Consider the following 51,600-nt stretch of genomic DNA (forward strand, 5'->3'; position numbering starts at 1 on the left):
AAGAAGTTAGGAAAAGTAAGTGCTAGAGAAACATTTGTTAAGCTGAACTAAGGTTATTTAGTTATCGCAACACTAAACAGTAGGAGTATAGTTATTATGGGTGGTATTGGTATTTGGCAACTTATTATTGTCGCCGTTATTGTCATATTATTATTTGGTACTAAAAAGCTACGTAATTTAGGTGGTGATTTAGGCTCAGCTATTAAAGGCTTTAAGAATGCAGTTAGCGATGATAAAGAATCAAGCGCTAGCACAGAAAAAACGTCAGAAGCACTTGCTGATAGCTCACCAGAGCAGAATAAAGCACAGAAAAACACCGCAGACACCACAAAAAACACAGAAAACCATCAGGCGTAAATTATGTTTGATATAGGTTTTTGGGAGCTCATGGTTATTGCCATCATGGGCTTAGTTGTTTTAGGTCCTGAGCGTTTACCTGTTGCTGTGCGCACAGTGAAAAGTTGGATAACAGGGGTTCGCCGTTTTAGTGATACCGTAAAAGCGGAAGTCACCGAAGAATTACGTATTCATGAACTGCATGCAAACTTAAAAAAAGCAGAACAGACTAATTTACAAAACTTAAGCCCTGAAGTCGCTGAATCACTGAAATCTTTGCAAGAAGCAGCAGCTATGGTCAATGAGCCTTACAAAAAAGTCGATGACTCAACCGACAATGAACCATTTTCGAATGAAAAACATGATACAAAAACGTTAGATAATTCGGTTGATAAAACATCTAGCTCTTCAGATAATTCAAAGAGTAATAAAACGGATTCATGAGTAATTCTTCCACCCCTAATAGCACTCAAAGTGCTAGCTTGTTTGATCACTTATTAGAGTTAAGAAATCGCTTATTGCGTTCTATTGTAGGCGTATTGGTGGTTTTTTGTTGTTTAGCCTATTTTGCTCAAGATATTTATCAATATTTAGCACAGCCTTTATTAGCGACTATGCCTGCCGGCTCTCAGATGATTGCAACGGATGTTGCATCACCCTTCTTTGCGCCATTTAAATTAACTATTGTTATTTCAGTGTTTATCGCGATTCCTTACATTTTATTTCAGCTTTGGTCATTTGTGGCACCAGGGTTATATAAAAATGAAAAACGTTTAATTGCCCCATTAATGCTGGGTTCCACATTACTATTTTATGGTGGTATAGCCTTTGCCTACTTTGCTGTATTTCCGGTGGTGTTTGCCTTTTTTACCTCAGTGGCGCCAGAGGGAGTGGTGATTGCAACCGATATTAGTAGTTATTTAGATTTTGTTTTAAAGCTATTCTTTGCTTTTGGTGTTGCCTTTGAAATCCCGATAGCCATAATTTTGATGTGTTGGACTGGGGTGACCACACCTGATAATTTAAGGGAAAAGCGTCCTTATGTTATTGTTGGCGCCTTTGTTATTGGTATGTTATTAACACCACCAGATATTATTTCTCAAACTATGTTAGCTGTACCTATGTTATTGTTATTTGAAGTAGGTATTATCATCGCTGCTATTTACTCAAAACCAGAAGATGATATCGCACCAGATATTGAGTCAAAAAACTAACTACAATAAGTCTAATTAAAAAATTAGTATTAAAAATACAAAGGTGTCGCTTGTGAATAATTTCAATAAAATTTTATGTCTTTCTTTAATAGCATTGCTTGGCTCTACAGGCGCTTATGCGATTGAACATGCTGATATTACTGAGGAAGTAAAACGTTGCGCTGGAGAAAATGATAATACTAAAAGGCTAAGCTGTTTTGATGCATTGTCTCAATCAGTTAAATCTACGCCAGTTATTTTAGCACCTGCTGCAGTAGGTAAATCTAGTACAAGTACTGTTACTACAGACACTCAAGTGGCTGAAAAAAACACAGCTCCTATTGTCCTAACGCAGCATGAAAAAGAAGAAGCTTTTGCTAAATCAGAAGAGGCAGCTTCAAATGAGCCTGAAATTACCAGTATTACTTTAACTATCGCCTCATTAAAGAAAATGCTAAGAGGTGAATGGAAAATCACTTTTACCAATGGTCAGGTTTGGAAGCAAAAAGGTAGTGAACGTTTATCTCTTAAAGCTGGACAAGAAGTCCAATTAAGTAAAGGTGCTTTAAGCGCTTATTACTTACAAAAATTGGATAGTAATAAGCGCATTCAAGTTAAACGATTAAAGTAGCGCAGAATTTTGATAGATATCGGGGTAAACCTAACCAATCAACGTTTTGATAAAGATCGTGTTGAGGTTATTGAGCGCGCTAAATCTCTTGGTATTCAGCAGCTATTGATTACTGGAACTAATGTTGAGGAAAGCCAAAAAGCGTTAGCCCTTTGTCATGAATACCAGCAGCAGTGGCAGGACTGTCTTTATGCTACGGTGGGAGTACACCCTCATGATGCCGATCATGTTAGCGCTGATTATATTGAGCAACTACAAATCCTTGCTAAAGATGATGTCATAAAAGCTATTGGTGAATGCGGCTTAGACTTTAACCGTAATTTTTCAGCGCCAGCCCAGCAAATAAAAGTTTTTAATGAGCAGGTCGTTTTAGCTGAACAGTTGCAAATGCCATTATTTTTACATCAACGCGATGCGTTTGAACCTTGGTTTAATACACTCACTCCCTATTTTAATCGCATTCCTGCGATGGTTTCTCATTGTTTTACGGGCAATGCCGATGAATTAAAACAGTGCTTAGATGCCGGTATGTATATAGGTATTACCGGTTGGTTATGTGATGAACGACGCGGACAAATATTACGTGATATTGTTAGTCATATTCCATTAGATAAGTTGTTAATAGAAACCGATGCGCCTTATTTAACCCCTAGAACTATTAGGCCTAAACCTAAAAGTAGCCGTAATGAGCCTAGTTACTTACCTTATATTGTTGCAGAGATATCAAAGATCACAGGTCTTGACCAAGATGAAATAGCTTGCCAAACTACGATTAACGCTAAACGAGTATTTAATTTACCTTAATGTGTTTATCTTTTTATAACGTAACCAAAGAATAAGATTATATGAAATTTGTAATATTGCGGTTTCTCTGGGTAACGCTAATGTTAGGCGCATTCTATATACCTGTCTGTCAAGCTAGCACAGTTGCAGCACCTCCTTCTCAAATATTAAACCTTATCCTGAGCTTTATATTGGGCGCCATCATAATGGGGCTTTTTGCTTTTTATCAGTGCCGTGCAACACGTCGGCAGTATCAAAAGAAAGACCTTGAATTAAAGCAAGCAATTACAGATATTGAACAGTCAAAGATAGCGCTACAGGCTTTAGTGGAAGAGCAGAAACAAAGTCAGGATTTACTAGAAGATCGTGTGCAAGAGCGAACATTAGAGTTAAATATTACCTTACAAGAATTAGAAAGTGTTAACCAAGAACTCGAACGAAAAAACGTATCAGATGAGCTAACAGGTTTACATAATCGTCGTTTTTATGATCAAAAAATTCAGGCAGAATATCGTCGTAGTCGTCGTAATTTAACGCCATTAAGCTTAGTTATTATTGATATAGATCACTTTAAATCAGTTAATGATACGTACGGACATTTAGTTGGTGACCAGTGTTTAATTTGGCTGAGTAAGCATATTCAAAAGAGCTTAAAACGTAGTACCGATAAAGCCTTTCGTTATGGTGGCGAAGAATTTTGTTTGATTTTACCTGATACTGATTTAACCGGTGCAATTGCCTTAGCTGAAAAGCTACGTGAAACTATAGCAACAGAGCATTTCCAGTTTGAACAGGCTAACTTTTCGGTCACTATTAGCTGTGGTGTTAGTACTTATCAACAGCAAAATGACGTAACTCCAGAGCAACTTTTTTCAGTTGCCGATAAAGCGTTATATAAAGCTAAACATAACGGACGCAATCAAACTCAATATCACCAATTTACATAAATACATTCTACTTTTTTTATTTTAGGAACTTGTTATGAACCACAGTGGCAATACACTTTTTGGTCAATTTCCCGCTAGACGTATGCGCCGTATGCGCGTTGATGACTCAACTCGCCGCCTAATGGCTGAGTCACAATTAACGGTTAACGATTTAATTTACCCTGTTTTTGTGCTTGAAGGTCAAAATCAACGCGAGGCGATTGCCTCAATGCCAGGAGTTGAGCGTAAGAGTATTGATTTATTGCTTGAAGAGGCACAAGAGTTAGTCGACTTAGGTATTCCTGCCATTGCCATATTTCCGGTAACACCAAGTGAATGTAAATCTTTGATGGCTGAAGAAGCCTATAATCCTGAAGGTTTAGCTCAACGTACAGTACGGGCGCTAAAAGCAAAATTTCCTCAACTAGCGGTTATTACCGATGTTGCACTTGATCCATTTACCACCCATGGACAAGACGGAATTTTAAGTGAGAGCGATGATAATCAAGCAGGTAAAGCGGGTTATGTTGTTAACGATGTCACCAAAGAAATTTTGGTTAAGCAAGCTTTGTCTCACGCAGAGGCAGGTGCCGATATTGTTGCCCCATCAGATATGATGGACGGTCGTGTAGGTGCTATTCGTGAAGCCTTAGAAAACCATGGGTTTGTTAATACAAAAATACTCGCATATTCAGCCAAATACGCGTCAAATTATTACGGTCCTTTTAGAGATGCGGTTGGTTCAGCCGGTAATATTAAAGGCGGTAATAAATACACTTATCAAATGGATCCTGCGAATAGTAATGAAGCATTGCATGAAGTCGCACAAGATATTAGCGAAGGCGCTGATATGGTGATGGTGAAGCCTGGTATGCCTTATTTAGATATAGTGCGTCGTGTAAAAGACACTTTTCAAGTGCCTACTTATGCTTATCAAGTCAGTGGTGAATATGCGATGCATATGGCGGCAATACAAAATGGCTGGTTAGCTGAAAAACCTTGCGTTATGGAAGGCTTGTTAGCCTTTAAACGTGCGGGTGCTGACGGTATATTAACTTATTTTGCTAAACAAGTGGCTCGTTGGATTAAAGAAGAGCATAGCAAGTAGAGACGTTAAACTGATATAAATTGAGAGACACTTTAAAAGCTGAGTTACGAAAGTAGCTCAGCTTTTTAGTTGAGTGGTGCTATATTTTAGCGATAGATTTATCAGGATTAGCGGTAAGTACTTTTTGACAAGAATCATGTGTCATTAACCGTGCTAAATACTCAGTGAGATTCGGAAAATCCTCAAGTAAATTAAAACCACTTGGTACGCTAGATAAATAAGCTAACATTGGTGCGAGCAAAGCATCGGCTATGGATAGGTTTTTACCGTCAATAATATCTCGCGTTGTTAGTTGTAACTCTATAACTTTAAGTGCGTTAGTTGCAGCTGGAATTGCTTGTTTCGCCACATCAAGTCTGACCTCACCATTTTCTCCCTTTGGGAAGGCAAACTCTATTAAGTAATCACGTATTAAAGCTTTATCAATATCTATTGATAAATGCGCGCAAAAAGCATCGTGTCGCGCGCGCGTTTTACTGTCATGAGGCTGCAATGCTTTGTCACTATCTAAATAGCGGCAAATACTCGCTGTTTCAGGCAGTATAAAATCATTTTCAACTAATACTGGAAACTTACCAAAGGGGTGTAGTGCAAAGTGCTGCTCACTATGAAATGGCACAGTAATAGAATTTACCTCGAACCCTGTTGTATAAGTAATATTCTTTTCTTCACAAACGAGCATCACCGAACGAACAAAGTTTGAAAAGCTAGCGCCGTAAATATGTACTTGTTTTGTTGTCATTGTATTTTCCTTAATGTTTACACTAGCAAGATGCAATAGTGTATTTACTTAAACTAGGATTACTGTAGAATTAATCAAAATATGTTCAAGAACATATTTTGATTTTGTAAAATACTCTATTTGAGCTTTGGTTGAGGGGTTATTCCTAGGAGTTCGAGTAGAGTGTTTTTATTAAGGGAGCTAAAAAATCATGGCTTGGCATAAAACGCATAAAGAAAATTCAAAAGATAAAATATTAACCAGTGCGGCAATGCTGTTTACACAGGGCGGTTTTGAGCAAGTTTCTATTGATGATGTCATGAAAAATGCGCAGTTAACTCGCGGCGCTTTTTATAGTCATTTTCGCTCGAAAAGTGATTTATATGCACAAGCTATTGCTAAAGCAGCGCAAAACGCTCAACAACGAAGACCAGAAAGTAGTAAGGCTGATATGGCGTTATATGCGCAGTATTATTTAAGTAAGCAGCATCGCGATGATGACCTTGCACAAGGCTGTCCACTGGCATTTTTAGTATCCGATATCACCCAACAAGACGAACAAGTTAGACAAGCTTATACTGAAACATTACAGCGCTTTATTGCCCAAGCAGAGCAATCTATCGAAACACGGGAGCAAACCCTGCAAAGTGTGGTTATGATGATTGGCGGCTTAGCTATTTCTCGAGCACTGAATGATACCAACCTCAGTAATGAAATTCTGGCAGCATGCCAGCAAGGCGTTTTTTCTTGTTCAAAATAAGCATTATGGAAGCACAATGGAAATTGTACTAATACGTCACGGTAAGCCCGTAACTGCCGAACAAGGCGAATATTCACCCAAATTATCTGCAGCAGGCTATGCTGCTTGGGTTCATGCCTATAATCATTCAAGCGTTATCCTAACAAGCAGACCTAAAGCGACAGCTATGATGAAATATAGTGAACATTATTGTATTGCTAGCAACCTTAAGCGCGCTATTGAGTCTGCGGTTATTTTTACGGGCGCTCAACCTGAACAGCAGTGGTCAATTTTAAGAGAGATGGATATTCCTCGTTATAAGCTACCTTGGCGATTAAAGCCTTATAGTTGGTTGGTATTATCGAGAATACTTTGGTTTTTGGGGGTGAAAAAATTAATGAGTACTAATGTTGAAAGCTTTAAACAAGCTAAACTTCGTATTCAAGGAGCTGCACACAAGTTAAATGCTTTAGCGAATGAGCAAGAGCAAGTGATTGTTTTTGCCCACGGTGTTACCAATCACTTTTTAAAAAGAGAGTTAATGAAACAGGGTTGGGTATTAACGCAAAAAAGTGATAAATTTTGGGGCGAAACCTGCTTGCGTAAAGCATCGATTAGCCACCTTGAATAAATAGCTAGGGTACAGTAATGACTTTTGAATTACCGATCATCGTATTAAATCTGGTGATTATTTTATTGGCCTACTTATGGTTTTACCCTACATCTGTTGGTAATAATATCAATAAAATAGCATGGTATGATTGTTTCGTTTCTGGCTTGGCATTATTAGTGGTTGGGTTTAAATATTGGGGCTCGGGGCAGGTTTTTTCGTTATTAGGCTGGGAAATGAACTGGTTTTGGTTTACCTTGCTGAGCTTTACCCTAATTGAAATTCCAATCTTGCTTTGGTACTTTCGACAATATCCACTCGAGGGTGAATAGGGCTATTTTATATGACTAAGCCAGCTGTTTTTTGGTAGCAATTCGAAAAGTAAACCTTCTCTTAAAGCGCCATGCGATAGTTGTAGTTCATTAATGTTTAAGCAAGTAAATAATGCGATAAGAATACTAAGGCCGCTGGCTAATACTGGGCAGCGATCGTCTCTTAAGCCAGCTATAGCAATATTGTCAATACACTGACAAGTCATTAAGTCTTTCTGTATCTCTTGTAAAAACGCTAACGTAATCACAGCAGGTTGTTGGCGGTAACGTAATATTTCAGCTAAGGCTTGCATAGTACCAGAGCTGCCAACAGTGGTGTGCCACCCTAAGTTGGTAAATTGCGTTTTAACCGAAGATATTTGCGCTGATGCGGCCGTTATTGCTTGTGAAAAATTAGCTTCAGAAAGCTGCTCATCGCTGAAATATTTAGCTCTAAAACTTACACAACCAATGTTCAAGCTCACTAAGGCTTTAGCAGTAACCCCAGAGCCGACAATAATTTCAGTACTCGCGCCACCAATATCAATAACTAAGCGCTTCATTATGTCAGCTGTGCTTGTTAATTCATTTTGTAGAGCAGCATGTGCAGAGGTGTAAGCTACGCCCGCATAAATAGTTTGTGCTTCTTGTTCGCCACTAAAAAGCTCAATGGGTGTTGGCAATATCTTATTTGCTTGCTGTATAAATTGATCGTTGTTGCTAGCAATACGCAGAGCTGCGGTAGCAACTATCTTGATATTTTGAACAGGAATGCTTTGTAGGTGTTGAGAAAGCAGCTGTAAACAATCAAGACCACGTTTTATTGCTTCATTACTTAAAACGTTATTGTTGTCTAAGCCAGAAGCTAAACGGACTTTGCTTTTTACTTTATCGACGATACTAACTTGGTTGCCATGCTTACCTGGCGTTAAGCGTGTAATCAGCAAGTGAAAACTATTAGAGCCTAAATCAACCACTGCATAGTGGTTGTTATCATAGTTTGGTATATTTTCAGGCTCTATCATAGTGAATTGACTATCTGTTTACGAAAGTATTAACTAATTGCGATTACCGCGATAGTTACTGTTACCTTGACGATTACCACCTGATCTATTGGCTGGCTTACCACCTGAGCGATGACGTCGTTGACGTGGTTTCGGCTTAGGTAAGTCTTCTAATAGTGCATCATGATCATATTTAGTAACGGGTAGCTCATGTTCAATATACTGCTCTATGGCAGGTAAATTAAATACATATTGCTCACACGCTAAACTAATAGAGTGACCAGTAGCACCAGCACGGCCTGTACGGCCAATACGGTGAACATAATCTTCACAATCATCAGGTAAATCGTAGTTAAATACATGGGTTACACTAGGAATATGTAAACCACGCGCGGCAACATCGGTCGCCACTAAAATATCAAGAGTGCCTTCAGTAAAGCCTTCTAATATTTTTAAACGTTTTTTCTGCGGTACATCACCTGTGAGTAAACCCACACGTAACTTATCAGCGTGCAAATGATCAAAAATCTTTTCACAAACATGTTTAGTATTAGCAAAAATAATGGCTTTTTCTGGCCAATCTTCTTCAATTAATGTTTGTAACAAGGCCATTTTATCTTCATTAGAAGGGTAAAATAGTTCTTCAGAAATACGAGTGTTGGTTTTATCTTCTGGTGCTACTTCAACGCTAGTTGGCTCATTCATATGGTCGAATGCCAACTCTTTTACTCGAAATGAAAGAGTCGCAGAGAATAACATGCTCAAACGCTCAGTCGCAGGAGGCATTTTATTAAACATATAGCGAATGTCTTTAATAAAGCCTAAATCGAACATACGATCCGCTTCATCAAGTACAATAACTTCAATGTTTTTTAAGTTGTAAATACCTTGCTTCATGTAGTCAAGTAAACGTCCACAAGTGCCAATAAGAATATCTACACCCGCTTCAAGTTCTAAACGTTGACTTTCATAACCTTCGCCCCCATATACAACACCAAGGCGTAAACCTGTGCTTTTAGCCATTTCTGTTGCATCACGATGAATTTGAATAGCTAACTCACGTGTAGGCGCCATAATCAAAGCACGTGGCTGATTATGTTCAGGTGCAGGCTTTTGTAAAAGGTGATGAAAAGTTGCCGCTAAAAAGGCGATAGTTTTACCTTCACCTGTTTGTGCTTGGCCTGCTATGTCAGTGCCTTGTAACAATACTGGTAAGGATTTCGCTTGAATATTTGTGCAATATTCGAAGCCCATGGCGTTTAATCCGGTCACTACTTGCGGAGCAAGATTTAGGTCAGCGAATTTTGTTTCTGTTAAATGTGTTTTTTTCATGGCGCTAGCTTAACACCTTTAGTTAAGTAATCACTAATTAATTGCATAGTTGACAGGTAAATTAATTGTTTGGGTTATAGGCTATATTAAAAAATAACTTGAAAATATAGGCATTAAATAATCTTAAATGTATAATCGAAAATATAAGGCGCTTTAGCCATAACGAACGGAGAATGTGATGAGCGATAAAATTGTTCAGCTAACTGACGATAGTTTTGAAGCAGATGTATTAAATGCATCGGATTTAGTATTAGTTGATTTTTGGGCTGAATGGTGTGGTCCATGTAAAATGATAGCCCCAGTACTTGATGATATTGCTACTGAATATGAAGGTAAAGTGACTGTTGGTAAATTAAATATTGACCAAAACTCAGAAACACCACCTAAATATGGTGTACGTGGTATCCCAACATTATTGTTATTCAAAGATGGACAGGTTGCCGACACTAAAGTAGGTGCCTTATCAAAAACTCAATTAAAAGAGTTTTTAGATAAAAATCTTTAATAGTAAAAAAAGCCTAACAATAGTTGTTAGGCTTTTTTGTTTAATTAGTTTGTTGAGTAAGTAGTAGCTCAGTAGCAGATTTAGAGATAGTTTAATCTTGGGTAGTTTAAAAATATTTGCTTACATTTTAATCGTACCTTTACCTCTTCAAATTTTAATGCTAAATTTAACTCCTGAGTACAAAATAACATCTCATTTTATCCCTATTCTTATTGTAATTTATAAACATAAACACATTTGAAATATATTGTCGTCGGCAATCGCCCCAGACACATCACTTAAAATAGTCTAAGAAACCCCCTATGAACCTTACTGAACTGAAAGAAAAATCCGTTAGTGAATTGGTTAAGCTTGCTGAGTCATTAAAGCTTGAAAACCTTGCGAGAACACGTAAACAAGATATTATTTTTGCTATTTTAAAAGCACACGCTGAAGGCGATAATGATATTTTTGGTGGCGGTGTATTAGAAATATTGCAAGATGGTTTTGGCTTTTTACGCTCAGCCGACTCGTCATATTTAGCCGGCCCAGACGATATTTATGTTTCACCAAGTCAAATACGCCGTTTCAACATGCGTACTGGTGACACCATTCAAGGTAAAATTCGCCCACCAAAGAAAGGCGAACGTTATTTTGCCTTACTTAAAGTCGCTGAAGTAAACTTTGACCGCCCTGAAAATACTCGCAATAAAATCTTATTCGAAAACTTAACACCAATTCACCCAACTGATCGTCTTTCAATGGAGCGCGGAAACGGCTCTACAGAAGATATTACCGCACGTGTTTTAGATTTAGCTTCACCAATTGGTAAAGGCCAACGTGGTTTAATTGTTGCACCACCTAAAGCGGGTAAAACACTTTTATTACAAAATATTGCACAAAGCATTGCTTACAACCACCCTGATGCTGAGTTGATGGTACTACTCATTGATGAGCGTCCTGAGGAAGTAACCGAAATGCAACGTCTAGTACAAGGTGAAGTAGTTGCCTCAACGTTTGACGAGCCAGCAAGTCGCCATGTACAAGTGGCTGAAATGGTAATTGAAAAAGCTAAGCGTTTAGTTGAGCATAAAAAAGACGTAGTTATTTTACTTGATTCAATTACTCGTTTAGCGCGTGCTTATAACACCGTTATTCCATCATCAGGTAAAATTTTAACGGGTGGTGTTGATGCGAATGCGCTACACCGTCCTAAACGCTTCTTTGGTGCCGCACGTAATATTGAAGAAGGTGGTAGCTTAACTATTATTGCTACTGCATTGGTAGAAACTGGCTCTAAAATGGACGAAGTTATTTACGAAGAGTTTAAAGGGACAGGTAACATGGAATTACACCTGTCACGTAAAATTTCTGAAAAACGTGTTTTCCCAGCCATTAATATTAATCGCAGTGGTACTCGTCGTGAAGAGTTAATTACTAAGCCTGATGAACTACAAAAAATGTGGGTTTTACGTAAAGTCGTTCATGAAATGGATGAAATAGGCGCGATAGAATTCCTTATCGATAAGTTAGCAATGACTAAAACTAACGATGAATTTTTTGATTCAATGAAACGTAAGTAATTCAAAAGCTATGTAAGTTAATATAGCCATGCTGTATTGACCGACTGTTTTGCCAATACTTTATTAAACAAAGCCAGTCACATTGACTGGCTTTTTATATTGAAAATATAACGCCTTATGAAATACAGTGATTTAAGAGATTTTATTAATCAACTTGAAAAAATAGGTCAGTTAAAGCGCATTACTGCGCCTATTTCAACACATTTAACAATGACAGAAATTAGTGATAGAACCTTGCGCGCGCAAGGTCCTGCATTGTTATTTGAAAATCCCGTTGATGAACACGGTAAACCCCACGGTATGCCAATTTTAACCAACTTATTTGGCACACCAGATCGTGTGGCGTTGGGTATGGGACAAGATAATGTAAGTGCATTACGTGACGTTGGTAAACTACTTGCTATGTTAAAAGAGCCAGAGCCACCAAGTGGTTTTCGCGATGCTTTAGGTAAAATACCACTTTATAAACAAGTGCTAAACATGCCGGTTAAGAAAATAAAAAAACCTTTATGTCAGCAAATTGTTTTATCAGGCGATGAGGTCGATCTAACAAAGTTACCCATTCAAACTTGTTGGCCTGGCGATGTTGCGCCTTTAATTACTTGGGGCTTAACTGTTACACGAGGCCCATTTAAAGAGCGTCAAAACTTGGGTATTTATCGTCAACAAGTGCTCAGTAAAAATAAAGTGATTATGCGTTGGTTATCTCACCGTGGTGGAGCATTAGACTTTCAAGAATTTAAAAAAACGAACCCTGGTGAAAAATACCCGGTATCAGTGGCACTTGGTGCCGATCCTGCGACTATTTTAGGCGCGGTAACGCCAGTACCTGATACACTTTCTGAGTATGCATTTGCAGGGTTATTACGTGGTGCTAAAACCGAAGTAGCTAAATCGATTAGTAATGATTTAGAGGTACCTGCAACGGCTGAAATTATTTTAGAGGGTTACTTAGACCCAGAAGAAACCGCACCAGAAGGCCCGTATGGCGATCACACCGGCTATTATAATGAAGTGGATGACTTTCCAGTATTCACAGTAACGCATATTACAATGCGCAAAGATGCTATTTATCACAGCACTTATACCGGCAGACCACCAGATGAACCTGCTATTTTAGGTGTGGCATTAAATGAAGTATTTGTGCCGATTTTGCAAAAGCAATTTCCTGAAATTCAAGACTTTTACTTGCCACCTGAAGGCTGCTCTTATCGCTTAGCGGTAGTGACCATTAAAAAACAATATGCAGGTCATGCAAAACGCGTCATGATGGGGGTTTGGTCGTTCTTGCGACAGTTTATGTACACCAAGTTTGTTATTGTTTGCGATGATGATGTTAATGCGCGCGATTGGCAAGATGTCATTTGGGCAATGACTACACGTATGGATCCAAGTCGCGATACGGTACTTATTGAGAATACACCGATTGATTACCTTGATTTTGCTTCACCGGTTTCGGGTTTAGGCTCAAAAATGGGGATGGATGCAACCAATAAGTGGCCAGGAGAAACTGACCGTGAATGGGGGGTTCCTATTGAAATGACACAAGCTGTTAAAGATGAAGTGGATGGTCTGTGGGATGAGCTCGCTATTATTCCACCAACAGTATAGACACAACAAAATGAGAGATAAGGTTAACTTAATGAAAACAATTAGCTGTAAAATACAATCACTTAGTTCACTTACGCCACACGTGTTTAAAGTGCTATTAAAGCCAAGTGAAAAAATAGATTTTGTTGCAGGTCAATACTTGAACTTTGTTATGACTGAAAAAGATAAGCGTCCATTTTCAATTGCTAGCTCACCTAATAGCGAATTAATTGAATTGCAAATTGGTGCTTTTGTTGCCGATAGCTACCCAATGCAAGTGATCGACCGTATTAAAGAAAGTGTTGAAAATAATAGCGATGTTACGGTTGAAATGGCATTAGGTAATGCACAATTACGTACAGAAAGCGAACGACCGCTGTTATTACTTGCTGGTGGCACAGGGTTTTCTTACATTAAATCAATGTTTGAATTTTTAGCAGAACAAAAATCACAGCGTCCAGTGCATGTTTACTGGGGTTTGCGTGAAGAAAGCGCCTGTTATGAACTTGCTGAAACGGCGGCGACTATCGCTAAACTACCTAACGCGACTTTTGTACCTGTTGTTGAGCATGCTACTGATAGCTGGCAGGGTAGAACGGGTTTAGTACACCAAGCTGCTATGAATGATATTGCTAGCTTTGAAGGGTACGATATTTACCTTGCGGGTCGTTTTGAAATGGTTGGCGCCATTCGAGGCGACTTTGTTGAACACGGCGCTTCTTTAGAGCATATGTATGCTGATGCCTTTGCGTTTATTTAAATAAAAGGGTGCTGACTCGTGAATTGAAATATAGCTAGATGACTTGTTCTTTTAAACTGAGCTTGGGATATTTAGTTATATTTTAGGATAAAGCTGGGGGGAAGTGTGATAACTCAGGAGAGTAAGGCAAATAATTCTGCCTCGTTAACCTATAAAATAACAACCAATAAAGCTGAAATGAACAATGATGCGGTTCATAGCTATTTATCCCGCTCTTATTGGGCGAAAAATATTCCTAAAAGCGTTGTTAAAACAGCGATAGAAAACTCGTTATGTTTTGCAGTACTTGCGATTATTCAGGGGAAAAGCACACAAGTCGGTTTTGCAAGAATGATCACCGATTATGCAACGGTGGCTTATCTTGCGGATGTTTATATTTTAGAAGAACATCGCGGTCAAGGCTTAAGTAAAAAGCTGATGGCTGAAATTATTCAGCATCCTAAGTTGCAAGGATTACGGCGTATGCTACTTGCGACATCAGACGCTCATGGTTTATACCAACAGTTTGGCTTTAAGGCACTCGCTAGCCCTGAAATATTTATGGAGCTATGGACACCTAATATTTATCAGGTAAGCTAGGCACCGCGAGTGAGCAGCTTCTTATTTATAGTTTATTAGCTTTCAACCAAATCTCGTTTGCGGCTTGATATTGCTCTTGTGCTGTAAGGGCTTGTGCTAGCGCCGCCAAGTCTTGTTTATCGTATTGCACGCCATAACTTTCTTCTTCAAGCTTAATCAAGCTACGTAGGGCTTTTTCGGCCATAGAATATTGTCCGCTGTGTAAGGCTAAATGTCCTAAATAGCTTAACCACTTACCACTATGAATGTTGCCGTGCAATTTCTTCTGCGCTAATACGATAAGTTCATCGGCTTGTTTAATAGGAAAGTTACGTACTTGTTTTAATAGCTCAGCACTTGGTGATTTTTTCAATAATGGCAGCAGCACTTTGGTTAGCGGTGTAATTACATTATGCTCTGCCAGTACCTGACAATAAGCAAATAAAATGCTTTGATGTTGTTTGAGTTTACGGCTAACTTGTTGCCAATTTGACTCTAATTGCGCTTGTCCTTTTGTTGACATACTGTGTTTGAACCAGCCGTAATAGGCCTTTTTTTCCCATGCCTCAACCACTTGTGACGTTAGTTCTTTTTTCCTGTACGCAGTATTTAAATGGGTAATAGCACTTTCAAAGCGCTGCTCAGTTAAACATAAATCTATTTCTAAGCTTAATAAGCGAGCGTCATGACCAATGAGTTTATGATGCTCGTCAATTAATGCTCGGGCTTTAGCATTGGCTTCGGCTTTTTTCTGATTCATTAATAGCTTAATTTTTACAATGACACTTTCTAACCCAAGCTCTTTAAGGTGCATTGTTTCTTTTTCTAACAAGGTAAGATAGTGGTTAGTGTTATCTTCTAAACCTTGTTTTTCAGCCGCAGATGCTGCCAGTAAGTATGCGCTTTGTTTGCGCTTAGAAGGGGCGGCACTTTTCGAAAACAATTGCTCTGCTTGTGCGTAATCTTCTAGCACGTATGCAGCTAAACCTTTATTAAAATTAGCAATGCCACGACGTTGTCCAGCAAAAGCTATTTTGCGCCAACCGCTGAAGCTAAACGCCACACCATGGTGCAATATTTTATAAGTGATAAAACCAAGTACGGTAATTAACGTTAACCAAAAAATGGGCGTATAAGCAGTAAACTCATAAATATAACCGCCAATAGACACAACAACATAACCCGGATCATCAATGAGAAAAGAACTTAGCGCGATAACTCCAAATACGATAAGTAAAATAATGATTAAACGAATCATAACGTACCCTCATCGTTAGCTGCGTCTTCTGCTTCGTCTGCTTTTATTGCTTCAGGCTCAACTTGTTCTGGCTCTGGTGCAACAGCTGACTCATTCAACAGTTGTTTAATTGCGGTTAATGAATCTAAATGGCTAGGGTAGTTATAATCAATAACATGCTTTTTAGCCGCTTCTACTGCACTATAGAAGTTTTGGTTAACCGTCGAGGTCATATCAAAAAATTGCTTAAGCCACTCTTGAATATCGAGTAATGTTTGTTTATATATTTCTGGTTTATGTTCGCTAGCTGACCATTGGGCAAGCTGTATTTTTAAACTTAAATTTTGTTTTAAGTTTTGCTGCTGTCCTGGTGCCATTAAAGGCTCTATGTTGCCGGTGCGTCGACGTACTACGATAAAGTCGTTAAAAAATCGCTGCCACGTTTTTCCTAGGTTACTTTGCCAATCACTAATATCGTTTGATAATTCAAGATCTTGTTTGGTGAATGCGTCGTTTGCTTGAGGGACATTAACTTTAGCTAACGGTAATGATGCAACTTGTTTATTTAATGCCATTAAATGCAAAATAGCGTTTTGAGTATCAAGTGTTGGCATTAAGGCTAATGCTTCAATATCTTGGCGAATTAACGAACGTATGGGTAAAAATTTTGGTTGTTTTAACTCTTCAAGACGGCTATCTGCTTCTTTCAGTAAACTAATTGCAGCGCGAGTATCTTGTTCTAACCACATAGTTCTTGCTGCTACACGAATTAAGTACTCACTTTCGTGAATTAACCAGTCACTTGGATCTCGCTGCTTAAGGCTTTTTTCTAGTCGTGTAATTTTATCGTTAAATTGCGCTAGTTCAGCTTGGTTAGCGGCCTGATTTTGTTGGCTGTATTGCTGTAATTGACGACTAAATTCTTGTTGCTGTTTTTGCAATTGAGTTTGCAGTTGCTGTGAAAGCGCAGTACCAAGAGAGCTTTCTAATTGTTGCTTATGGTCTTGCAATGCTTGTGTGGTTTGGGCATTTTGGTTGGTTGCATGCAATGATGATTGCTGCTCTTGCCAAAAATAATGGCCAACTGATGCCGCTATACTAAGCAAGGCAATGAGTAAGGCGAAAATAGCCAGTTTTGATATTCTTTGTTTTGGTGTGACAGCACTTCTACTTGGTTGTGCTGTACTCGCGGCAGGTTTTTTATTTGCTGTTTTAGTATTAGCTGTAGTGCTGTTTTTTGATTGATTTTTTTCTGATGAAGTTGACGATTGAGCGGTGTTAGTTTTATTTTCAACAACCAGTGTTTTTTTATCAGTAGCGCTGTCACTAGCTTTACTTTGAGTCGGTTTATCTTTATCTAACATAATTTAATTCCATCGTTAGTTAAGCTACAGAGTACTTACATGGTGTTTTTCTGTAATTGCTTGAGTGCATCGCATATTTTTTGGCTATTTGCACCTTGGCTATTGATTACTTGGCGTAAGCCTAAGTGCTTAGCATTATCGGCAATGCGTTGGCTAACCACGACCCAAACACACTGTTCACGCCAGAAGTTGTTTTGCTCATCATTATCGTCAATGAGTTTTACTAATGTAGTTAATATATCGTTACTTGTGGCGACAATACAGTTTATTTTATTGCTTTTCCAACGTGTTAGTTGTTTTTGTGACAAGGTTTTCCATACGCGTTGGTAGCTTTCAATGTAATGAAGGTCAGCGCCACGTGCCGTTAAAGTATTGGCAATATGTTCTCGGCCACCATTACCGCGAAAAATAACGACTTTTTTATTGGCTACGTTTTGTAGTTCAGGTAGTTGTAATAAGCCTTCGCTTGTTTCGGCTAAAGGTGCTTGCGGCGATAATACATTTTCAATACCTAAACGCTCTAATGCTACTTGGGTTGCTTGACCCACAGCAAAAAATTGTATGCTGTTATTCGTTAACGTTAATACTGATGTTAATGGGTAACAAGCATCAGTATAGGCTACCGCAGGTGCACTGACAAAAATGACAATATCAACATCAGCCATTACAGCGTTAATGTCTGCTGTGGTTGCACTGGCTTTATAATCAAATAATGGTTGAATAAAGCTGCCAATGTTTACTGTTTGTAACTGTGCGGCGAGCTGTTCTGATTTTTCTTGAGGCCGAGTTAACAATACCGTTAACTCGGTTGTTACTATTGTGGGTAGCATATCAATGATTACGCGTCGTTATCGGCATACACTTTTTCGAGTATTTTGTCGGCGCCACGACTTAACAACACTTGTGCAAGTTGCTCACCTAAAGCTTCACCTTGAACTACGGGGCCAGATATTTCGCTTTCAATTAATTCGCTTCCGTCAACTGCGCCCACTAAACCTCTTAGGTATATAGTGCTGTTATTTTCGCCTTGTAAAATAGCGTAACTACCAATAGGTACCTGACAGCCACCTTGTAGTGCTTTGTTCATTGCGCGCTCAGCTAAAACGCGGGCACGTGTAATAGCACATTCTAGTGGTGCCAATAATGCTTTTATATTTGCATCGTCACTACGACACTCAATACCTACAGCGCCTTGCCCATTAGCAGGCAACATTTCTTCAGGCTCAATATACTGGCTAATACGGTCGCTCATTTTTAAGCGAATAAGCCCAGCAGAGGCCAGAATAATGGCGTCATACTCGCCGTTATCTAATTTACTTAAGCGGGTGTTAACATTGCCGCGTAAATCACGAATATCTAAGTCAGGGCGTTTTGCCTTTAACTGACATTGACGTCGTAAACTTGAAGTACCAACAATGGCACCTTGCGGCAATTCACTTAAATTTTTATAAGTATTTGAAACAAAAGCATCACGAGGGTCTTCACGTGGACAAATAACTTCTAAACCTAAGCCTTCAGGAAAGTCTACTGGTACATCTTTCATTGAATGTACGGCAATGTCTGCACGACCTTCAAGCATTGCTACTTCAAGCTCTTTTACAAACAAACCTTTACCGCCTACTTTTGCTAACGGTGTGTCTAGAATAATGTCGCCTTTAGTGGTCATTGGCACTAATTCAACAGTAATATCAGCATGAAAGTGCTCTAACTGTGCTTTAACATATTCGGCTTGCCATAAAGCAAGAGCACTTTTACGGGTCGCAATGCGTACGGTGGTATTTGTCATGTATGTTTCCAGTGTTCTGTGTATTTAATCTATTATTGAGCTATTCTTCAGCGCTTAATGTTACCGAAACCTCGGCTTGTGTACTTACCGCGCTTGATAAAAACTGCCAAAATTCTTCACCACCACGTTTATCTATCCATTGTTCGTTTTCAAGATGAAAGTGATGACCATTAAACTTGGTCGCGACCCAGATTTCGTGCAAGGGTGCTTGTTTGTTAATAATGATTTTTGTGGTGTTTTTAAAGGTAAGCGTCAGTAGTCCGCTAACACCTTCATAATCAATGTCGACACCGGTATTTTCAATTGCTTCTTCGACAGCAAGTAATAATTCATCGGTGATTAGGTTATATTGACTATCGTTCATTGTTTATCCTTTCCTGGGTGGCAAAGCTTGCCAAACAGATAATGTCTTTAAGTTCGCTAAAGCATGTGAGTATAATAGCAATCAGATAAAATAAATACCTGTTAAGTTAAGCAAAAAAGCTTGATTGAAACGACTTTCATGGCAGAAATGGCAAATTATGCAAAACAAATCCTTAAATTTTGTGCTTTTGGTGACATTTTTAATGCTGACACTCTTGTCTGGGTGCGGTGCTAAAGGTGATTTATATCAAACTCCTGCGCCTGAGGCGGTTGAAAATAACGAAGATGTTGATGAGAGTACCACCAAGAATAAGCAACCTGTTGAAACCCCATTAAAGAAGTCACCGTAATGTTAGTAAACTTTTCAAAAATGCATGGCTTGGGTAACGACTTTTTGGTGCTTGATAATGTCACACAAAATGTTTATTTATCGAAAGAGCAAATTATGCAGTTTGCTGATAGAAACTTTGGTGTTGGCTTTGATCAACTGTTAGTGGTTGAGCCGCCTTATGATCCCGATTTAGACTTTCATTACCGCATTTACAATGCCGATGGCAGTGAAGTAGGGCAGTGTGGTAATGGCGCTCGTTGTTTTGCTAAGTTTGTGCGTATGAAAGGTTTATGCAATAAGCATAAAATTAAAGTGTCAACCAGCACAGGCAAAATGAATTTGCACATTGAGCGCGACGGTAATATTTCGGTGACTATGCCAGTACCACAATTTGAACCGGCTAAAATTCCGTTTACCGCGCAAAAAACAGAAGGCACCTATATTTTACGTAGCGATAGTGAAACTGTGTTATGTGGCGCAGTGTCTATGGGTAATCCTCACTGTGTGGTAACCGTTGACAGCGTACTTGATGCGCCCGTTGAACAGTTAGGTTACGAGTTATCAACTCACGAGCGTTTTCCTGAAGATGCCAATGTTGGCTTTATGGAAATAGTTGCTCCCAATTATATTAAATTACGGGTTTATGAGCGAGGCGCGGCTGAAACATTAGCCTGTGGCAGTGGGGCTTGTGCTGCTGTGGCTATTGGCCAAATGCAGAAAAAACTCGCCAAACAAGTCACGGTAGAATTACCCGGTGGAAAATTACGAATTTTTTGGCAAGGCCCAGGTCACCCGGTAAAAATGTCGGGGCCAGCGGTGCATGTCTTTGATGGTCAATTATCAATTTAGATAATACCCCTATAATTATTAATAGCAGTGACTAATAGAAAGAATAACTATGAATGATGTAAACGATATACAGCAAAGTATTAATGCCGACGAAATACCGTTAACAGATGAGTTGGTACTCACTTACTTGCAAGATAACCCTGAATTTTTTAATCGTAATCCAAGCTTAATGAGTGGTTTGCGTTTACAAGATGAGCAACGAGGCACTGTTTCTTTAGTTGAGCGACAGCAGCAGCAATTGCGTGTAAAGGTACACGGCTTAGAAGATGAAATTACGCAGTTAATGTCGGTTGCTAATCATAACGAACAATTGTTCTCACTTTATAGTGATTTATATTTACGTTTACTTGATTGTCAAAGTGCGGGTGAGTTACTTGATTGCTTACACCAAACTACCACTGAATTATTATCATTGTCGGCGTTTAAGTTATGGCTAGTTGATAGCAGCACGGCAGGTATATCGCACCATTGCTTATCTGAAAATGATTGTACCGGTGTAATGCAAAACCGCTTAACACACGAAGAATATTACTTTGGTCGTTTACAAGCGAGCGAACAAGCGCTGATTTTTTCTCAGCAATGCACGGGATCAGTGGTATTAATTAAGCTGGTACATGATGAAAAAACCTTAGGATTTTTAGCGATTAGCAGCAAAGATGCCCATCACTTCGATCCTCGTATGGATACACTATTATTGAGCCAGTTTAAGCGCTTAGTCGCTAAACTATTAATGCAGCACTTAGCTTTACCTACCGCTTAGAGACCAATTATTAATGCAGTTTTATCGCCGTTTAAATACTTTTAAAGCCATTAGTTTTGACCTTGATGATACCCTTTATAACAACAAGCCCATCATGATCGCTATTGAGAAAAAAATGGTGAGCTATTTCGATGACTTGTTAAATACTGGTGTTACTGAAAAAACCGTGTTTAACCGCCGTTATTGGGCGCAATATCGCGATGCAGCGATTAAGAAGTCGCCCGATATCACGCATGACGTGGTGGCACTACGCTATGAAAGTTATCGCTTGGGGTTATTAGATCGTAACTTTGATGACACAACAGCTCAACAGCAAGCAAAAGCGGCATTAGATTATTTTATTGAGTTACGTAGTGACTTTAGTGTACCGCAGGCAAGTATTGATTTGCTTGCAACGTTAAGTCAACATTACCCGTTGGTGTCGATTAGTAACGGTAATGTTGATACCAAAGCCTTAGGCATAGATCAGTATTTTATCCATATTTACCATGCCGGCTATCAGCCTGAAGAGTTTATACAGCAGCATCAGCAACAGGGCGAATTACTCAAACAAAAACCCGAAACTGATATGTTTGATCGCGTTTGTCAGCAACTTAATATTTTACCTAGCGAATTATTGCATGTCGGAGATTGTGGCTTAGCTGATATTCATGGTGCCCTTGAAGCAGGCTGTCAAACCGTGTGGCTACCACATTACGGCGTGGGTAAAGCACTAAAGCAGTTACCGCATATTGAACTAAATGATGTGTGCGAATTAACGCGATTGCTTAACTACTAGCATTCACTATTTTATGTATGTTTTACTAATGCTAATCCACTGTATATAATAACAGTTTTTCGTAAGGCTTTACCATGAAAAGAGCCTCAACAAACCTAATGACTAAGTAAGCTTGCAACAAATAAATACCATAACAGCGGCCACTTTTACGCAAGGTTAGCCCAATCACAGACCAAAATTTAAGGCTTTTCTCCCTATGGATGTTTCAGAACTACTCGACTCTCTTAATGACAGACAACGTGATGTTGTTGCCGCACCAAAGCAAAATATGTTGGTGTTAGCGGGGGCAGGATCAGGTAAAACTCGTGTGTTAGTACAGCGTATTGCTTGGTTGATGAAAGTTGAAAACGTCTCTCCTCATAGTATTTTAGCGGTAACGTTTACCAATAAAGCCGCAGCTGAAATGCGTGCTAGGGTTGAGCAAACCGTTGATGGTAATACTCATGGCATGTGGATTGGCACTTTCCATGGGCTAGCGCATCGTTTGTTGCGTATGCATTTTCAAGAAGCTAAATTACCGCAAAGCTTTCAGGTATTAGACAGTGACGACCAAATTCGTTTGGTTAAACGTATTGTTCGTTCATTAGAATTAGACGAGAAAAAATGGCCACCTAAACAGTTTGTGTGGTACATCAATGGCAAAAAAGATGAAGGCTTACGTCCACAGCATATTGATGCACAGTTTGACCCAAGTGAAGAGCTGTTTGTGAAAGTATATAAAGCCTACCAAGACACCTGTGACCGTGCAGGTTTAGTCGATTTCGCCGAATTATTGTTACGTGCACATGAGTTGTGGCTGCATAACCCAGAATTACTGTCACATTATCAACAGCGTTTTGCTCATGTACTGGTGGATGAATTTCAAGATACCAACGCTATTCAATATGCGTGGTTAACTATGCTAGGTAAAGCGCAAAGCAAAGTGATGATTGTTGGCGATGATGACCAATCAATTTATGGCTGGCGTGGCGCAAAAATTGAAAATATTGAACGATTTTTAGCAGAGTACAACGATGCTCAAACGATACGATTAGAGCAGAACTATCGCTCGACCGCTAATATTTTGAATGCGTCGAACAAATTGATTGGCAATAACAGTAACCGCATGGGTAAAGAGCTGTGGACCGATGGCGATGCCGGCGAGAAAATTTCAATTTATACAGCCTTTAATGAAATTGATGAAGCACGTTTTATTGCTGGACGCATTAAACAATGGCGTGATGACGGTGGCAAGTTAGATGAGGTAGCGATTTTATACCGCTCTAATGCACAATCACGTTTACTTGAGGAAGCCTTATTACAAGGGCAGTTACCGTATAGAATTTACGGCGGTCAGCGCTTCTTCGAACGTCAAGAAATTAAAGATGCGCTAGCGTACTTACGCTTAATTAATAATCGTGATGATGATGCGGCTTTTGAGCGCATTATTAATACACCAACGCGCGGTATTGGTAACCAAACCGTGGCAATTATTCGCGATGCGGCACGAGGTGCTGAAACTACGTTATGGCAGGCCTGTCAGCGAATGCTGCAAGCAGAGCAGCTGAAAGGGCGTAGCGCTAAAACGATTACCAGCTTTATTAACTTAATTGATCAACTAGAAGATGACAGCGGCAATTTAGATTTAGACCAACAAGCTAACTTAGTGATTAATCAAAGTGGTTTAAAGGCAATGTACCAAGCCGAAAAAGGCGAGCGTGCAGCGCAGCGTATTGAAAACTTAAATGAGCTAGTCACTGCGTGTCAAACCTTTGAAAGTGATCCAGAGTTACTGGAAGAGCAAACACCGCTAACCTCATTTTTAACGCATGCGGCGTTAGAGTCAGGTGAGTCGCAAGCAGATGAATACGAAGCGGCTGTGCAACTAATGACCATGCACTCAGCGAAAGGCTTAGAATTCCCATTAGTCTTTATTGCAGGTCTAGAAGAAGGTATGTTCCCATCACAACAATCGGTTGAAGAAATAGGTCGTTTAGAAGAAGAGCGACGTTTATGCTATGTCGGCATGACAAGGGCGATGAAAAAGCTATACTTATGTCATGCAGAAAGTCGCCGCCTTTACGGACAAGAAAAATATCATAAAGCGAGTCGCTTTTTACGTGAGTTACCAGAAGAATGCGTTGAAGAAATACGTATGCAAAGCCAAGTATCACGACCTAAAAATGTTGGCAAGTTTTCAAATACTATAACCTTAGAAACCTTTGAAAACACAGGGTTCAAATTAGGGCAAAATGTTAAGCATGCTAAATTTGGTGAAGGCGTTGTACTTAACTATGAAGGTAGTGGCGCGCAAAGTCGTATTCAAGTGAACTTTGCAGACGTAGGTAGTAAATGGTTAGTTGTTGAGTACGCTAACCTACAAGCAATATAGTCGATATGTAATAACTACACTTCGGCACTATTATTTATTCGAGGTAAATATGTCACAAAGATTGTTAGTTGTAGAAGACAGTAAACCCATTGCTACGGTAATTAAACAAATAGCCCGTTCTTTGAAGTATGAGGTTGTGGTAGCGACCAGTCTAGCGGAAGTTGAAGAGTTACTGTCTCACGATAATGACTTCTTTGTGGCAACCATTGATTATTCTTTACCTGATGCTCTTGATGGTGAAGCCATTGCCTGTGTCTTATCACATGGTATTCCTGGCGTGGTTATTACCGGGAAAATGGACGATGACACTCGTCAAAAAATTCTTGCGCAGCCAGTTATTGACTATATCCCTAAAGAAAATAGCCAAGCTTTTTTATACTTAAAACGCATACTACATTGGCAGCAAACAAATGGTGACAACGCAATTTTGGTGGTTGATGACTCATCTGCGGCGCGTAATCATATTGTTGAGTTATTAAAACGTCGTAATTTTGTGGTGCATACTGCTAACAATGGTATACAAGCACTGGAAAAATTAGCGCAGCATAAAAATATAAAAATGGTGATTACCGATCTAGAAATGCCTGAAATGGGTGGTATTGAATTAACCAATGAAATACGTAAAAAATATTCGCGCGAGCAACTTGCCGTTATTGGTATTTCAGGAGCCAGTAACGGTATTCATTCGGCTCGTTTTATTAAAAATGGTGCTGATGATTTCTTACGTAAACCATTTTGTCCGGAAGAGTTTTATTGTCGTATTACGCAAAACATTGAAAGTTTAAATAATATTGCAAAAATTCAACATGCGGCAAATACCGATTATTTAACAGACCTTTCGAACCGTAGATCCTTTTTCCGCAGTGCTGAGCAGCGTGTTGTTGAGTATGTTAAGCGTAAAGTACCGTACGTATTAGCCATGATAGACATAGATCACTTTAAGAAAGTGAACGATAATTATGGTCATGAGGCAGGTGATCAGGTTTTAAAAGTTATTGCATTATATATGCGTAAACATTTTGGTGCCGGCTTAACAGCGCGTTTAGGCGGTGAAGAATTTTCGGTGTTATTACATGGTGTAGATACTGACCAACTTTATAATAAACTTGATGATTTTAGACGAGAAATAGCCGTCGCTTCAATGCCGATAGGTGAGGAGCATATATCTACTAGTGTTAGTATTGGCCTGGTGTTCGATAGTAGCGAAAGTTTATCACAGCAAATTAACTTGGCTGATAGTGCCTTATATGTCGCCAAAGAAAATGGCCGTAATCAAATAACAATATCAGGGGCGGAAGAAGAGTAAACACCTTGTTAAACAATGTAGTTTTTATTGCTTGTTAAATAGCCCAAATACTCGATAAACAATAAAAACTACGCTTTTATCTATTAAGCCATTTTGGCTCGCTTCATCGTTTTCCACGAGTCTAGGCTATATAAAGCCAATGCTGCCCAAATACAAATAAAGGTCATCAACTCAGCAGGTTTTATTTGCTCTTGATAATAAAACGTTGCCAGTAAAAACATAATACTAGGGCCCATATATTGAAAGAAGCCTAACGTAGATAAGTTTAAGCGCTTAGCTGCGGCAGTAAAGCACAATAAAGGTGCGGTAGTCACTAACCCAACAACAATTAATAGCGCATTAAGGTTCAAACTATTATTGAACATGTTACTGGTATCACTATCAACGAAGAGCCACCAAAAAATACTGGCAACGGGTAGCATTAATAGTGACTCAATCAGCAGGCCGATAAACGAGTCTATTTGCATTTTCTTTCTAATCAAACCATAAAATGCAAAGCTACTTGCGAGTGCCAGCGAAATTATTGGTAAAGTGCCTAAGACGACTAATTGTATTAATACGCCCACGAAAGCCAAAGCAACAGCAATCAGCTGATTATTACGCAAACGCTCCTGAAAGAAAATAACGCCTAACAGCACGTTAAACAAAGGGTTAATGTAATAACCTAAGCTGGCATCAAGCATATGATTGTTATTGACAGCCCAGATAAATAAAAACCAATTAACCGCGAGCAAACTTGCAGATAAAGCGAGTTTGGCAATAATTTTCGGCTGCTGGCAAGCATTGATAAACTGGGGTAACTTTTTCATTACCACAACCAGTAACAGTAAAAAGACACTCGACCATAAAATACGGTGAATTAATATTTCACCGGGGGCAATATCGGTTAATAATTTGAAATAGATGGGCGCAAAGCCCCACATCACATAAGCGCTTACGGCATTAATGTAGCCGCTGCGGTTATTATCTGATGTAGATAATGTGGAAGGAGAACTCATTGTTTTTGTCGAAATAAAGGCAATACACCAAGCTATAATAGCATGCTATCAATCAGCTATAACGCTTATACCAAAAATAAACTCACCAGTGCTAATAATGCAGGTAAGCCTTGAATCAGCAGAATGTTCTTTTTCACTGAAAAACCGCCGTATAAAGCAGCCACCAAAACACAAGAAAGGAAGAATATTTTGAGCTGCAGAGCAAAAAATGGCTCCGGGTGTAATAAAGACCAGAGTAGCCCGACCGCTAAAAAGCCATTATAAAGTCCTTGGTTAGCGGCCATTTTTTTTGTGATTGCGACGTTTTCTGGGGCAATACCGAATATTTTTCGTGTTCGTGGTTTAGTCCATAAAAACATTTCTAACACCAGAATATAGAAATGTTCAAGTGCGACTACAGCCACTAACAACGTTGATAAATATTCCATAATATTTGACCTGTTTAAAAAATGGGTAGCTTTAGCTTAATCACTTTGTAAAGCGTCAATAGGATTTAACTTTGATGCTTTAATTGCAGGATAAACGCCAAAAGTTAAACCGACAATAGCACAAATGCTAAACGACAGTACAATTGCGCTAATAGACCACGATACTGCCCATTGTGAATACATGGCAATTAGTTCTGAAAGCGCAATGCCAAAAACAACACCGAGAATGCCGCCTAAAATAGAAATGGTGAAACTCTCAGCAATAAACTGTACTTGAATGTCTTTTTGCGTAGCGCCAATAGCGCGTAGCAATCCTATTTCTTTGGTGCGCTCTAATACAGTCGCAAGCATAATATTCATAATGCCGATGCCGCCCACTAACAGTGAAATACCAGCAACGCATGACATAACAATATTAAAAATTTGCTGGGTTTGCTTTTGTTGGGCAAGTAATGCCGCAGGTACTACTAAATTGTAATCGTCTACTTCATTATGGCGTCGATTTAATAAATGACTAACCGCTTTAGCTGCGGCAATAGCGTCTACACTTTCCTCTAATTTTATTTTAAGGCTAGTGACTTCACTTGCCAAAGGTGAACTGGCGAATTTATGCATTGCTGTTTTTAGTGGGATAAATACTTGGTTTTGATCACCGCCGAGTTTGATACCTTGGAATTCTTCTTTTTTAAGGTATGGTGACGCTAAAACGCCAACAACATCAAACCATAAATGATTTATTTTGATTTTATTACCGACAGCGTCACCCATAGGAAAAAGCTGTTTAGCAGTTGATGAGCCTAATAGTGCAACTTGAGAAAATTGATTATTGTCTTGTACATTAAGTAATCTTCCAGCAGTTAAGCTAAATTGAGATAATTCAAAAAAGCTTGGGCTCACCCCTACCGCTTCACCATCACTTTTGCCTTGGGCGCTAAAAATAGTGTAGGTGTCAATAAGCTTTTGCGCGCTGTATTGGCTCACAAAAGGCAGTGATTTAGTAATAATGTCGCCATCGCGAATGGTTAAACCACTGGAATGTTTACGCTGTTCTTGCAGCTCTTTATCATCAAACGTTTTTCCCTCAATAATAATGTTGTGTAAGCCCATGGTATTGATCATTTTCATGGCCTCACGTTCGGCGCCTTCTCCTATATTTAACATGGCAATGACAGCGCCAACACCAAATATCATACCTAATAAGGTCAATAATGTGCGTAGCTTGTGCTCTCTCAGCTCAGCAAAGGTATCGATTAATAACGCTAAGTACTTCATCTAGTTTTTGTCCTTATCAGTTAGCGCAATTTGCTGATTTTTGGTTAAGCCGGTAATCACCTCAACATGACTCAAACTGGCTTCGCCTAAAGTGACAGGCTGTACCACAAAGTCATTATTTTGGTAAAGATAGACATAGGTTTGGTTCTTCTTAGAAAAAACACTTTGCAGAGGGATAAGCAGTTTATTCTTAGACTTAGCGATAATAATATTGGCATCTATTTTACTGCCAGGCATAAAAAGCGCGGTATTTTGTGTGGCTAAGTTCACAATCACTTCAAAGTATTTTTGAGGGTCGCCACGCTTAATTGTTTTAGGAAAAGGTGCAACAGACTCAACAGTGCCTTGAAAAACTTGCTCGCTGTATGCATTTAAATGAAAAGTGACGGCTTTATCTTTAGTTAATGACAACGCTTCATTTTCTAATACAAATACTTTTGCTTTCATGACTGTAATATCGGGCAGTTCAGCAATTTTTTGCCCTGGCCATAATGGCTGGCCTTCTCTTACTTTTTCACCACGCCAATTGGCTTTATATACTAGTAAACCATCATGGGGTGCTTTTACTTCTAATTGCGATAGGCTGCTATCGAGTTGTGATAGTTTGTCGCTTTGCTGCTGCTCTTGCATTTTTAATAAGCTCATATCCCCTTTAGAACTATCGCCAAAGCGATCATTTTGCCAGTGTAAATGTTCGCGTTTAGTACTGAGGTAGGCGAGGTTTTGCAGTGAGTCGATAATATCTAATTTAGAGCGAATTCTGACATCATCAATGGAAAACTGCTCGGCAAAAGACTCTTCTTTATTCACTATACCAATGTCTTTATTAATATTATTTTGCTCTAAAGCAAGTTTTGCCTGCATTTCAATAATATCTTGCTGGGTTAAGGCTTGTTTGTTTTTATGATGTTCGCTACTTAATTGCATTGCTTCGCCATCAAAGCGGGCAATGACATCACCGGTTTTTACGGTTGAAAATTCAGGGGCTAACCAAGCAATCATTTGTACGCCGTTATTTGACATAGGGGCGCTAATAACCGTTGAGGTATCAGCAAATAATTCGCCTTTAGCCGGTACCGTAATAAGGTGCTCTTTTTCTGTTACGGTATAAAGTATTGGGGTGTCTTCTGGTTCACTGCAAGCAACGATATTGCCAGCAAGCAATAACGCCATCAATACTCGTGTGATACGGTGTTTTTTGTAAGCACTGGTGAATTGAAATACAGCTTGTTTAATAAGGCTTGTGAAAATAATCATAATGCAACCGTATCTCCTAATGTAACACCTGACTTTATAACAACTTTTTGTTCAAGTACTGCTGAAGTTTCAATAAGAGCTTCGGTTTGGTTGAAGGCATTAATAATAGTGACACTAGATTGATTATTAGTGGTTTTTATTGATGAGATAGGTAAGGTGAGTGCGTTTTCAATAACCTGGGTAATTATCTCAACACGGGCGACCATACCTGGTCGCATAGCCGCGATATCATCAGCCGAAATGTTATTATCTAAAGCAATGGTAGTATCAAAAATTCGACGCTTATCGCGTGTCGATTTATCTCTAAAAACGCTGGCTAATTTAACGATTTCTCCTTGAAAGCTTTGTTCTTGCACGCTATCTATGGTGATTTTAACTTTTTGCCCGAGGGCTATTTTTCCACTGTCTGGCTCTGAAATTTGCGCTTTGAGCTGTAATTCATCGGCAACGGCAAGCTCAATAACAGGTTGTCCAAATTGAATGCTTTCACCTTTTGCGGGTTTTTCTCCTTGCCAGTTGGCAATATAAATAACCATTCCATCCATTGGGGCTTTTACTTGCAGACGTTCAATGTCACGTTGTAAAACAGCCGACTCTGCAGTTAATCGCTCAACTTTAGCAGTGGCTATTTTTAGGTTAAGTAAAGTATTGGTGCGATGAAATTTGAGCTTTTCTTTTGCAAGAAATAAATCATTGGTAGCGATGGTAAAATCAATTTCAGATTTTTTTCTATCGTTAACTGAACGGCTATTATCAATAATTTCGGCTCTGCGTTTCGCTTTTTCAAATTCCATTTGCATTTCGGCTAACGCTAACACCAGTGTTTTTTCATTCGCAGATTCTTGAAAGGTTTTATTTTCTAATTCTTGTTTAGCTTGTTTTAGCTCGGCATTTTTATCAATAAGTAAATCGGAAACTTTTTTGCTATCAAAGGAAACGAGTAAGTCTCCTTTTTTTACTTCACTGTTTTCGGGAATAATTTGCTGTATTTGGTATTGCCACATACGCTTTACTGACGGAGGTGAGATCAAAGCGGTTTTCTTTGATTCTACTTCAGCGCTTGTGGTTACTGTAAGTTCTACCGTTTCTTGTTTTACGTTTATGGTAGCAACTTGTTCGCAGCCGCTTAACGCTAATAGTGAAGCGATTAATAGCCCAGATAAACGGACTTGTTTAGCCATTAATTTCATGATTGCTTTTCCTGTAGTTCAAGTAATGCACTCATACCTGGTAGTGGCGTAATGTTGCCGGTGTTGCTAAAAGTAAATACGGTACGATAATAAACATCATTTCCCCACTCTTTACGTTCTTCTGGCTGAGTTGATATTTCAGTAAGTTTGGCTGAAAAGGTACTTGCAGGGAAAGCATCAAAAGTGAGGCTCGCACTGTCGCCTAATTGTATTTTTTTATAATCGACTTCATGCACCCAAGCTTCAATAAACAGATCTTTTAATGATGGAATTTCTGCTATTTTCCATGAAGGTTGCGCGGTCATACCGACGAACACCTTTTCGCCATTCCAAGGATGAGTACCGTAAAGTACTGGTCCGCTGCGTTGTGCATAACCACTCATTTGGGTAAGCTTTATTCGGTTATATTCAAGCTGCTGCAACTCGCGTGTTATTTTTAGTTTTTGCTTGGTAATAGCGACGTCATTTTTGATTTGAGTACGCTGGTATGATTCTTTTGCTTTGAGGTTATCAACTAAAGCTTTCTCGAAGTTTAATTGATTTGTTTCAAACTCAAATTGACTGAGAAACTCTTCGGTAATGGCTGCATCAATACGAGCTTTATCTAATAGTAATGCGGTACGTTTGGCGGCAAAGTCGGCTTCTAGTAAGTCTTGTTTAGCTTGACTGGTAATACGGTGCAACTCTTCTTGTGCGGTGATTAAGTTGACTTCACCTTGTTCTATTGCTGATTGGATAGAGCCACTGTCAAAAACAATAACTAAATCACCTTTTTTGGCAATTTCGCCTTCAGGTAGCATCCACTGTAATTGCACACGCCAGTTATCGGTTTTAGGGGCGTAAAATGTTTGGTTGTCAGCCGCATTTATACGTCCAGAAAGCAGTAGCTTTTGCTCCGCATTACTGACCAAGCTTAATAATATTAATGAGGCGCTTAGTAAAAGAGTTATTGTTTTATGCATGTTTTATCCTCAATAACATGACCATCTTTCATGCGAATAATACGGTTAGCATACGCGGCAATGTCTTCTTCGTGCGTTACCATAATAATAGTTTGGCCTTGTTGGTGTAGTTTACAGAGTAAGTCCATAATTTCGTGGGAGGTTTTTGAATCAAGGTTACCCGTAGGTTCGTCGGCAAAAATTACTTTAGGCTTATTAACTAACGCCCTAGCGATGGCGATACGCTGGCGTTGTCCCCCAGACATTTCAAAAGGTTTGTGATGTGCGCGTGAGGTTAGTCCAACTTTTTCAAGCATTTCTATGGCTCTGCTATCCGCTTCTTCACTGCCAACATGACTATAACGTAATGGTAAACTGACATTATCTTGCGCAGTTAAGCGAGGTAATAAATGGAAGGTTTGAAAGATAAAGCCTATTTTTTGGTTACGAATTTGCGAGAGGGATTCGTCATCAATATTTTTTACAGACTCGCCAGATAACAAGTATTCACCGCTGTCTGGTGTATCTAAACAGCCTAAAATATTCATTAGGGTCGACTTGCCTGAGCCTGATGTGCCCATAATAGCGACGAATTCGTTTTCTTCTATATGTAAAGATACATTAGAAAGCGCATTTACTTGCGCACTTCCTTCGCCGTAAATACGACTTATATTATTAACGGTTATCACAGGCGCTCTCAATTTTTATGCAGGAATTAATTTTAAACCTTTATCAGCGCTTAAAACTTAGCCTAGTAATGTATTGTTAATTTTTTGTGAAAGCAAATAACGAATAAGGTTGCTCTTCATTATTAACTGTAGATGATGCTATTACTGAGAAAGTAACGATGCAATAAGCCTTTGTTTTTGAGCTGAGATAACGAAATCATTAAGAAAAATAAGCTGCAATCACAAATGTAACAAAGTGTGTATTGGCACACTTAAACGAACTGTATAGGCTTAGATAAAATAAATATTTTTTCAGCGGCGCTGTGAGGTAAAATACTTTTATACTCTGACCTGTAATTATTTGAAGATCTTCCTGTTGAATACCCAAACCCCAGATACAAACACTGATAACTCAGCGCTATTACTTGAAACACTACAACACCATTTTGGTTATACGAGCTTTCGAGTGGGGCAGGAAGATATTATTAACAATTTACTGCAAGGGCGAGACTCTTTAGTGTTAATGCCAACAGGTGGCGGTAAATCAATGTGTTACCAATTACCGGCAATATTATTACCCGGTGTTACTGTGGTGGTATCTCCGTTAATTGCGTTAATGAAAGATCAAGTTGAGAGCTTAACTCGCCAAGGTATTTCAGCGGCGTTTATTAATTCGAGTTTAGCACCCGAAGTGATCAATGAAATTTTCACTAAGTTAGGGCAAGGTGAAATTAAGCTGCTGTATGTGGCGCCAGAGCGCTTAACCAATTATTACTTTTTACAAAGCTTACGTCAGTTACCATTGAGTTTGTTTGCTATTGATGAAGCGCACTGTATTTCCCAGTGGGGCCATGATTTTCGCCCAGCATATACTAAGCTGCAATGCTTAAAAGAACAGTTTCCTTATGTGCCGGTAATGGCATTAACGGCTACTGCAGATGTTACTACCCGTAAAGATATTCTAAACCAGCTGGCGCTGCACAACCCTTATATTCACTTAGATAGCTTTGATCGAAAAAACATCCGCTTTACCTTAGCGCAAAAATATAACGGTGAAAAACAGCTACTTGGTTATATCAAAAAGAAGGGTGAAGACAGCGGTATTATTTATTGTAATAGCCGCTGGCAGGTAGAAAAACTCTCTAAATATTTAGGAGCAAGTGGTATTAACTGCGCCGCTTATCATGCGGGTTTAGAGAGTGAAATTCGCTCTATGGTGCAAGAAGGTTTTACCAAAGATAATATTCAAATAGTGGTGGCAACGGTTGCTTTCGGCCTAGGCATTAACAAACCTAACGTGCGTTATGTTATTCATTATGAGCCACCACGTACGCTGGAGTCATACTATCAAGAAATAGGTCGCGCGGGGCGTGACGGCTTAAATGCAGAAGCACTATTTTTAGTCGATGAAAAAGATGTTGCCCGTATTAAGAAACGTATTAGCGAAGGTGAAAATCCGCAACGTGTGAATGTAGAAATGCAGCGTTTTGAAGCAATGAACGGTTTTATTGATGCCCAAACTTGTCGCCGACAAGTGGTACTTAATTACTTTGCTGAATACACAGAAAAAGGTTGTGGTAACTGCGATATTTGTCTTGATCCACCAAGCCAATTTGACGGTACGGTTGAAGCGCAAAAAGTATTGTCGTGTGTATTTCGTATCAAGCAACAGGGTGATATTAACCATGTGATTGATGTGTTGCGCGGCGAGTTAACCGCTAAGGTTACACAGTTTGAGCACGACAAGGTTTCTACCTTTGGTATTGGCAAAGGTAAAACGCCGGGTTACTGGTACGCCATTATTGGTCAGCTCATTCACTTAGGCTACTTACAGCAAGATATAGAGCAGCAATCAACGTTATGTTTAACCGAAGCTTCACGGAGTGCGCTAAAAGGCGAAGAGCCGTTAATGTTAGCGAGCCCACGTTTACAAAAAGCCAGTTACTGGCAACAGAAAACGCCGCAAAAAAGTTACGATCGTGCTTTATTTACTAAGCTGAGAGAGCTACGGAAAACCATTGCTGATGCTGAAGATATTGCGCCGTTTATTGTTTTTAACGATGCCACACTCTCTGAATTAGCTAGAGTACAACCAACCACCAATAATCAAATGCTTAGCGTTAGTGGTATTGGTGAGGTTAAACTCGCCCGTTATGGGCAACCGTTTTTAGCCTTGATTAAAGAGCATACGCAAGGTAAGTAACCCGAGTGCGGGTTAATTAATGTGGGCTTGTATTACCGAAAAAAGCCACGTCACCTCTTATAGGTTAGTGGCTTTGTGATATTGAATTTCTGTATAGTTGAACAGCCCAGAACAAAAAAGCAATTAGTCTTTTTCAGCTGTATCAGTTTGCTCTGTAGTGCTATCTTGCTCTTTTTTCTCATCGTGACCTTCGCCACCACATCCACCACAACATCCCATAAATTACTCCAATTATTTTTAAATTAACAATGATGTATTCTATTGATGATAATACTTGAGTAACTTACTCAAGTATTTGATGTGGATCAGTTTTTTATCTTTTGTTCTAAAGAGCTTAACGAATAACTAATCTTTTATAGAAATGCACAGCTTACCTTACATGGCGTTAATCTAAGTTTATTTATCTAGCTCTTTGAATCACTGAGTTAGTATTGCCGGGGAAAAATAATATTCTGCTCTCGTACCTATGATGAATATCATCGGCTTGCACAAGCTGGAAATAATTGCCTTTTTCTTTACTATTCATAAATTTCTTATTGAAGGTTTTCAGTGCCTCTTCATTGTCACCCTGAACAGTTAAACCACAAGTTGTATCGCCACAAGATATACCATTACTGCTGATGCCTAATTGTGCCGTCAAGTTAGCCAGTTCATCATTATAGGTCGCTTCATTTTCAAAAAAATCAGCTGATATTTTGTTACTAGATAAGTCGGTTAGTATTTCATTAAAGTTACTGCTGGTTAAAATAACATGAATTTCAGCAGATAATAAACTTCCGTTTTCCGTCATTATTTCAGTAGCATATTGGCTATCTAAATCAATAGCGCATGTAGTATTCCCCGTATTTTTTTGGCAAATCTTCTCTTTTATGTCTGCTGGAATAGCATATACAAAAGGTCGTTTTTCACCTGTGCTATTAGCTATTATTTCTTGCTCACTTGTATGATGAGAAATCGCGATTTCTTTAGCTGGCGCTATCGTTGTTTTGGCTGCTTTGACTTTCTTATTTTCTGGCGCTAGCTTGCTGGAGTTTTGCTCTACTTTGGAGTTTTGAGAAGCTAGCGTTGTATTTATTGTTTCCTTTGAAAAGTACAAGTAGCCAAAAGTAAAGAGCCCTAAAGCTAAAAGAATGATGATTATATTTTTCATAAATACGTCCTGTATAAATAATGTTTATTAGTGAGGTTATGATTTTTAACCGAGCAGACTAACTATGCCATAGCTGAACAGGGTCTACTATATAACATACGGTTTAATAAGGTTTTTATGATTATAAGATAAAAAAGCCCAAACATAAGTTTGGGCTTTCAGTGTTTAAGATATGGTTAGTACAATTTAACGCTTAATAAGTTCTACCAAATCAATCAGGTAAAACTATTTAGCTGACTGTTCAGGTAACTTGTCAAAACCCATGTTGAATAGGGTAAAGGCAAATAAGTCGGCGTAAAGGTCAATGGTTTTAGATACTGGCGTACCAGCACCGTGACCACCGTCAGTTTCTATACGAATTAAGGTTGGTGCAGCACCAGCTTGTTTCGCTTGTAACTCAGCGGCAAACTTAAACGAGTGAGCAGGAACAACACGGTCATCATGATCGCCCGTTGTTACCATAGTCGCTGGGTAGCTTACGCCATCTTTAACGTTATGCACTGGTGAGTAAGCTTTTAAATAGTTAAACATTTCTTCGCTTTGCTCAGCTGTGCCGTAATCGTATGCCCAACCTGCACCCGCAGTGAAAGTGTGGTATCTAAGCATGTCTAAAACACCAACCGCAGGTAAAGCAACTTGCATTAGATCAGGGCGTTGCGTCATTACAGCACCTACTAATAAGCCACCGTTTGAACCACCTTGTACTGCTAGGTAATCGCTAGAAGTGTAGTTTTGGTCAATTAAGTACTCACCGGCAGCAATGAAATCATCAAATACATTTTGCTTGTTAAGCTGTGTACCTGCGTTGTGCCATTTCTTACCGTATTCACCGCCACCACGTAAGTTAGCTACTGCGTAAATACCGCCTTGCTCCATCCATACCGCGCGAGATACGCTAAATGATGGCGTTAAGCTCACGTTAAAACCACCGTAAGCGTATAAAAGTGTAGGGTTTTTACCATTAAGCTCAATACCTTTTTTATGGGTAATGATCATCGGTACTTTTGTGCCGTCTTTTGAAGTGTAGAATACTTGCTTAGACTCAAACGCGTCGCTATCAAACTTAGCGCCTGATTTGCGGTAAACGTCACTTTCGCCTTTATCTATGTTGTAGCTATAGATAGTACCTGGTGTTTTGTAGTTGCTGAACGAGTAATATAAAGTATCAGCATCTTTCTCACCTGAAAGGGCGCTTGAGCTGCCAACACCAGGTAATTTAATTTCACGTACTTTGTTACCTTGGTAATCGTATTGGTAAACTTTAGAAATCGCATCAACCATGTATTCTGCGAAGAAGTAACCGCCACCGGTAGAAGCGCTTAATACGTTTTCAGTTTCAGGGATTAAGTCTTTCCAGTTTTCACGTGTTGGTGTTGTAGCATTTACCGTAACAACTTTTTTGTTAGGCGCATCAATGTTAGTTACTAAAAATAACTTATCGCCTTCGTTATCAATAACGTAAGTATCACCAAGGAAACCGTCAGCAATAGTCACTAATGGGCTATTTGGCTTAGTTAAGTCTTTAATGTAAAGGTTGTTACCTGACGTAGATACCGCACCAGAAATAAGTAAGTAACGGTTATCTTCGGTAACGCTACCACCCACATAGCGATGTTTTTCTTCAGCGGTTGCACCAAAAATAACTTTGTCGTCTTTTTGTGCTTGGCCTAACTGGTGATAGTAAAGTTTGTGTTGATCAGTTTTAGCTGAAAGCTCGCTACCTTTTGGCTTGTCGTAACTAGAGTAGTAAAAACCTTCGTTTTTGTACCAAGAAATACCTGAGAATTTCACATCAATTAATGGCTCTTCTAATACTTCTTTGGTTTCAGCATCGATAATGATGATTTTACGCCAGTCACTACCTGCTTCAGAAATTGCGTAAGCGGCAATTGAACCGTCTTTAGAAAAACTTAACTGGCCTAACGAGGTAGTGCCTTCTTTATTGAAAGTATTTGGATCTAAAAATACTTCCGCTTCGCCGCCGTCTTTTTGACGATAAACAACATATTGGTTTTGTAAGCCATTATTTTTGTAGAAGTAAGTGTAATCGCCTTCTTTAAATGGTGCGCCTACTTTTTCGTAGTTCCATAATTCACCTAAACGTGATTTTAATTGGTCACGGTAAGGGATTTGATCTAAATAGTTAAAGGTTAATTTGTTCTGTGTTTTAACCCAAGCGCCCGTTTCTTCACTGCGGTCATCTTCTAACCAACGGTAAGGATCTGCAACGTTAGTATCAAAGTAAGTATCTACTACATCACCTTTTTTTGTTACTGGGTAAGTCACGTTAATACCTTGTGTTTTTGCTGCTACTGCAGCCGTATTTTGTTCAGGTTCATTACCAGAACACGCTGTTAAAACGCTAGTTACTAACACGCTGGTTAATAATATGGCCTTATTTTTCATTCAGTTTCTCGCTTGATTGATTGAATTGACTTAAGTTATTTTATTGTTGTGAAATACAAGGTATCGCTTAAGTGTTTTCACAATTATTTTACATCTGTTCGCAGTTTAGCAGAAGTGCTATAAGCAAGACTATGGCTTGCTTTAATTATTGATACCACAAGCGGAATTTTTTTGTTACAGCACATTTATTGATGTAGATTAACGATTCTCTAAGCGGTTAAAATCTAACAAACCCGCAGAGTCACGCTGATAATTTTTATACCAAGCATGTAATTTGTCAGCGAACGCCCAGAAATTTTTATCGGTACGTCTCACGGAAAAATTGTCTTTGAGGTGTTGATAATCTTGTTCGGTTTTAAGTTCGCTTACGGCCTGTATAAAGGCGGTTAGCTGCTCAGTTGTTATTTGGAAAAAAGCATTCGGGTAAGTGCCAACAATACCGCGTAGTACACTTAAGTTATCTTCCTTAGGTAAGCGGCGTTCGGCTTCTGCAAATAAATGTGCAACATTACTATGAGCAGAGTTACTGATTAAGCTATAAAAATAATCCCCCTCAGGGCTGGTTATTGCAACATAACTTACTTGGGGTAATAAAGTGGCTGGCGCGCCTACTAAGTGCTGTAATTGTGCTAATTTTTGTTCAATACCTTTATGACTTGGAATTTTACCTTGGTGCTTTGTTTTTGAAGCTCTATTGCGATTTTTATCCTCAATATTGTAATCATTTAGCGCTGAGTGATTAGTATGTTCTGCGATTAAATCATAGAGCTCAAGTAGAGGGGTGTCGGTTTTATATTGAACTCCTGTTTCTGGTAAGTGATCAAAATTATCTGAGAAAATATAATCTTTGATCTCAGGGTTTGTATCTCTATACCAATACTCATGTACCTTACGACGTTGTGCTTTCGGTAAAAGGGTTATGAAATTACCTTCGGCTTCCATCCGTAAGAAGTCCATATAAAGTCGGGTTTTAAGTTGATGACTAACATTGCCATAAACATCGAAACCAGCGACAAGTAAGTAGTGAATACGCTCTAATAATGAATAAGAAATTACCCAAGCGGTTTTAGGGGGTTGACCAACAAAACCTTGTAATACCGAAGCGCTATCGAAATGTCTATATACGGTTAATGTTGCATTGGGGTTGCCATTACCTGCCCAAAGTAAGTTTAACCCCAGTTCTTGAGGCTTTAAGTTAAGTGATTTTATGTAGTGTAGTTTGTTGGTTAAGTACTCTTGCTGGCTTTTCGCGTATTGGCGCCAGTAGAGCAGTGAGAGTGTTTTGTCGCTTGTTGCCGCAGGTAATTGTAATAATTCGCTATTATCGGCAATAAAGTCGTTACTGTGGTATTGGTCTAAATAATCGGGATCTAAAAAAGCGACCCAAAAATGGTCTTCAATAACATTGAGTGCAATTTGTCCTCGACAAACAGGACCCTTAATAAAGTTCATAATAGAGAACTGTGCTTGTTCAAGTAAAAAGCGATAGCGTGCTTTTGCAGGAATAGCTTTAAAGGTAATAAAGGGGTTTGCAGACGTTTCGAGTGCGTAATCGGGCAGAGCTTCTACCTGATAATCAGGTTGATAAAATAGCTCTTTAAGGTAGTTTAATTTAGCTAAACCGAATGGGTAGGGCATATGTCTTTTAGCAACCACCACATTGTTGTTTTTTATAAGGCGGTAGTAGAATGGCGCTTTCTTAGTGGGTGGATCAAATGGTCTTCGGCTTTGAATAAGTGCTACTGCTTCTCCAGGAGGCGTGGTAGAACGCACTAATTTGAAATAACTATCACTGTTTTCTTGAAAGTATAAATTGGCTAAAAATAAATGCTCAAATAGGTAGCGAGCAATGAGCTTTTCTTTATTTGATTGTCCGTTAAGTAATTGTTCCCAAAGCATTATCATTTTTTCTTCAGCTTGCGTTGGTGAAGATGGCTCTGGCAATTTAGCCCCTTGCGCTAACCAATTTACTAAGGTGTTATGTTCTTGAGTTGATAATGCTGGCAATCCATAAGGCATGCCAGCGAGAGGGAAATCTCGCTGGTATTGTTCAAACTCTTCAATGGTTGGGCATTGCTGTTCTCGGTCTAATGACAAATCAAAGCTGTTATTAAGTAAAGCATCATCAGGCAATGGGTGTTGTTGTTTAAGTGCAAGCATTCGATAAAAAACGCTCGCTTGGGTATTAGCCGTAGCACTTTGCTGGCGCTCATTTAGTACTGGGAAAAAACCTTGTGCACGTGTTTTTTGTAGTATGTCACTGTTAATAGAATTTAACTCGGTTAACCCTGTTGGTATTTTTCCAGTAAGTAAGCGCTCGCCATTGTAAACTAATTCTTTATTAGCACCGCGCTCTATACCTGAAACATTTTCCATTTTTAACTGGCATGGTGCATCGTAGCAGGCGTGACAAACCACACAGCGGCTTTCTAAAATAGGTTTTATATTTGTGTGAAAATTCTGTATTTGCGCAGGAGAAATATTTGTTTGATTTATTCTATTTTCAACATTGGCCTTACCGTAAATTTTATCGTATTCCATTATGCCAATAGCAGCACAACCCGATACCAGTAACACAAAGAATAACAGTTTAAAGTGCGTAATAAATCGAAACATAGAATAAGGTAAGTCGTTAATTGCAAAAAAAGTATAAGACAAGTGTAAGCAGCTAATGTAGTGCTGTAAAGCTTGTCTTATTTTAAGCTCTACTCATAGCGGTTTCTTAAGTTGGGCAGGTCGCTATGGTACTGCACAAACTCTACTTCGTAACCATCACAGTCAATAAAGTAAACATTTTCACGATAGGGATCTTCTGCGCCATTTTTATCTATGGCAAAGCCAGCTTGTGCTAAACGATTAATAACCCCTTGTAGGTCATCAGTAACAAAAGCAAAGTGTGCTAAACCAACTTGATGACCTGTTAGGTCTCTATTGTCGCCAACGCCATTGTCATTTAAGGCAATGTACTGGGAGTCATCACCAAAATGTAGCCAGTTTCGTGACTTTCCGTACCACTGACCTTGGCCACCGCCTCTAACCTCCCAGTGGGGAAATACCGCCTTATAAAAGCTTAAACTTTTTTCTATATCAGTTACGACTAGATTAACGTGCTCTAATTTAATCATATTATTCTCCTATTTTTTATTAAGGTGCTCGTTATTGAGCTAGGCTAGGTGATTCTCCACGGTGGATATAACCGGTTTTCCCCTGCCCAATATAATTTTATTTTATTGCCGCTGGGATCTAACAGCGTTGCTTCGCGCCATAAGTAGCTCTTATTGGTTGGTAGCTCCTCAAATTGAACGCCTAACCCGATTAACTCTGTTACCCAAGCATCTAACCCTTGATGTTCAAAATAAATAATCGCGCCGTTATTAAAGCTTTCTTGCGTTAGAGCGAGTGAAAAACTAGCGCCGTCATCAGGGCATGAGAATCGCGCATAATGTGGTGTATCTACAATCAGTAAAAAGCCAAGGCGACGATAAAAATTAGTGCTTTCAGTCATATTCTTTACCGGTAAAGTAACTTGATTCATGTTCATTAGGTGCTCCTTATTACATCCCGTAAGTGTATAATTCTTCATTGTTAAATGGTTGCTCAGAAAGGTTTTTTCGGAGGTTTTTCAAGGCGCTGGCATAATGGAATAACGTATGTATGCTATAAGCGATACGATGGCGAAGCCGTTTATCACGAGAGGAAAGATCAAGCTTGACGTTGTTATTTTCAAAACGGGCATCGTTTAATACCTCTTCAACATTTCTGATGATGAGGTGATCGGGAATGGCAACTAATTTATTATTACTAAATGCATTCATTCGTAGCTCTGCAATAGGGTAGGCGCCACTAACCCCGTTAACAACAGAAACAATTAATACCGGTTTATGACCAGTTTCGTGCATTTGACACATCATTAGAAAATTTTTGAGTAAGGGGGAGGCTGTTCCACCCCATTCGGGGGTGACTACAACCAATGCATCGGCATCGGTTAGTTGTTTACTTAAACGTGCCCAGTTACTTTGCGGGTTAAATTTACTCTCATCGCAGCCATCCCACATTGGTAACGCTTGCTGGTATAAGTCTATATGTTCTATATCGGTAAATTGTTCACTGTTTTTTGATAAATAAATGGCAACTTTTTCACTTTCTGATTGAGATCGTTGACTACTACTAACAATAATTAATTTCATATTACTCTCCCATTGATATAAAAAAACCATTAAGTAAATTTTTTTGTTTACTTAATGTTTAATAAAGTAAAATGTTTATTTAATTAAGTCAACAAAATAATAAATAAAAAAGTTTATTTAATAATGAAGTTGTTGCAAATATGATTAATAATAGTGAGTAAGCATGAGCTGATATTTAGGAGTGGTGATGAAAACACATGAAAAAATAATGCAATTATTAAAAGTGCAGGGCGCGCTAACCGCTAAAGCACTTGCTGCAGAACTTGATTTAACCACTATGGGTGTTCGCCAGCATGTTCAAGCGTTGGAAGAATCTGGAGAAGTTAGCTTTAGAGATGAAAAAGCGCCTCGAGGTAGACCAACACGTTATTGGTTTCTTACAGAAAAAAGTAATGAATATTTTGGTGACCGACATAATGAACTTACCGTGCAATTAATTGATTCGGTGGTGACATTATTTGGCGACGAAGGCCTAGAAAAAATTATTGCTCACCGAGAAAGCGAGACCATGAGCAACTACCGTGTAGCCTTAGCTGATAGGTACGGTATTAAAGAAAAGCTAACCATGTTAGCTAAGTTGCGTACAGCAGAGGGGTATATGGCAAGTGTTGAGCAACAAGATGAAGTGTTTTGGCTGATTGAAAATCATTGCCCTATTTGTGCAGCAGCTAGTAAATGTTTGAATTTTTGCCGTTCAGAGCTACAAATGTTTCAAACATTGTTGAGTGAGGTTGCCACCGTGAGCAGAGAAGAACATATTATTGAAGGGGCGAGGCGCTGCGCTTATAAAGTAATGCCTATTTAATAGCGATTTTTTTTGCGCTACTATTCGCTTTTAAATGAGTAAATAAAATGTGCTCCTTTACCGCTATTATCCACGCTAATATCGCCTTGAAGTTTGTCTTTAATAAGCTTAGAAATAATGGACATGCCTAAGCCTATTCCTCCCTTATCACGGGCTGTTGTGTAAAAAGGCTCAAATACATGCTGAGCAGCAGCATCAGAAAGCCCAGCACCATTATCACGATAATTCACTGCTATCTCGTTAGCTGATTTTCGAGCTATTTCAATGGTAATCTCATTACTGGTACTCATGCTGTTTGATTCAGAGAAACCATGGCATGCGCTATTACTGATTAAGTTTGTGATGATTTGCGCGTGGATTCCAGGGTAGGTTTTCACCAAAATACTATCATCACACTCTAGCGTCAATGTGATTTGTTGGGGCTTTAATAGCGCGCGTAATGTTGATATTACTTTTTGATAGTAATCTTTAACGTTAATGTTTTCTAGCTCTAATCTATGTTGATCTGTCGCAGTTTTTTTGAAGTTTTCTATGAGCTTTTTAGCCCGCTCTAAATTTTCTCCTTGCATTGCCAAGGCACTTTCAGTGGCTTCAATATAGTGATTCATGGCCGATAAGGTTAAATCTTGATTTTTGATATGCAAAGCGAGATTTTGACATTCACCCTCTAAAATACTGTGTGTTGTAATTGCAATACCTAGCGGAGTGTTCACTTCATGGGTTATACCCGCAACTAAACTTCCAAGCGAAGCCATTTTTTCTGATGTTTGCAATTGGTTCTTTAATAATTGCTGGTCATGTAAGTGGTTCAGCTCGGCAGATAGTCTATTTGAAATGCCATTAAACACCTCCACTATTTCATCTTTATTATTAATGACCTCTCTGTACATGACACAGAGTATACCAATACACTCACCATTAATTCCTTTGATTGGTGTTCCTAGGTAGGTCTTGATAATTGAATCATTCAATCGCTTGTCTTTAGGAAAATCAGTACTAACATTATTAGTGTAATAGGAAATTTCATTGGTGCTTTCGGCGCAAGGAGTACCAGCTAAGGTGTATGTGAAATTATCTTCTACTTCGTGATTTTTCACGTTAATAATGGTTGTAGCGGTAATTTGTTTATCATCAACGCTGGCAATAATACATTGATCAGGCTTGAGTAAGTCACTTAAAGACAAGGCTATACTTTTAAAAAAGGCGTTACCATAGCTATTTGAAATAGACTCAAAAACACTACAAACTATGCTGGACATTACTAATCCTGTTTATTTTTTATTTTATAACTATGGCAGAATATACTTTTTTTTCCATAAAACCGTTAATCAATAAGTAGATATCGTTCAATACTTCATCAATAACTTTGTTGATCTAATACAAACTTAGCTCGGTTATTGTACTTTTCGCTCTCATCTTGTATGAATATTGTTTTTTTTTAGTTAATATTAGGTAAATGCTTGTTATTTGAGCACCTCAATTGTGAAGTATGAAATTATGCCCCATTATAAATATTTACATCGTCAAACGGTTATTCGTGATGCTTTATGGCTGAGCGCGATTAACGTACTGCTATTTATTATTTATGCTAAATACGATTTTTTTGAGTGGGTTTTAGATCAAGTAGAACAATACGAGTATTTAGAATTAGATGAAATTTTGCCGCTAACAGCAAGCTTAACCATTAGCTTACTAATTTTTACTTATCGTCGTATGGTTGAGTTAGGCAAAATAAGTCAGGCTTTTGAGAATTTAGCTAAGTATGACCCTTTAACGAATACTCTCAATAGGCGAGCAGGGTACATTTTACTACAACAATTTAATGACAGCGCTATCAATAAAAATGAGAGCTATAGTTTATTACAGTTGGATTTAGATGACTTTAAACGTATTAATGACTTATACGGCTCAAGTATTGGTGATGAAGTTTTAATTAACCTTGCTAACTTGATTAAGCAACAAGTCCCTAGCGATGCTGAAATAATTCATTGGCATAGTGATAACTTTATTATTGCTATGCCAAGTACTAAACAAGCTCCTTTTGAGTTAGCAAATACCTTACGCTATGCTATTGAAGAAAAGCTTTTTGCTGCAGATAAAATTACTTGCAGCATAGGCTTAACAATGTGGCAATCAGGTACTTCTCTTGCAGATATGCTGCTTAATGTTGAAGATGCACTATTAGATGCAAAAGCTGCGAATAAGAACACCGTTAAAGTAGCTTAACGGTGTAGTGCTTATTTTATACGATTTACTCTGCTTTTGTCGAAGGCAATAAATGCACATCGCGCTGTGGGAATGGAATGGTAATATTTTCTTGTTCAAAGGCGAGGTAAATAGCTTCATACGCGCGATATTTTGCACTATAAAGCTGCGTGGTTGGGATCCATAAACGTATACCAATATTAATGGCGCTGTCAGCAAACTCATCAATACCGAGTTGAATTTTTATTTCGTCACCAAAAATATCTAGTTTTTTTAACGTGCTTTCAATGAGCTGTATAATTACCATTGGGTTATCGTCGTACGAAATCCCCACTTTTAGTTTTAATAACGTCTTTTTTCGTGAGTTATGTAAAACTTCTCCAACAATATGCTTATTGGGTATAGTAATTTCGGCATTATCTTCATCTTCAATGACGGTATAAGCTAATAATACTTCTTTTACCACACCGGTAACGCCTTGTACTTCAATAGTATCGCCAACGACAAAAGGTCTAATCAAAATAATATTAAATCCGGCAGCATAGTTGGCTAATAGCCCTTGTAGTGCTAAACCTGCACCTAAAGAAATGGCACCAATAGCTGCAATAAATGGCGTAACACTAATACCTAACTTACTTAATGCGACTATCGTAATCATAACCACAATCGCCATTTTAGCAGTACTTGCTAAAAATCGACTTAATGTCACATCAAGGTTTTGACGTTCACAAAGCTTTAATACGGTATTGGCTATTTTCCCGGCAACAAAATAACCCAGTAAAAATATGATTAATGCACCAATTAATTGAAAACTATAGTTGGTGAAAAAATTAATGATTATTCTATATATTTCAGATACCTGATCTAATTCAGTTTGTATTAAATCAGTGGATAATAGGTTTTTAGATGAAGTGACTGTATCGGTTGTATTTGTAGTTGGCTCGGTGATATTACCTATATCAGTAAACATATTTTCTTGTCCTTGAGGGAAAAGCTACATCATACCGATATTTATGTTTTTGACACTAATAAAATAACCTTTAGTGTAATTTATAAGCTACTTGAGTAAGGTAATAAGGTATCAAGTAGCTTTAGACTGATTGTTTCTTTTTGATGTTACTTATTCTTTGCCTTTCCTTGAACTGCTTTGAATCGAGGGTTTTCTTTACAAATAACATAAACACGGCCGCGGCGCTTAACTACTTGGCAACCAGGGTGTCTTGTTTTTGCTGATTTTAATGAGCTAAGTACTTTCATTGTTATCCCTTTTTTGAACTTGTGACTTTGAACTTCTGGTTAAACTTGGCCACACGACCGTCTGATTTAGTTTGTGTTTGCTTACCAGTATAAAAAGGGTGGCTTGCACTTGATGTATCTAAATAACATACCGGGTAGTCTTTACCATCGTGCCATTTCATGGTTTGGCTCGATTGATAAGTCGAACGAATCATAAAGGATGTATTGGCTGACGTATCGTGAAAGATAACGGATTTATATTCTGGGTGAATGTCTGGTTTCATAAGATCCTCAACGCGTTTTTAAAGTTGTGATAATATAACACTAAAGAATTGTTTATGTAAATGATATTTATTTCTATTTGGTTTTTATGTGGCAAGGCGTAGTAAAGTCGAATAAAACTTAAATTATTAAAACTGATTTAATTATTTAAGTATATTTATCAATTAATTATTTTTACTTTTTGTGATCTTGATGTTCGGTTATGGGGTGGTTTATGGACTTTATAAATAGCTTTTGAATGAAAAAACAATGCTTGTTGTTGGATTGATCGATATGTTTAGTTTTTACATTAATAATAATAAGGTGTTAGTATCACTAAATGGAGTGGCTATATTCTCTGAAAGTAGAGGCATTGATTATTTAGTAGGTTACGCTTGTTTGACAGCGTGTTTTTGTTGTACTTGATGGTGATACTATGATTAACCTCTATATTTTTAATCGCACTATTTAAGGTTAACTAGCTGGTGCCTTGACTAAAATTGCTATTCAGTGATTAAAAGCGATAGCCTAGTTGCATCATAAACTGTTGGCGATCACTAAAGGCAAAGTTGGTTTCTGCAATGACGGACCACTCTTCTGTGATATTCCATTGCCCGCCAATTAAATAGTTAGTGGGGGAGCTTGTATGCTGATCAACAAGTACTGCTACCTTGCCGCCTGGCGTTGAAATGGCAATTTGTTGCTCTATATCTTGCTTCATTGCTCCAACCCATAATTGTCCCTGATAGCCACCCATAGTACCATTCCAGCCTATACGCGCGGAATAAACGGTTTGTTGAGTTTTTTCTATAGCGATATTGATATCAGCTTCAGAATAGTTAACATCAAACATCCCGAAAAAATCACCGTAACCACCCGCTATTGTTGTTCCATAGCCAAGCACTGAACCATGAAAATTTAACGTTGTTGCTATGCCTGATTTAGCAACTAAACAGTGACCGGGAGCTGGACCTTCATAAGGTAAATTAACACTGGCGCAGCGTTTTTCGTTTAAACCATTACCAATGTTGCCAGCAACAAGTAAAAGCGTTGGTAAACCTAAGTTAACGTCTAATTCTAACGTTGCTTTTCCTCGTGTTTCTCCTGCAATGCCATAGATGTTCCAAAAAGGGAATATCCAAGTATCAAAACGTAAATTGTAGGTAGTATCAGATACCTTGAGGTTTTTTGCGGTAATACTATCCCCAATAAAGCCATTGATTTTATCGCTCTCTTGTCCGTCAAAAGAGAGTCCTATTTTTGATACTGTAAAGGGTTGCTTTTGCGTAAGTCCTACGATTGAAACCCCAAAAGGAAGGGGAAGTAAGTAGCCTTTTTCTCTTGCTTCAACTCCCCAGATAGGTAAAAAATCAGACCACTTATTTCGAGGAGATAAGGCTTCACTTTTAAGGCGTTCATAGCCAACTGAAGATACAGAATTCTGTCTATTATGTACTTGCTCTGAGTAGCTTTGCTCTGTTTTATTTGCGTTACAGTACTGCTCGCAAGATCTTTTACTACGCTGTTTATTTATAACGCGTAACTCATCATCGGTTGAGGCTTTTACTGGTGTATCAAGTTGAGTGGCTTGTTTTCCATAAGCAGAAAACATAATAGATAAAAGGAGGAGAGTACTTAGAAGCTTAAGTATAGTAGACATAATAGTTTCAAATGACAAAAGGGGAGTGGTTATTTTACATTGTTGCTGGTTTTCTCAAAGACTTATTTATTGATGAGAATACCTTATTAATAATAGGTGGTTCCGGTAGGTTTAGTGACTCATAACTTAGTTATAAGCCACATTCGCTGATACTTGTTATTTATGCCGTTACAAGTGATCTCTGAGGTATTTTTTTGCAGCTATTCTGACCTTTGACGATAATAACAAGGTTGAAATCATGGTCGGAATTGCCATTAATGCGTACATAAACGTAATAAAGTTGATCACCACAGACAATGAGCCAATGGCACCGGCTATGATCAATAGTAAATAAAACAGTTTATAGAAGCGCTCAAAGCTTGGACCAAAGAGAAATTCACTACATTTACTGCCGTAATACCAAAAGCTTAACACGGTACTGACACTGAGAAAAAACACCATCACCATCAACAAGTAACTGCCTAGGTTAGGAAAAGTTGTTTCAAAGGCATAAACGGCCATGCCAACCCCTTGAAAGTCCGTTTGCCATGCACCAGTCACTAATACGGCTAATGCGGTACAAGTACAAACAATTAAGGTATCAACTATTGGGCCAAATGAGGCGACAAAACCTTCTCTAATTGGCTCGGTTGTTTTGGCCGCGCCATGGGCTAAAGATTCAGTACCAATACCCGCTTCATTTGAAAATGCACCGCGTTGCACGCCAATGATAATCACGGTACCGAGTAAACCACCAGCCGCAGAGCTTGGGTTAAAGGCGCTAGCAAGTATCAAGAGAAAGGTTTCAGGGATTTTCTCATAGTTCATCGCTAATAAGGTCAAGGTCATAATGAAATAACCCACCACCATTAACGGCACTACTTTGGTTGCGACTGCCGTAATACGGGTTAACTTACCCATAACAATCCAAGCGATGAGTAAAAATAAGCCAATGCCAACCACTAAATCAAAAGTAAAGTGGTTATCTGCTGCAGTTAAACCAAAAGGTACAGCAATGACCTCACGTAAAATTTGTACTAATTGGTTTATTTGAAAAAGTGGCAGTGCGCCAAATATACAACCAATACAAAATAGCCATGCCAAAGGTAAGTATTTTTTTCCTAGACCTTCTCTAATGACATACATGGGGCCGCCTTGCAGTTTACCGCTGCGGTCTTCCCCTCGATACATAATAGCCAAAGACGCAGTGTAAAACTTAGTTGCAATACCGAAAATTGCCGTTAGCCACATCCAAAAAATAGCACCTGGGCCTCCCATAGTAATGGCAACGGCAACACCAGCAATATTACCTAAACCTAGCGTGCCCGACAGTGCCACAATCAGCGCTTGAAAATGACTTAAATCACCCTTGGCATTTTTTTCATTATCAAACTTACCACTAATAATGCTAATGGCGTGGCTTAACTTGCGATAGGGCAGTAGACGAGAATGAACAACAAAATAAGCGCCGCCCCCAACAAGGAGTAACACCATGGGTAAACCCCAAGAAAAATTAACTAACGTAACTAATAACTCTTCCATTTTAACCTTTTGTAATTTTCACCCCGTCACGAGCGAGGTGCTGAAATCTTGTATGAGCAATGTTCCCAGAGGGTTCTATTGTGCGTCAAATAGCTCAGTTAAACAGACTACTTGTGCTGTTAAGTCAGCAACTTGTTGCTCTAATTCGCTAACACGTTGGGTCAGGTTTACATTGTGCTCTAACGCCTCATTTGTGCTCGGAGCATCTATGTCATTTACCTGTGCTGGCTTTATATCGTGAGTGTGAATATGCTCTTCTGGTGAAGTATTAGCATCGTCAAAAGTAGACAATAAATGCACATAGCGTGATTCACGTTTGCCAGACTCACGTGGGAGTTTTTTCACTAATATCTCGCCATTAAGATCTTGCAACTGAGTTAATGTTGCTTCCACTTCGCTTACATCAGCAAAGTCAGCTAAACGGTTAGTGCGCGTTCTTAACTCTCCAGGAGTTTGCGGGCCACGTAAAAATAAAACACAAATAATTGCCCGTTGCTGAGCACTGAATTGTAAATGACCAAACTCGGTATTACAAAAACGATGAAAGTATTTATTGACCCGTGTCGACGCTTTTTGATCAACCATGAGTTGGTTTGACATAACCAGCCCATCAACAATATTTTGTACTTCACTCTCGCTTAGTGACATGACAGGATCACGGTTACTTTTTTGATTACAGGCGGTGGTGATACCATTTAAAGAGAGCGGGTACTGCTCTGGTGTAGTGGTTTCTTTTTCTAACATCACGCCAATAACGCGACATTGCTCAGGGGAAAGTGTGATCATAGTTATGCATCCTAGTAAAATCTAACGCTGTTATATCAAGCATGTGGGTTATTTACTATGTAAAGGTGAGCGCATGGCTAAAAATCACCCCAAAAAAAAGCCATAGCTAGGTAGTGCTAGCTATGGCTCAATAGAATCACTACGAAGTGCATCACTCTTAATGGTTATTCTATATTCTGGATCTGCTTATTGTTAATCACAATTAATTCAAATAGAAACAACAAGATAAATAAACCTAAACAAAAAAATAATTTTTTGCCCACCATTTTGCTCACCAAACACTAAGTTTTGTAATACCCCTGTTTAGGGTGATTTATCTTGGTTGGATATACTCGAGATAACCTTCCATCACTAACCATAGGGTTCAAATATGTTTTTCTCAATGTTGAGCCTTCTCTTCCTAGTAACTCAGCAAGATCACTGAGAGATATAGGTTGCCCTTCACATAGTTCAAGTATTGTTCTTTCAATTACATCCTTCGAAGTAAGTCTTTTAGAACCATCCCTTACAACACTTGAGATCTTTTTCAGTGACTCCCATTTATCTAAATGATGTTGTTGCTCTTCTAGTTCTTGTTCCAACTTCGGGTTTATCTCCGGGTTTAACTCCGGG

General features: G+C 38.7%; 52 protein-coding genes and 1 pseudogene. 24 read left to right on the forward strand and 29 right to left on the reverse strand.

Features of this window, described 5'->3' with window-relative positions:
• Positions 1-96: 96 nt before the first annotated feature.
• From tatA to hemB, 7 genes are all read left to right on the forward strand, one after another.
• Positions 97-357: a twin-arginine translocase TatA/TatE family subunit gene (tatA, locus tag KO495_RS09125; protein WP_215980093.1), complete on the forward strand. Its 261-nt coding sequence runs from the start codon at positions 97-99 to the stop codon at positions 355-357.
• 3 nt (positions 358-360) lie between these two features.
• The gene (gene tatB / locus KO495_RS09130) at positions 361-780 is read left to right on the forward strand and encodes a Sec-independent protein translocase protein TatB (protein ID WP_215980094.1); all 420 of its coding nucleotides are present in this window, start codon (positions 361-363) and stop codon (positions 778-780) included.
• The gene (tatC, locus tag KO495_RS09135) at positions 777-1,550 is read left to right on the forward strand and encodes a twin-arginine translocase subunit TatC (protein ID WP_215980095.1); all 774 of its coding nucleotides are present in this window, start codon (positions 777-779) and stop codon (positions 1,548-1,550) included. The genes tatB and tatC overlap by 4 nt, the downstream gene beginning before the upstream one ends.
• 52 nt (positions 1,551-1,602) lie before the next feature.
• A complete protein-coding gene (locus KO495_RS09140) occupies positions 1,603-2,160 on the forward strand; it encodes a hypothetical protein (RefSeq protein ID WP_215980096.1) in 558 nt (185 codons plus the stop codon).
• Positions 2,161-2,169: 9 nt separating this feature from the next.
• Positions 2,170-2,964: a TatD family hydrolase gene (locus KO495_RS09145; protein WP_215980097.1), complete on the forward strand. Its 795-nt coding sequence runs from the start codon at positions 2,170-2,172 to the stop codon at positions 2,962-2,964.
• A gap of 185 nt (positions 2,965-3,149) precedes the next feature.
• Positions 3,150-3,890, forward strand: a complete 741-nt coding sequence (locus tag KO495_RS09150; RefSeq protein WP_252738893.1) for a GGDEF domain-containing protein — start codon at positions 3,150-3,152, stop codon at positions 3,888-3,890.
• A gap of 34 nt (positions 3,891-3,924) precedes the next feature.
• Positions 3,925-4,977: a porphobilinogen synthase gene (hemB, locus tag KO495_RS09155; protein WP_215980098.1), complete on the forward strand. Its 1,053-nt coding sequence runs from the start codon at positions 3,925-3,927 to the stop codon at positions 4,975-4,977.
• Between the two features lie 79 nt (positions 4,978-5,056).
• On the opposite strand, the gene KO495_RS09160 is transcribed toward hemB, so the two are convergent.
• Positions 5,057-5,719 (reverse strand): glutathione S-transferase family protein, encoded by a 663-nt coding sequence (locus tag KO495_RS09160; protein ID WP_215980099.1) that lies wholly within the window; start codon positions 5,717-5,719, stop codon positions 5,057-5,059.
• A gap of 190 nt (positions 5,720-5,909) precedes the next feature.
• Here KO495_RS09160 and KO495_RS09165 point away from each other — a divergent pair, with 190 nt between their 5' ends.
• Genes KO495_RS09165 through KO495_RS09175 form a run of 3 tightly spaced genes read left to right on the forward strand, consistent with a single transcriptional unit; the run spans position 5,910 to position 7,379 of the window.
• Positions 5,910-6,458: a TetR/AcrR family transcriptional regulator gene (locus KO495_RS09165; RefSeq protein WP_215980100.1), complete on the forward strand. Its 549-nt coding sequence runs from the start codon at positions 5,910-5,912 to the stop codon at positions 6,456-6,458.
• Between the two features lie 16 nt (positions 6,459-6,474).
• Entirely contained in the window at positions 6,475-7,068 is a 594-nt protein-coding gene (locus tag KO495_RS09170; RefSeq protein ID WP_215980101.1) for a phosphoglycerate mutase family protein, read from the forward strand.
• Positions 7,069-7,085: 17 nt separating this feature from the next.
• Positions 7,086-7,379, forward strand: coding sequence for a hypothetical protein (locus KO495_RS09175; RefSeq protein ID WP_215980102.1), 294 nt, complete (start codon positions 7,086-7,088; stop codon positions 7,377-7,379).
• A 2-nt stretch (positions 7,380-7,381) separates the two neighbouring features.
• Here KO495_RS09175 and KO495_RS09180 read toward each other — a convergent pair whose 3' ends face one another.
• Together KO495_RS09180 and rhlB are read right to left on the reverse strand one after the other, a co-directional pair.
• The gene (locus tag KO495_RS09180; RefSeq protein WP_215980103.1) at positions 7,382-8,383 is read right to left on the reverse strand and encodes a phosphatase; all 1,002 of its coding nucleotides are present in this window, start codon (positions 8,381-8,383) and stop codon (positions 7,382-7,384) included.
• A 33-nt stretch (positions 8,384-8,416) separates the two neighbouring features.
• On the reverse strand, positions 8,417-9,694 hold the full coding sequence (gene rhlB, locus KO495_RS09185) for an ATP-dependent RNA helicase RhlB (protein ID WP_215980104.1): 1,278 nt from the start codon (positions 9,692-9,694) through the stop codon (positions 8,417-8,419).
• A gap of 178 nt (positions 9,695-9,872) precedes the next feature.
• Here rhlB and trxA point away from each other — a divergent pair, with 178 nt between their 5' ends.
• The 5 genes from trxA (at position 9,873) to KO495_RS09210 (ending at position 14,690) form a co-directional block, all read left to right on the forward strand.
• Positions 9,873-10,199: a thioredoxin TrxA gene (gene trxA / locus KO495_RS09190; protein ID WP_215980105.1), complete on the forward strand. Its 327-nt coding sequence runs from the start codon at positions 9,873-9,875 to the stop codon at positions 10,197-10,199.
• A 302-nt stretch (positions 10,200-10,501) separates the two neighbouring features.
• Positions 10,502-11,761 (forward strand): transcription termination factor Rho, encoded by a 1,260-nt coding sequence (gene rho, locus KO495_RS09195; protein WP_215980106.1) that lies wholly within the window; start codon positions 10,502-10,504, stop codon positions 11,759-11,761.
• Positions 11,762-11,878: 117 nt separating this feature from the next.
• Positions 11,879-13,372 carry a 4-hydroxy-3-polyprenylbenzoate decarboxylase gene (gene ubiD / locus KO495_RS09200; protein WP_215980107.1) on the forward strand — a complete coding sequence of 498 codons (1,494 nt, stop codon included), beginning with the start codon at positions 11,879-11,881 and terminating at the stop codon, positions 13,370-13,372.
• Between the two features lie 31 nt (positions 13,373-13,403).
• Entirely contained in the window at positions 13,404-14,111 is a 708-nt protein-coding gene (gene fre / locus KO495_RS09205) for an NAD(P)H-flavin reductase (RefSeq protein ID WP_215980108.1), read from the forward strand.
• Positions 14,112-14,288: 177 nt separating this feature from the next.
• Positions 14,289-14,690 carry a GNAT family N-acetyltransferase gene (locus tag KO495_RS09210; protein ID WP_215980154.1) on the forward strand — a complete coding sequence of 134 codons (402 nt, stop codon included), beginning with the start codon at positions 14,289-14,291 and terminating at the stop codon, positions 14,688-14,690.
• Between the two features lie 25 nt (positions 14,691-14,715).
• Here the strand turns inward: KO495_RS09210 and KO495_RS09215 are convergent, their stop codons facing one another.
• From KO495_RS09215 to cyaY, 5 genes are read right to left on the reverse strand one after another with little or no spacing between them, the layout of a single operon-like run.
• Positions 14,716-15,927, reverse strand: a complete 1,212-nt coding sequence (locus KO495_RS09215; protein ID WP_215980109.1) for a heme biosynthesis HemY N-terminal domain-containing protein — start codon at positions 15,925-15,927, stop codon at positions 14,716-14,718.
• Entirely contained in the window at positions 15,924-17,270 is a 1,347-nt protein-coding gene (locus tag KO495_RS09220; RefSeq protein ID WP_215980110.1) for a uroporphyrinogen-III C-methyltransferase, read from the reverse strand. Before KO495_RS09220 ends, KO495_RS09215 begins: the two co-directional genes overlap by 4 nt.
• A gap of 35 nt (positions 17,271-17,305) precedes the next feature.
• Entirely contained in the window at positions 17,306-18,100 is a 795-nt protein-coding gene (locus tag KO495_RS09225; protein ID WP_215980111.1) for a uroporphyrinogen-III synthase, read from the reverse strand.
• Positions 18,101-18,108: 8 nt separating this feature from the next.
• Positions 18,109-19,056 (reverse strand): hydroxymethylbilane synthase, encoded by a 948-nt coding sequence (gene hemC, locus KO495_RS09230; RefSeq protein WP_215980112.1) that lies wholly within the window; start codon positions 19,054-19,056, stop codon positions 18,109-18,111.
• 40 nt (positions 19,057-19,096) lie between these two features.
• Positions 19,097-19,420: an iron donor protein CyaY gene (gene cyaY / locus KO495_RS09235; protein ID WP_215980113.1), complete on the reverse strand. Its 324-nt coding sequence runs from the start codon at positions 19,418-19,420 to the stop codon at positions 19,097-19,099.
• Positions 19,421-19,577: 157 nt separating this feature from the next.
• Here cyaY and KO495_RS09240 point away from each other — a divergent pair, with 157 nt between their 5' ends.
• The 6 genes from KO495_RS09240 to KO495_RS09265 all read left to right on the forward strand — a co-directional run bounded on the left by KO495_RS09240 (position 19,578) and on the right by KO495_RS09265 (position 25,814).
• On the forward strand, positions 19,578-19,769 hold the full coding sequence (locus KO495_RS09240) for a lipoprotein (protein WP_289847615.1): 192 nt from the start codon (positions 19,578-19,580) through the stop codon (positions 19,767-19,769).
• Entirely contained in the window at positions 19,769-20,599 is an 831-nt protein-coding gene (gene dapF, locus KO495_RS09245) for a diaminopimelate epimerase (protein WP_215980115.1), read from the forward strand. Before KO495_RS09240 ends, dapF begins: the two co-directional genes overlap by 1 nt.
• A gap of 49 nt (positions 20,600-20,648) precedes the next feature.
• Positions 20,649-21,359 carry a DUF484 family protein gene (locus KO495_RS09250; RefSeq protein WP_215980116.1) on the forward strand — a complete coding sequence of 237 codons (711 nt, stop codon included), beginning with the start codon at positions 20,649-20,651 and terminating at the stop codon, positions 21,357-21,359.
• A gap of 13 nt (positions 21,360-21,372) precedes the next feature.
• Entirely contained in the window at positions 21,373-22,137 is a 765-nt protein-coding gene (locus tag KO495_RS09255) for an HAD-IA family hydrolase (RefSeq protein WP_215980117.1), read from the forward strand.
• Between the two features lie 196 nt (positions 22,138-22,333).
• Entirely contained in the window at positions 22,334-24,508 is a 2,175-nt protein-coding gene (gene uvrD, locus KO495_RS09260) for a DNA helicase II (protein ID WP_215980118.1), read from the forward strand.
• A gap of 49 nt (positions 24,509-24,557) precedes the next feature.
• Positions 24,558-25,814, forward strand: coding sequence for a diguanylate cyclase (locus KO495_RS09265; protein ID WP_215980119.1), 1,257 nt, complete (start codon positions 24,558-24,560; stop codon positions 25,812-25,814).
• Between the two features lie 83 nt (positions 25,815-25,897).
• On the opposite strand, the gene rarD is transcribed toward KO495_RS09265, so the two are convergent.
• The 7 genes from rarD to KO495_RS09300 form a co-directional block, all read right to left on the reverse strand.
• Positions 25,898-26,812, reverse strand: coding sequence for an EamA family transporter RarD (rarD, locus tag KO495_RS09270; RefSeq protein WP_215980120.1), 915 nt, complete (start codon positions 26,810-26,812; stop codon positions 25,898-25,900).
• A 65-nt stretch (positions 26,813-26,877) separates the two neighbouring features.
• The gene (locus KO495_RS09275; protein WP_215980121.1) at positions 26,878-27,240 is read right to left on the reverse strand and encodes a DUF1304 domain-containing protein; all 363 of its coding nucleotides are present in this window, start codon (positions 27,238-27,240) and stop codon (positions 26,878-26,880) included.
• Between the two features lie 36 nt (positions 27,241-27,276).
• Positions 27,277-28,512 carry an ABC transporter permease gene (locus KO495_RS09280; protein ID WP_215980122.1) on the reverse strand — a complete coding sequence of 412 codons (1,236 nt, stop codon included), beginning with the start codon at positions 28,510-28,512 and terminating at the stop codon, positions 27,277-27,279.
• Positions 28,513-29,769, reverse strand: a complete 1,257-nt coding sequence (locus KO495_RS09285; protein WP_215980123.1) for an efflux RND transporter periplasmic adaptor subunit — start codon at positions 29,767-29,769, stop codon at positions 28,513-28,515.
• Positions 29,766-30,959, reverse strand: a complete 1,194-nt coding sequence (locus KO495_RS09290) for an efflux RND transporter periplasmic adaptor subunit (protein ID WP_252738894.1) — start codon at positions 30,957-30,959, stop codon at positions 29,766-29,768. Before KO495_RS09290 ends, KO495_RS09285 begins: the two co-directional genes overlap by 4 nt.
• On the reverse strand, positions 30,956-31,921 hold the full coding sequence (locus KO495_RS09295; protein WP_215980124.1) for an efflux RND transporter periplasmic adaptor subunit: 966 nt from the start codon (positions 31,919-31,921) through the stop codon (positions 30,956-30,958). Before KO495_RS09295 ends, KO495_RS09290 begins: the two co-directional genes overlap by 4 nt.
• Positions 31,906-32,589 carry an ABC transporter ATP-binding protein gene (locus tag KO495_RS09300; RefSeq protein ID WP_215980125.1) on the reverse strand — a complete coding sequence of 228 codons (684 nt, stop codon included), beginning with the start codon at positions 32,587-32,589 and terminating at the stop codon, positions 31,906-31,908. The genes KO495_RS09295 and KO495_RS09300 overlap by 16 nt, the downstream gene beginning before the upstream one ends.
• A 355-nt stretch (positions 32,590-32,944) precedes the next feature.
• Here KO495_RS09300 and recQ point away from each other — a divergent pair, with 355 nt between their 5' ends.
• Positions 32,945-34,771, forward strand: a complete 1,827-nt coding sequence (recQ, locus tag KO495_RS09305) for a DNA helicase RecQ (RefSeq protein WP_215980126.1) — start codon at positions 32,945-32,947, stop codon at positions 34,769-34,771.
• A 400-nt stretch (positions 34,772-35,171) separates the two neighbouring features.
• Here the strand turns inward: recQ and KO495_RS09310 are convergent, their stop codons facing one another.
• The 6 genes from KO495_RS09310 to KO495_RS09335 all read right to left on the reverse strand — a co-directional run bounded on the left by KO495_RS09310 (position 35,172) and on the right by KO495_RS09335 (position 42,514).
• Complete coding sequence (locus KO495_RS09310; RefSeq protein WP_215980127.1) at positions 35,172-35,921, reverse strand: hypothetical protein; 750 nt, start codon at positions 35,919-35,921, stop codon at positions 35,172-35,174.
• Between the two features lie 225 nt (positions 35,922-36,146).
• Positions 36,147-38,327: a prolyl oligopeptidase family serine peptidase gene (locus KO495_RS09315; RefSeq protein WP_215980128.1), complete on the reverse strand. Its 2,181-nt coding sequence runs from the start codon at positions 38,325-38,327 to the stop codon at positions 36,147-36,149.
• A 198-nt stretch (positions 38,328-38,525) separates the two neighbouring features.
• Complete coding sequence (locus KO495_RS09320; protein ID WP_215980129.1) at positions 38,526-40,985, reverse strand: fatty acid cis/trans isomerase; 2,460 nt, start codon at positions 40,983-40,985, stop codon at positions 38,526-38,528.
• Between the two features lie 47 nt (positions 40,986-41,032).
• The gene (locus tag KO495_RS09325; protein WP_215980130.1) at positions 41,033-41,452 is read right to left on the reverse strand and encodes a VOC family protein; all 420 of its coding nucleotides are present in this window, start codon (positions 41,450-41,452) and stop codon (positions 41,033-41,035) included.
• Positions 41,453-41,496: 44 nt separating this feature from the next.
• Positions 41,497-41,868: a VOC family protein gene (locus KO495_RS09330; protein WP_215980131.1), complete on the reverse strand. Its 372-nt coding sequence runs from the start codon at positions 41,866-41,868 to the stop codon at positions 41,497-41,499.
• 13 nt (positions 41,869-41,881) lie between these two features.
• A complete protein-coding gene (locus KO495_RS09335) occupies positions 41,882-42,514 on the reverse strand; it encodes an NAD(P)H-dependent oxidoreductase (protein WP_215980132.1) in 633 nt (210 codons plus the stop codon).
• 187 nt (positions 42,515-42,701) lie between these two features.
• Between KO495_RS09335 and KO495_RS09340 the strand changes: the two genes are divergently transcribed.
• The gene (locus KO495_RS09340; RefSeq protein ID WP_215980133.1) at positions 42,702-43,319 is read left to right on the forward strand and encodes a metalloregulator ArsR/SmtB family transcription factor; all 618 of its coding nucleotides are present in this window, start codon (positions 42,702-42,704) and stop codon (positions 43,317-43,319) included.
• 20 nt (positions 43,320-43,339) lie between these two features.
• Here KO495_RS09340 and KO495_RS09345 read toward each other — a convergent pair whose 3' ends face one another.
• Positions 43,340-44,578, reverse strand: coding sequence for a HAMP domain-containing sensor histidine kinase (locus KO495_RS09345; protein WP_215980134.1), 1,239 nt, complete (start codon positions 44,576-44,578; stop codon positions 43,340-43,342).
• Between the two features lie 238 nt (positions 44,579-44,816).
• On the opposite strand from KO495_RS09345, the gene KO495_RS09350 reads away from it, so the two are divergent.
• On the forward strand, positions 44,817-45,545 hold the full coding sequence (locus KO495_RS09350) for a GGDEF domain-containing protein (protein ID WP_215980135.1): 729 nt from the start codon (positions 44,817-44,819) through the stop codon (positions 45,543-45,545).
• Positions 45,546-45,570: 25 nt separating this feature from the next.
• Here KO495_RS09350 and KO495_RS09355 read toward each other — a convergent pair whose 3' ends face one another.
• The 7 genes and pseudogenes from KO495_RS09355 to KO495_RS09385 all read right to left on the reverse strand — a co-directional run.
• Positions 45,571-46,494 carry a mechanosensitive ion channel domain-containing protein gene (locus KO495_RS09355; protein ID WP_215980136.1) on the reverse strand — a complete coding sequence of 308 codons (924 nt, stop codon included), beginning with the start codon at positions 46,492-46,494 and terminating at the stop codon, positions 45,571-45,573.
• Between the two features lie 146 nt (positions 46,495-46,640).
• Complete coding sequence (gene ykgO / locus KO495_RS09360; RefSeq protein ID WP_215980137.1) at positions 46,641-46,781, reverse strand: type B 50S ribosomal protein L36; 141 nt, start codon at positions 46,779-46,781, stop codon at positions 46,641-46,643.
• Positions 46,782-46,783: 2 nt separating this feature from the next.
• The gene (locus tag KO495_RS09365) at positions 46,784-47,044 is read right to left on the reverse strand and encodes a type B 50S ribosomal protein L31 (RefSeq protein ID WP_215980138.1); all 261 of its coding nucleotides are present in this window, start codon (positions 47,042-47,044) and stop codon (positions 46,784-46,786) included.
• 491 nt (positions 47,045-47,535) lie between these two features.
• Positions 47,536-48,681, reverse strand: a complete 1,146-nt coding sequence (locus KO495_RS09370) for a hypothetical protein (protein WP_215980139.1) — start codon at positions 48,679-48,681, stop codon at positions 47,536-47,538.
• Positions 48,682-48,849: 168 nt separating this feature from the next.
• Positions 48,850-50,202 (reverse strand): alanine/glycine:cation symporter family protein, encoded by a 1,353-nt coding sequence (locus tag KO495_RS09375; RefSeq protein WP_215980140.1) that lies wholly within the window; start codon positions 50,200-50,202, stop codon positions 48,850-48,852.
• Positions 50,203-50,277: 75 nt separating this feature from the next.
• The gene (locus KO495_RS09380; RefSeq protein ID WP_215980141.1) at positions 50,278-50,988 is read right to left on the reverse strand and encodes a DUF480 domain-containing protein; all 711 of its coding nucleotides are present in this window, start codon (positions 50,986-50,988) and stop codon (positions 50,278-50,280) included.
• Between the two features lie 281 nt (positions 50,989-51,269).
• Positions 51,270-51,600 (reverse strand): annotated as a pseudogene (locus KO495_RS09385) (AAA family ATPase); the annotation flags it as partial.

Origin of the sequence: Colwellia sp. D2M02 (genome assembly GCF_018860755.1) — a bacterium.
Classification (GTDB): domain Bacteria; phylum Pseudomonadota; class Gammaproteobacteria; order Enterobacterales; family Alteromonadaceae; genus Colwellia; species Colwellia asteriadis.

Bases quoted from the DNA above. Each gene is read 5' to 3' on its own strand.
- tatA (WP_215980093.1), top strand. From the start codon at position 97: ATGGGTGGTATTGGTATTTGGCAACTTATTATTGTCGCCGTTATTGTC.
- tatB (WP_215980094.1), top strand. From the start codon at position 361: ATGTTTGATATAGGTTTTTGGGAGCTCATGGTTATTGCCATCATGGGC.
- tatC (WP_215980095.1), top strand. From the start codon at position 777: ATGAGTAATTCTTCCACCCCTAATAGCACTCAAAGTGCTAGCTTGTTT.
- KO495_RS09150 (WP_252738893.1), top strand. From the start codon at position 3,150: ATGGGGCTTTTTGCTTTTTATCAGTGCCGTGCAACACGTCGGCAGTAT.
- hemB (WP_215980098.1), top strand. From the start codon at position 3,925: ATGAACCACAGTGGCAATACACTTTTTGGTCAATTTCCCGCTAGACGT.
- KO495_RS09160 (WP_215980099.1), bottom strand. From the start codon at position 5,719: ATGACAACAAAACAAGTACATATTTACGGCGCTAGCTTTTCAAACTTT.
- KO495_RS09165 (WP_215980100.1), top strand. From the start codon at position 5,910: ATGGCTTGGCATAAAACGCATAAAGAAAATTCAAAAGATAAAATATTA.
- KO495_RS09170 (WP_215980101.1), top strand. From the start codon at position 6,475: ATGGAAATTGTACTAATACGTCACGGTAAGCCCGTAACTGCCGAACAA.
- KO495_RS09175 (WP_215980102.1), top strand. From the start codon at position 7,086: ATGACTTTTGAATTACCGATCATCGTATTAAATCTGGTGATTATTTTA.
- KO495_RS09180 (WP_215980103.1), bottom strand. From the start codon at position 8,383: ATGATAGAGCCTGAAAATATACCAAACTATGATAACAACCACTATGCA.
- rhlB (WP_215980104.1), bottom strand. From the start codon at position 9,694: ATGAAAAAAACACATTTAACAGAAACAAAATTCGCTGACCTAAATCTT.
- trxA (WP_215980105.1), top strand. From the start codon at position 9,873: ATGAGCGATAAAATTGTTCAGCTAACTGACGATAGTTTTGAAGCAGAT.
- rho (WP_215980106.1), top strand. From the start codon at position 10,502: ATGAACCTTACTGAACTGAAAGAAAAATCCGTTAGTGAATTGGTTAAG.
- ubiD (WP_215980107.1), top strand. From the start codon at position 11,879: ATGAAATACAGTGATTTAAGAGATTTTATTAATCAACTTGAAAAAATA.
- fre (WP_215980108.1), top strand. From the start codon at position 13,404: ATGAAAACAATTAGCTGTAAAATACAATCACTTAGTTCACTTACGCCA.
- KO495_RS09210 (WP_215980154.1), top strand. From the start codon at position 14,289: ATGAACAATGATGCGGTTCATAGCTATTTATCCCGCTCTTATTGGGCG.
- KO495_RS09215 (WP_215980109.1), bottom strand. From the start codon at position 15,927: ATGATTCGTTTAATCATTATTTTACTTATCGTATTTGGAGTTATCGCG.
- KO495_RS09220 (WP_215980110.1), bottom strand. From the start codon at position 17,270: ATGTTAGATAAAGATAAACCGACTCAAAGTAAAGCTAGTGACAGCGCT.
- KO495_RS09225 (WP_215980111.1), bottom strand. From the start codon at position 18,100: ATGCTACCCACAATAGTAACAACCGAGTTAACGGTATTGTTAACTCGG.
- hemC (WP_215980112.1), bottom strand. From the start codon at position 19,056: ATGACAAATACCACCGTACGCATTGCGACCCGTAAAAGTGCTCTTGCT.
- cyaY (WP_215980113.1), bottom strand. From the start codon at position 19,420: ATGAACGATAGTCAATATAACCTAATCACCGATGAATTATTACTTGCT.
- KO495_RS09240 (WP_289847615.1), top strand. From the start codon at position 19,578: ATGCAAAACAAATCCTTAAATTTTGTGCTTTTGGTGACATTTTTAATG.
- dapF (WP_215980115.1), top strand. From the start codon at position 19,769: ATGTTAGTAAACTTTTCAAAAATGCATGGCTTGGGTAACGACTTTTTG.
- KO495_RS09250 (WP_215980116.1), top strand. From the start codon at position 20,649: ATGAATGATGTAAACGATATACAGCAAAGTATTAATGCCGACGAAATA.
- KO495_RS09255 (WP_215980117.1), top strand. From the start codon at position 21,373: ATGCAGTTTTATCGCCGTTTAAATACTTTTAAAGCCATTAGTTTTGAC.
- uvrD (WP_215980118.1), top strand. From the start codon at position 22,334: ATGGATGTTTCAGAACTACTCGACTCTCTTAATGACAGACAACGTGAT.
- KO495_RS09265 (WP_215980119.1), top strand. From the start codon at position 24,558: ATGTCACAAAGATTGTTAGTTGTAGAAGACAGTAAACCCATTGCTACG.
- rarD (WP_215980120.1), bottom strand. From the start codon at position 26,812: ATGAGTTCTCCTTCCACATTATCTACATCAGATAATAACCGCAGCGGC.
- KO495_RS09275 (WP_215980121.1), bottom strand. From the start codon at position 27,240: ATGGAATATTTATCAACGTTGTTAGTGGCTGTAGTCGCACTTGAACAT.
- KO495_RS09280 (WP_215980122.1), bottom strand. From the start codon at position 28,512: ATGAAGTACTTAGCGTTATTAATCGATACCTTTGCTGAGCTGAGAGAG.
- KO495_RS09285 (WP_215980123.1), bottom strand. From the start codon at position 29,769: ATGATTATTTTCACAAGCCTTATTAAACAAGCTGTATTTCAATTCACC.
- KO495_RS09290 (WP_252738894.1), bottom strand. From the start codon at position 30,959: ATGAAATTAATGGCTAAACAAGTCCGTTTATCTGGGCTATTAATCGCT.
- KO495_RS09295 (WP_215980124.1), bottom strand. From the start codon at position 31,921: ATGCATAAAACAATAACTCTTTTACTAAGCGCCTCATTAATATTATTA.
- KO495_RS09310 (WP_215980127.1), bottom strand. From the start codon at position 35,921: ATGAAAAATATAATCATCATTCTTTTAGCTTTAGGGCTCTTTACTTTT.
- KO495_RS09315 (WP_215980128.1), bottom strand. From the start codon at position 38,327: ATGAAAAATAAGGCCATATTATTAACCAGCGTGTTAGTAACTAGCGTT.
- KO495_RS09325 (WP_215980130.1), bottom strand. From the start codon at position 41,452: ATGATTAAATTAGAGCACGTTAATCTAGTCGTAACTGATATAGAAAAA.
- KO495_RS09330 (WP_215980131.1), bottom strand. From the start codon at position 41,868: ATGAACATGAATCAAGTTACTTTACCGGTAAAGAATATGACTGAAAGC.
- KO495_RS09335 (WP_215980132.1), bottom strand. From the start codon at position 42,514: ATGAAATTAATTATTGTTAGTAGTAGTCAACGATCTCAATCAGAAAGT.
- KO495_RS09340 (WP_215980133.1), top strand. From the start codon at position 42,702: ATGAAAACACATGAAAAAATAATGCAATTATTAAAAGTGCAGGGCGCG.
- KO495_RS09345 (WP_215980134.1), bottom strand. From the start codon at position 44,578: ATGTCCAGCATAGTTTGTAGTGTTTTTGAGTCTATTTCAAATAGCTAT.
- KO495_RS09350 (WP_215980135.1), top strand. From the start codon at position 44,817: ATGCCCCATTATAAATATTTACATCGTCAAACGGTTATTCGTGATGCT.
- KO495_RS09355 (WP_215980136.1), bottom strand. From the start codon at position 46,494: ATGTTTACTGATATAGGTAATATCACCGAGCCAACTACAAATACAACC.
- ykgO (WP_215980137.1), bottom strand. From the start codon at position 46,781: ATGAAAGTACTTAGCTCATTAAAATCAGCAAAAACAAGACACCCTGGT.
- KO495_RS09365 (WP_215980138.1), bottom strand. From the start codon at position 47,044: ATGAAACCAGACATTCACCCAGAATATAAATCCGTTATCTTTCACGAT.
- KO495_RS09370 (WP_215980139.1), bottom strand. From the start codon at position 48,681: ATGTCTACTATACTTAAGCTTCTAAGTACTCTCCTCCTTTTATCTATT.
- KO495_RS09375 (WP_215980140.1), bottom strand. From the start codon at position 50,202: ATGGAAGAGTTATTAGTTACGTTAGTTAATTTTTCTTGGGGTTTACCC.
- KO495_RS09380 (WP_215980141.1), bottom strand. From the start codon at position 50,988: ATGATCACACTTTCCCCTGAGCAATGTCGCGTTATTGGCGTGATGTTA.